Annotated in this window: 52 protein-coding genes, 4 tRNA genes and 6 pseudogenes (1 of these 62 cut by a window edge); 16 read left to right on the forward strand and 46 right to left on the reverse strand. The window is 53.9% G+C overall.

Annotated features, from left to right (window positions below; translation table 11 throughout):
- Nucleotides 1-124: 124 nt before the first annotated feature.
- Complete coding sequence (gene nhaA, locus JFT66_RS24650; RefSeq protein ID WP_198860357.1) at nucleotides 125-1474, reverse strand: Na+/H+ antiporter NhaA; 1350 nt, start codon at nucleotides 1472-1474, stop codon at nucleotides 125-127.
- A 282-nt stretch (nucleotides 1475-1756) separates the two neighbouring features.
- Between nhaA and JFT66_RS24655 the strand changes: the two are divergent.
- The 5 genes and pseudogenes from JFT66_RS24655 (at nucleotide 1757) to JFT66_RS24675 (ending at nucleotide 6389) form a co-directional block, all read left to right on the forward strand.
- Nucleotides 1757-3243, forward strand: a pseudogene (locus JFT66_RS24655) (SulP family inorganic anion transporter).
- 11 nt (nucleotides 3244-3254) lie between these two features.
- A complete protein-coding gene (locus tag JFT66_RS24660; protein ID WP_198860358.1) occupies nucleotides 3255-4106 on the forward strand; it encodes a universal stress protein in 852 nt (283 codons plus the stop codon).
- Between the two features lie 89 nt (nucleotides 4107-4195).
- Nucleotides 4196-4717 carry an NUDIX hydrolase gene (locus tag JFT66_RS24665; protein WP_198860359.1) on the forward strand — a complete coding sequence of 174 codons (522 nt, stop codon included), beginning with the start codon at nucleotides 4196-4198 and terminating at the stop codon, nucleotides 4715-4717.
- Between the two features lie 146 nt (nucleotides 4718-4863).
- Nucleotides 4864-5415 carry a hypothetical protein gene (locus JFT66_RS24670; protein ID WP_057710722.1) on the forward strand — a complete coding sequence of 184 codons (552 nt, stop codon included), beginning with the start codon at nucleotides 4864-4866 and terminating at the stop codon, nucleotides 5413-5415.
- On the forward strand, nucleotides 5412-6389 hold the full coding sequence (locus JFT66_RS24675; protein WP_057710721.1) for a tyrosine-type recombinase/integrase: 978 nt from the start codon (nucleotides 5412-5414) through the stop codon (nucleotides 6387-6389). Before JFT66_RS24670 ends, JFT66_RS24675 begins: the two co-directional genes overlap by 4 nt.
- Here JFT66_RS24675 and JFT66_RS24680 read toward each other — a convergent pair.
- From JFT66_RS24680 to JFT66_RS24730, 12 genes and pseudogenes are all read right to left on the reverse strand, one after another.
- Nucleotides 6386-6547 (reverse strand): hypothetical protein, encoded by a 162-nt coding sequence (locus JFT66_RS24680; RefSeq protein WP_167348427.1) that lies wholly within the window; start codon nucleotides 6545-6547, stop codon nucleotides 6386-6388. The genes JFT66_RS24675 and JFT66_RS24680 overlap by 4 nt on opposite strands.
- A gap of 371 nt (nucleotides 6548-6918) precedes the next feature.
- Nucleotides 6919-7170 (reverse strand): hypothetical protein, encoded by a 252-nt coding sequence (locus JFT66_RS24685; protein ID WP_057710720.1) that lies wholly within the window; start codon nucleotides 7168-7170, stop codon nucleotides 6919-6921.
- A gap of 13 nt (nucleotides 7171-7183) precedes the next feature.
- Nucleotides 7184-7699 (reverse strand): hypothetical protein, encoded by a 516-nt coding sequence (locus JFT66_RS24690; protein WP_057710719.1) that lies wholly within the window; start codon nucleotides 7697-7699, stop codon nucleotides 7184-7186.
- Between the two features lie 58 nt (nucleotides 7700-7757).
- Nucleotides 7758-8285 (reverse strand): hypothetical protein, encoded by a 528-nt coding sequence (locus tag JFT66_RS24695; protein ID WP_057710718.1) that lies wholly within the window; start codon nucleotides 8283-8285, stop codon nucleotides 7758-7760.
- 32 nt (nucleotides 8286-8317) lie between these two features.
- The gene (locus JFT66_RS30065) at nucleotides 8318-8452 is read right to left on the reverse strand and encodes a hypothetical protein (protein WP_269476466.1); all 135 of its coding nucleotides are present in this window, start codon (nucleotides 8450-8452) and stop codon (nucleotides 8318-8320) included.
- A 13-nt stretch (nucleotides 8453-8465) separates the two neighbouring features.
- A complete protein-coding gene (locus JFT66_RS24700) occupies nucleotides 8466-8654 on the reverse strand; it encodes a hypothetical protein (RefSeq protein ID WP_057710717.1) in 189 nt (62 codons plus the stop codon).
- A 114-nt stretch (nucleotides 8655-8768) separates the two neighbouring features.
- On the reverse strand, nucleotides 8769-9182 hold the full coding sequence (locus JFT66_RS24705) for a hypothetical protein (protein ID WP_057710716.1): 414 nt from the start codon (nucleotides 9180-9182) through the stop codon (nucleotides 8769-8771).
- 15 nt (nucleotides 9183-9197) lie between these two features.
- The gene (locus JFT66_RS24710) at nucleotides 9198-9419 is read right to left on the reverse strand and encodes a hypothetical protein (protein ID WP_197882525.1); all 222 of its coding nucleotides are present in this window, start codon (nucleotides 9417-9419) and stop codon (nucleotides 9198-9200) included.
- Nucleotides 9420-9522: 103 nt separating this feature from the next.
- Nucleotides 9523-9870: a type II toxin-antitoxin system ChpB family toxin gene (locus JFT66_RS24715; protein ID WP_057710714.1), complete on the reverse strand. Its 348-nt coding sequence runs from the start codon at nucleotides 9868-9870 to the stop codon at nucleotides 9523-9525.
- On the reverse strand, nucleotides 9867-10121 hold the full coding sequence (locus JFT66_RS24720; RefSeq protein ID WP_057710713.1) for an AbrB/MazE/SpoVT family DNA-binding domain-containing protein: 255 nt from the start codon (nucleotides 10119-10121) through the stop codon (nucleotides 9867-9869). The genes JFT66_RS24715 and JFT66_RS24720 overlap by 4 nt, the downstream gene beginning before the upstream one ends.
- A gap of 363 nt (nucleotides 10122-10484) precedes the next feature.
- Complete coding sequence (locus tag JFT66_RS24725; RefSeq protein WP_057710711.1) at nucleotides 10485-11126, reverse strand: SOS response-associated peptidase; 642 nt, start codon at nucleotides 11124-11126, stop codon at nucleotides 10485-10487.
- A gap of 26 nt (nucleotides 11127-11152) precedes the next feature.
- A pseudogene (locus JFT66_RS24730) lies at nucleotides 11153-12121 on the reverse strand (DUF4113 domain-containing protein); the annotation flags it as partial.
- Nucleotides 12122-12513: 392 nt separating this feature from the next.
- Between JFT66_RS24730 and JFT66_RS24735 the strand changes: the two are divergent.
- Nucleotides 12514-13104: a hypothetical protein gene (locus JFT66_RS24735; protein ID WP_096143128.1), complete on the forward strand. Its 591-nt coding sequence runs from the start codon at nucleotides 12514-12516 to the stop codon at nucleotides 13102-13104.
- 231 nt (nucleotides 13105-13335) lie between these two features.
- Here the strand turns inward: JFT66_RS24735 and JFT66_RS24740 are convergent, their stop codons facing one another.
- A complete protein-coding gene (locus tag JFT66_RS24740; protein ID WP_060765374.1) occupies nucleotides 13336-15267 on the reverse strand; it encodes a UvrD-helicase domain-containing protein in 1932 nt (643 codons plus the stop codon).
- Complete coding sequence (locus tag JFT66_RS24745; RefSeq protein ID WP_198860360.1) at nucleotides 15264-17666, reverse strand: AAA family ATPase; 2403 nt, start codon at nucleotides 17664-17666, stop codon at nucleotides 15264-15266. Before JFT66_RS24745 ends, JFT66_RS24740 begins: the two co-directional genes overlap by 4 nt.
- A gap of 260 nt (nucleotides 17667-17926) precedes the next feature.
- Between JFT66_RS24745 and JFT66_RS24750 the strand changes: the two genes are divergently transcribed.
- The gene (locus JFT66_RS24750) at nucleotides 17927-18235 is read left to right on the forward strand and encodes a hypothetical protein (RefSeq protein ID WP_060765376.1); all 309 of its coding nucleotides are present in this window, start codon (nucleotides 17927-17929) and stop codon (nucleotides 18233-18235) included.
- 503 nt (nucleotides 18236-18738) lie between these two features.
- Here JFT66_RS24750 and JFT66_RS24755 read toward each other — a convergent pair.
- From JFT66_RS24755 to JFT66_RS24795, 9 genes and pseudogenes are all read right to left on the reverse strand, one after another.
- A complete protein-coding gene (locus tag JFT66_RS24755; protein ID WP_198860361.1) occupies nucleotides 18739-20853 on the reverse strand; it encodes a family 16 glycosylhydrolase in 2115 nt (704 codons plus the stop codon).
- A 24-nt stretch (nucleotides 20854-20877) separates the two neighbouring features.
- Nucleotides 20878-21711, reverse strand: coding sequence for a glycosyltransferase family 32 protein (locus tag JFT66_RS24760; protein ID WP_060765378.1), 834 nt, complete (start codon nucleotides 21709-21711; stop codon nucleotides 20878-20880).
- 102 nt (nucleotides 21712-21813) lie between these two features.
- Nucleotides 21814-23373 (reverse strand): carbamoyltransferase C-terminal domain-containing protein, encoded by a 1560-nt coding sequence (locus JFT66_RS24765; RefSeq protein ID WP_198860362.1) that lies wholly within the window; start codon nucleotides 23371-23373, stop codon nucleotides 21814-21816.
- Nucleotides 23374-23633: 260 nt separating this feature from the next.
- Nucleotides 23634-24080, reverse strand: a complete 447-nt coding sequence (locus tag JFT66_RS24770) for a hypothetical protein (RefSeq protein ID WP_060765380.1) — start codon at nucleotides 24078-24080, stop codon at nucleotides 23634-23636.
- Complete coding sequence (locus JFT66_RS29915; protein WP_233097188.1) at nucleotides 24070-26091, reverse strand: hypothetical protein; 2022 nt, start codon at nucleotides 26089-26091, stop codon at nucleotides 24070-24072. The genes JFT66_RS24770 and JFT66_RS29915 overlap by 11 nt, the downstream gene beginning before the upstream one ends.
- Nucleotides 26088-27824 (reverse strand): site-specific integrase, encoded by a 1737-nt coding sequence (locus JFT66_RS24780; RefSeq protein ID WP_198860363.1) that lies wholly within the window; start codon nucleotides 27822-27824, stop codon nucleotides 26088-26090. The genes JFT66_RS29915 and JFT66_RS24780 overlap by 4 nt, the downstream gene beginning before the upstream one ends.
- A complete protein-coding gene (locus JFT66_RS24785) occupies nucleotides 27817-29130 on the reverse strand; it encodes a site-specific integrase (protein ID WP_060766620.1) in 1314 nt (437 codons plus the stop codon). The genes JFT66_RS24780 and JFT66_RS24785 overlap by 8 nt, the downstream gene beginning before the upstream one ends.
- 58 nt (nucleotides 29131-29188) lie before the next feature.
- Nucleotides 29189-29395 (reverse strand): annotated as a pseudogene (locus JFT66_RS24790) (Y-family DNA polymerase); the annotation flags it as partial.
- Between the two features lie 229 nt (nucleotides 29396-29624).
- Nucleotides 29625-29873 carry a DUF1330 domain-containing protein gene (locus JFT66_RS24795; RefSeq protein WP_285682699.1) on the reverse strand — a complete coding sequence of 83 codons (249 nt, stop codon included), beginning with the start codon at nucleotides 29871-29873 and terminating at the stop codon, nucleotides 29625-29627.
- Between JFT66_RS24795 and JFT66_RS30310 the strand changes: the two are divergent.
- Nucleotides 29830-29966: pseudogene (locus JFT66_RS30310) on the forward strand (DNA polymerase V subunit UmuC); the annotation flags it as partial. The gene JFT66_RS24795 and the pseudogene JFT66_RS30310 sit on opposite strands and share 44 nt — an antisense overlap.
- A gap of 282 nt (nucleotides 29967-30248) precedes the next feature.
- On the opposite strand, the gene JFT66_RS24800 reads toward JFT66_RS30310, so the two are convergent.
- The 9 genes from JFT66_RS24800 to JFT66_RS24840 all read right to left on the reverse strand — a co-directional run bounded on the left by JFT66_RS24800 (nucleotide 30249) and on the right by JFT66_RS24840 (nucleotide 39839).
- Nucleotides 30249-31577, reverse strand: coding sequence for an OprD family porin (locus tag JFT66_RS24800; protein WP_198721194.1), 1329 nt, complete (start codon nucleotides 31575-31577; stop codon nucleotides 30249-30251).
- Between the two features lie 68 nt (nucleotides 31578-31645).
- Nucleotides 31646-32602, reverse strand: coding sequence for an electron transfer flavoprotein subunit alpha/FixB family protein (locus JFT66_RS24805; RefSeq protein WP_198721193.1), 957 nt, complete (start codon nucleotides 32600-32602; stop codon nucleotides 31646-31648).
- Nucleotides 32603-33352, reverse strand: coding sequence for an electron transfer flavoprotein subunit beta/FixA family protein (locus JFT66_RS24810; RefSeq protein ID WP_198721192.1), 750 nt, complete (start codon nucleotides 33350-33352; stop codon nucleotides 32603-32605).
- Nucleotides 33353-33482: 130 nt separating this feature from the next.
- Nucleotides 33483-34343, reverse strand: coding sequence for an HpcH/HpaI aldolase/citrate lyase family protein (locus tag JFT66_RS24815; protein WP_198721191.1), 861 nt, complete (start codon nucleotides 34341-34343; stop codon nucleotides 33483-33485).
- The gene (locus tag JFT66_RS24820; protein WP_198721190.1) at nucleotides 34340-34825 is read right to left on the reverse strand and encodes a MaoC family dehydratase; all 486 of its coding nucleotides are present in this window, start codon (nucleotides 34823-34825) and stop codon (nucleotides 34340-34342) included. The genes JFT66_RS24815 and JFT66_RS24820 overlap by 4 nt, the downstream gene beginning before the upstream one ends.
- Before the next feature lie 120 nt (nucleotides 34826-34945).
- Nucleotides 34946-36244, reverse strand: a complete 1299-nt coding sequence (locus JFT66_RS24825; RefSeq protein WP_198721189.1) for a CitMHS family transporter — start codon at nucleotides 36242-36244, stop codon at nucleotides 34946-34948.
- A 106-nt stretch (nucleotides 36245-36350) separates the two neighbouring features.
- Nucleotides 36351-37496, reverse strand: coding sequence for a CaiB/BaiF CoA transferase family protein (locus tag JFT66_RS24830; RefSeq protein WP_198721188.1), 1146 nt, complete (start codon nucleotides 37494-37496; stop codon nucleotides 36351-36353).
- Nucleotides 37497-37556: 60 nt separating this feature from the next.
- Nucleotides 37557-38723 carry an acyl-CoA dehydrogenase family protein gene (locus JFT66_RS24835; protein ID WP_198721187.1) on the reverse strand — a complete coding sequence of 389 codons (1167 nt, stop codon included), beginning with the start codon at nucleotides 38721-38723 and terminating at the stop codon, nucleotides 37557-37559.
- A 372-nt stretch (nucleotides 38724-39095) separates the two neighbouring features.
- Nucleotides 39096-39839 (reverse strand): IclR family transcriptional regulator, encoded by a 744-nt coding sequence (locus JFT66_RS24840; protein WP_198721186.1) that lies wholly within the window; start codon nucleotides 39837-39839, stop codon nucleotides 39096-39098.
- Between the two features lie 175 nt (nucleotides 39840-40014).
- On the opposite strand from JFT66_RS24840, the pseudogene JFT66_RS30315 reads away from it, so the two are divergent.
- Nucleotides 40015-40293, forward strand: a pseudogene (locus JFT66_RS30315) (DUF4113 domain-containing protein); the annotation flags it as partial.
- 9 nt (nucleotides 40294-40302) lie between these two features.
- Here JFT66_RS30315 and JFT66_RS24850 read toward each other — a convergent pair.
- The 6 genes and pseudogenes from JFT66_RS24850 to JFT66_RS24875 form a co-directional block, all read right to left on the reverse strand.
- Nucleotides 40303-40716, reverse strand: coding sequence for a TetR family transcriptional regulator (locus JFT66_RS24850; RefSeq protein ID WP_198721185.1), 414 nt, complete (start codon nucleotides 40714-40716; stop codon nucleotides 40303-40305).
- Nucleotides 40706-42535, reverse strand: coding sequence for a tyrosine-type recombinase/integrase (locus JFT66_RS29925; protein ID WP_233097189.1), 1830 nt, complete (start codon nucleotides 42533-42535; stop codon nucleotides 40706-40708). Before JFT66_RS29925 ends, JFT66_RS24850 begins: the two co-directional genes overlap by 11 nt.
- Before the next feature lie 23 nt (nucleotides 42536-42558).
- On the reverse strand, nucleotides 42559-44169 hold the full coding sequence (locus JFT66_RS24860; RefSeq protein WP_232923562.1) for a hypothetical protein: 1611 nt from the start codon (nucleotides 44167-44169) through the stop codon (nucleotides 42559-42561).
- Nucleotides 44147-45337: a tyrosine-type recombinase/integrase gene (locus JFT66_RS24865; protein WP_198721184.1), complete on the reverse strand. Its 1191-nt coding sequence runs from the start codon at nucleotides 45335-45337 to the stop codon at nucleotides 44147-44149. The genes JFT66_RS24860 and JFT66_RS24865 overlap by 23 nt, the downstream gene beginning before the upstream one ends.
- A gap of 119 nt (nucleotides 45338-45456) precedes the next feature.
- Nucleotides 45457-45594 (reverse strand): annotated as a pseudogene (locus JFT66_RS24870) (Y-family DNA polymerase); the annotation flags it as partial.
- Nucleotides 45584-46012 carry a LexA family protein gene (locus JFT66_RS24875; protein WP_082628815.1) on the reverse strand — a complete coding sequence of 143 codons (429 nt, stop codon included), beginning with the start codon at nucleotides 46010-46012 and terminating at the stop codon, nucleotides 45584-45586. The gene JFT66_RS24875 and the pseudogene JFT66_RS24870, both read right to left, overlap by 11 nt.
- Before the next feature lie 208 nt (nucleotides 46013-46220).
- On the opposite strand from JFT66_RS24875, the gene JFT66_RS24880 reads away from it, so the two are divergent.
- Genes JFT66_RS24880 through JFT66_RS24900 form a run of 5 tightly spaced genes read left to right on the forward strand, consistent with a single transcriptional unit; the run spans nucleotide 46221 to nucleotide 50890 of the window.
- Nucleotides 46221-46649, forward strand: coding sequence for a TIGR03757 family integrating conjugative element protein (locus tag JFT66_RS24880; RefSeq protein WP_082628814.1), 429 nt, complete (start codon nucleotides 46221-46223; stop codon nucleotides 46647-46649).
- Nucleotides 46646-47587, forward strand: coding sequence for a TIGR03756 family integrating conjugative element protein (locus JFT66_RS24885; protein ID WP_057710708.1), 942 nt, complete (start codon nucleotides 46646-46648; stop codon nucleotides 47585-47587). Before JFT66_RS24880 ends, JFT66_RS24885 begins: the two co-directional genes overlap by 4 nt.
- Nucleotides 47584-48969, forward strand: a complete 1386-nt coding sequence (locus tag JFT66_RS24890) for an integrating conjugative element protein (protein WP_371321885.1) — start codon at nucleotides 47584-47586, stop codon at nucleotides 48967-48969. The genes JFT66_RS24885 and JFT66_RS24890 overlap by 4 nt, the downstream gene beginning before the upstream one ends.
- A gap of 8 nt (nucleotides 48970-48977) precedes the next feature.
- The gene (locus JFT66_RS24895) at nucleotides 48978-49358 is read left to right on the forward strand and encodes a hypothetical protein (RefSeq protein WP_057710706.1); all 381 of its coding nucleotides are present in this window, start codon (nucleotides 48978-48980) and stop codon (nucleotides 49356-49358) included.
- The gene (locus JFT66_RS24900; protein WP_162524920.1) at nucleotides 49355-50890 is read left to right on the forward strand and encodes a conjugal transfer protein TraG N-terminal domain-containing protein; all 1536 of its coding nucleotides are present in this window, start codon (nucleotides 49355-49357) and stop codon (nucleotides 50888-50890) included. Before JFT66_RS24895 ends, JFT66_RS24900 begins: the two co-directional genes overlap by 4 nt.
- A gap of 43 nt (nucleotides 50891-50933) precedes the next feature.
- Here JFT66_RS24900 and JFT66_RS24905 read toward each other — a convergent pair whose 3' ends face one another.
- On the reverse strand, nucleotides 50934-51278 hold the full coding sequence (locus tag JFT66_RS24905; RefSeq protein ID WP_057710704.1) for a DUF3742 family protein: 345 nt from the start codon (nucleotides 51276-51278) through the stop codon (nucleotides 50934-50936).
- Between the two features lie 237 nt (nucleotides 51279-51515).
- Entirely contained in the window at nucleotides 51516-52133 is a 618-nt protein-coding gene (locus JFT66_RS24910; RefSeq protein ID WP_169878781.1) for a hypothetical protein, read from the reverse strand.
- Nucleotides 52134-52209: 76 nt separating this feature from the next.
- Between JFT66_RS24910 and mobH the strand changes: the two genes are divergently transcribed.
- Both mobH and JFT66_RS24920 read left to right on the forward strand, forming a co-directional pair.
- Nucleotides 52210-54096 carry a MobH family relaxase gene (mobH, locus tag JFT66_RS24915; protein ID WP_057710703.1) on the forward strand — a complete coding sequence of 629 codons (1887 nt, stop codon included), beginning with the start codon at nucleotides 52210-52212 and terminating at the stop codon, nucleotides 54094-54096.
- Nucleotides 54093-55412, forward strand: a complete 1320-nt coding sequence (locus JFT66_RS24920; RefSeq protein WP_057710702.1) for a tyrosine-type recombinase/integrase — start codon at nucleotides 54093-54095, stop codon at nucleotides 55410-55412. The genes mobH and JFT66_RS24920 overlap by 4 nt, the downstream gene beginning before the upstream one ends.
- Nucleotides 55413-55582: 170 nt before the next feature.
- Here JFT66_RS24920 and JFT66_RS24925 read toward each other — a convergent pair.
- The 5 genes from JFT66_RS24925 to clpB form a co-directional block, all read right to left on the reverse strand.
- A tRNA-Pro gene (locus JFT66_RS24925) sits at nucleotides 55583-55659 on the reverse strand.
- Between the two features lie 188 nt (nucleotides 55660-55847).
- Nucleotides 55848-55923 (reverse strand) — tRNA-Lys (locus JFT66_RS24930).
- 5 nt (nucleotides 55924-55928) lie between these two features.
- A tRNA-Pro gene (locus JFT66_RS24935) sits at nucleotides 55929-56005 on the reverse strand.
- A 9-nt stretch (nucleotides 56006-56014) separates the two neighbouring features.
- Nucleotides 56015-56090, reverse strand: a tRNA-Asn gene (locus JFT66_RS24940).
- Between the two features lie 301 nt (nucleotides 56091-56391).
- Nucleotides 56392-57436: the final stretch of an ATP-dependent chaperone ClpB gene (clpB, locus tag JFT66_RS24945; protein WP_034118041.1), read on the reverse strand. The gene runs 1520 nt beyond the window's last position; 1045 of the gene's 2565 nt are visible here — the last part of the coding sequence; its start codon lies off the right edge, out of view; its stop codon occupies nucleotides 56392-56394.

Here is a 57436-nt window from a genome sequence, read left to right on the forward strand (position 1 = left end):
CTTGCGGGTTTGCTTGCGCTTGCCAGCGTACTCGGCGTCGGCGAAGGTCATCTGCTTCATCGGGAAACTCGGTGGGTGGGGTCGCGGTATTTTGCCAAATCAGAAAGTCTTTTTCAGAGTTTCCCTAACGACTGGCCGGCTTTCTGAAGTTGAAAAAGCCCCACAGCAAACCCACCACTGCAGACGCAGAAGAAGCGCACAGCACGCTCAGCTTCGCTGCTGCCAATAAACGGTCGTCGTCATAGGCAAGGCCCGCGATGAAAATCGACATCGTGAAGCCAATGCCGGCGAGCAGACCTACGAGCATCACTCCGCGCCAAGTCACCTGTTCTGGCAGTTTGCACAGCCCGGTGCGAACTAAGAGGAAGGTAGCGAGCACCACGCCGATGGGTTTACCAAACACCAACGCCGTAACGACGCCATAAACGACCGGAATCACAGCCGCATCGCTGAGCTGAGCGCCATGGAAATTGACCCCAGCGTTCGCCAGTGCGAACAGCGGCATGATCACGAAAGCTACCCACGGATGGAGAGCCTCCTGAACTCGTTGCACAGGGGGCATCACTTCACGCTCGGCGAGCCGAATTTGCTTGAGGGGTGCTGAGACCTTCTTCTCGCCCTGGTCTACCCGGTGCGTGAGATCTCGGAATGCCTGAGACATGATTTCGAGAGGCCGCTCGCGGGACGGTGCAGACCATACTGGGGTTACAAGCCCAAGGATCACACCGGCCAGTGTTGGATGTACACCGAGCTTGAGAAGGCCTCCCCAGACAATCGCGCCCGGCAGCAGGTACAGCCAAGCCGAGCCGATTCCCATCCTCTGCATCACAAAGACAAGCGCGAGACCTGTGCCTGCGATCGCCAGACCCACAAGATGCAGGCTCGCGGTGTAAAACAGCGCGATGATAAGGATTGCAGCGATGTCGTCGATGATCGCCAGGGCTAGCAGGAAAACTCGCAAGTTGGCTGGGATGGATTTGCCCAGCAGAGCCAGAACTCCCACCGCGAACGCGATATCGGTTGCGGTCGGGACTGCCCAACCGTGGGCAGACGCCGTACCCATGTTGTAAGCAAGGTAGATTCCGGCAGGAACCAGCACTCCACCCAGCGCCGCGCCTAACGGGAGCGTTGCCAGCTTTGCGTTGGACAAAGCGCCGTCTTGTATCTCTTGGCGAATTTCCATTCCAACCACGAGAAAGAAGATGGTCATCAAGCCGTCATTGACCAAGAAGTGCAGCGACTGGCCCACGCTGAAAGATCCGACGGTGATGGCAACTGGAGTGTGCCAAAAGGCTTCGTACGAAACGCTGGGCGAGCTGTTGGCCCAGAACAGTGCAGCGATAGCGGCTATTACAAGAACGACGCCACTGAGGGCTTCGATATGACTGAAGCGCTCGACCGCAGCCAGTGCTCGGCTGGTGAGTATCTGCGGTCGAGGGATGACAGTTGATGCGGGCGTGTTTGGTGCAGGCACGAGTATTCCTCACCGGCGGCCCGACCGGTATTGGAATTTAACCTGCGGATCAGCACATTGCCTTACGCACCCAGGGGGGATTGTACGCATGGACTTGTGACTCTCGCAAAGCTTCGAGGATTCTTGGATATAAGCGAGACGGTTGGGGGAACAGATCTATCCCGGAAACGACAGAACGTCGCATTCGGGAAGCCTCCCAGGTATTAAGCACGGATGCCTTTTTGCATCGACCTGCCCGCCTTCCCTTTGGCGTGCGCGATGCTTTGCCCTGGATAATTTTCTATGCTGCAAAAACTAAGACAAACGTGGCTTTCCAACATCCGTGGAGATGTGCTCGCGGGTATCGTCGTCGCCCTGGCGCTGATCCCTGAAGCCATCGCCTTTTCATCATCGCCGGCGTTGATCCCAAGGTCGGTCTCTACGCATCCTTTTGCATATGTGCGGTTATCGCCTTCGTCGGCGGTCGTCCTGGGATGATCTCGGCAGCCACCGGCGCTATGGCACTGCTCATGGTTACGCTGGTGAAAGATCATGGACTTCAATACCTGCTCGCAGCGACGTTGCTGTGCGGGGTGCTTCAGATCCTTGCCGGCTACCTCAAGCTGGGCTCACTCATGCGCTTTGTTTCGCGCTCAGTTGTGACCGGTTTCGTGAACGCGCTGGCAATCCTGATCTTCATGGCGCAGCTGCCTGAGCTCACCAACGTCACCTGGCACGTCTACGCCATGACTGCAGCTGGCCTTGGGATCATCTACCTGTTCCCGTATGTACCGAAGATTGGCAAGCTGCTTCCCTCCCCCCTTGTGTGCATTCTTGCCCTGACCGTCGTCGCCATTTATCTGGGACTGGACATCCGCACTGTGGGTGACATGGGGCAGCTACCTGACACTCTGCCCATCTTCCTATGGCCTGAAGTACCGTTGAATTTTGAAACCCTGCGCATCATCTTCCCGTACTCCGCCGCGCTGGCCGTTGTGGGTCTGCTCGAATCCATGATGACGGCCACCATCGTCGATGACCTGACCGATACCACCAGCAACAAGAACCGCGAGTGCAAAGGTCAGGGAATCGCGAACATCGCGGCTGGCTTGCTGGGTGGCATGGCAGGCTGCGCCATGATTGGCCAGTCCATCATCAACGTGAAGTCCGGTGGCCGTACCCGACTTTCAACATTGTGCGCCGGTATATTCCTGCTGCTGATGGTGGTGTTCCTCGGCGAATGGCTCTCCAAAATCCCCATGGCGGCATTGGTAGCAGTCATGATCATGGTGTCCATTGGCACCTTCAGCTGGGACTCACTGCGCAATCTCAAAGAGCATCCTCTGTCGACCAACCTCGTCATGATCGCCACCGTCGTGGTCGTTGTGGCCACGCACAATTTGGCTTACGGCGTGCTGGTAGGTGTGCTGCTGGCCTCACTGTTCTTCGCAAACAAGGTCGGCCACTACCTCGACATTAAAAGCAGCCTGAAAGAGGCGGAGCTGCACCGAACCTACCGAGTCGTAGGCCAAGTGTTCTTCAGTTCTGCTGACAAATTCACGGGCGTGTTTGACTTCAAGGAAGCGCTCAAGAAAGTCACGATCGATCTGACTCAAGCCCACTTCTGGGACATCACCGCAGTCGCTGCGCTGGACAAGGTCGTGATCAAGTTCCGCCGTGCAGGCGCTGACGTTGAAGTCTTAGGCCTCAACGAGGCCAGTGCGACCATCGTTGACCGCTTCGGGGTGCATGACAAACCCGGTGCCATCGACAAGCTCATGAGACACTAAGGAGATTGACAATGACCCACGTAATGGCCTGCATTGATAACTCACCCTCGACACTAACCGTTTGTGACTACGCAGCATGGGCGTCGCTGCGACTGAGCGCTCCACTGACCCTGCTCCACGTGCTGGACGAAGATAGATATCCTGTTTCTGCTGATCTGAGCGGCAACATAGGTCTCGGTAGCAGAGAACATTTGTTGAAAGACCTGGCTGCACTGGATGCTCAGCGCGCAAAGCTAGCTCTTGAGCATGGGCATCACATGCTTGAAACCGCTCGCGACCGCTCGGTCCTTTCGGGTGCCACGTTGCCTGACCTGAAACAGCGTCATGATGATCTTGTCGATACTTTGACTGATCTCAACGACGACATCCGCTTGTTAGTCATCAGAAGGGCCGGTGAGAGAAGCGAGCGGGATCCGCATGCGATCGGGAGTCGGGTTGAGTCGGTTATTCGCGCCTTCCACCAGCCAATCCTGATCGCGAACAGCAGCTTCAAGAAACCAGAAAAGGTCATGCTCGCATTCGACGGGAGTGCCACGTCGCAGAACACAATCGAGGCCCTCGCCTCAAGCCCGATCTGTAAGAGCCTGGCGCTGCATATCGTTATGGTCGGCAAGGAGTCGGCAGATAATCAAACCAGCCTGGCTATGGCGCGCAGTACACTCGCCGCGTCTGGATTGCAGGTCAATGCCGAGCTGATTGAAGGGGATGTCGAGACCGTTCTGCAGGCGTATCAAGTCGAGCAGGGCATCGATCTTCTTGTGATGGGCGCGTATGGGCACTCACGCATCAGGAGCCTTCTGGTAGGCAGCACCACCACGACGATATTGCGGACAACTTCACTTCCGGTGCTACTGCTTCGCTAAGCAACTGTCGTTGGCCATCGCTTCCATTATTGAGGCTTGCGATGGCCAGGTCAGGCAATGATTAACTGATCCACCTGTAGCGAGACCACATGCAACTCATCACTGAAATTGTTCACCCACAGCTCGCATCCACCCAGGGTCGAGTATTTCGTCGTCACGCTGCTCGCGGCATCGTTTTGCGCGGTGAGCAGATCCTGTTGCTTTTTACCGAACGCTACAACGACTTCAGTTTCCCCGGGGGCGGCCTTGACGGTGACGAGGACATCGTCGCGGGGCTGAAGCGTGAGCTAGAGGAAGAAACGGGCGCTTGTGAAATACAGGTGCTACAGCACTACGGCTACATTGAGGAGTACAGGCCTCACCTGAAGCCCGGCTATGACCTGATGCACATGACCTCGCACTTTTATCTGTGCGAGATAGGTCCTTACCAGGAGCAGGTGAGAATGGAGAGCCACGAAATTGCTAATGGTATGCGGCCTGTCTGGATCAATCTGGCCGACGCTATCAGCCACAACGAAGCCGTCATGCAACGACAGGAATCTTCAATGGGCCAGTCTATTCAGCGCGAGACCTTCATGCTTAGGAAAATAGCCTCGAAAATGCCGCAGTGAGCCTGGGTTTGTACACCGTAGGAGGTCAGGGACCGCGACCCGCTCGGCACCTCTGACGCCGGCGATTTCCACGACGCATCAAGCATCGATCGCTGCTTACTAATGCAAGAAATACGTTATCACGACTTTTTAACAGGGGTGGCCGTATGTCGATTTTTGAGCCGGTGCACGCCTTTTTCCGTAGACGCGCAGTAAAAACCCTGAATGAAGCGGCAGCATGCGTGTACCTGGTGAACCGCCGGCAAGAATCCCCCCGGGGCAACTTCGTGTTTCCCGGTACCGACTACCTGGACGATATCGAGGTCGGTGGCCATCGCGTTGGCCACGTCGATTACGGCATCAATCCGCTGGGCGATCGGCTGTACATCAACATGCTTGAAATTGAGCCGGCGCAGCAGGGGCAGGGCATGGGTATGGCCGTGTTGTGGCTCCTGTGGCGCACGCACCAGGTGCCGATTGTGCCGCTGTACCAGTACACCTCATCCGACGGGTTCTGGGACCGGGCCCGCCGGCGATTTGCTGCGGCCGGCGCCGTGATCGAGGACGAGCTGCGCGGCATCCAGGCGATGGAGCTGGAACAAGCGCGCTGGCAGCACCTGGTGCCCGAGGCCGAAGACAAACGTCTGATCCGTGAATACTGGGAGTGGGTCGCCGCTGAACACGCGGCTGGTCGACCTGCAGGGCCGGGCATTCCATGACCGACCTCACTCCCCCCCAGTCCACGGCCGTGCTGTTGCCGATCGGTGAACGTCGGCTGAGCGCCGTGGAATTCCAGCAGCTGGCCGGTGTGCCGGCAGCGGTGGAATGGTTCGCCAATATCGACAACCCGCGCACCCGCCGCGCCTATCAAAATGACCTGGAAGACTTCTGCGGCTTTGTCGGGCTCACCGGTGCCGAGGAATTCCGCGCGGTCACCCGCGCGCACGTGCTGGCCTGGCGCGCCCAGTTGGAAACCCGGGGCCTGGCCGGGGCCACTATCCGGCGCAAACTGGCCGCGCTGGCCAGCCTGTTCGATCACCTCCTGGAGAACAATGCAGTCGCCGGCGGCAACCCCGTGCACGGCGTGAAACGGCCACGGATTGAAACCAACGAAGGCAAGACGCCTGCACTCGGGGATGACCAGGCTAAATTGCTATTGTCCGCGCCGGATGGCTGGACGCTCAAGGGCATGCGTGACCGCGCTATTTTGGCCGTGCTGCTGTACCACGGCCTACGCCGCGAGGAAGCGGCTAAGCTGATGACCGGCGACCTGCAGGACCGTCGCGGTATCAAGCACCTGCAGGTAAGAGGGAAAGGCGGTAAGACTCGCTATTTACCATTGCACCCGGTCGCGGCCGAGCGCATTCATGCGTATCTGGAACGGGACATCACCCGCGAACCGGGCAATGGCCCCCTGTTTCGCTCGATCCGCGGTCGCACCACCGGTACCGGGATCTGCGCCGATGGCATCTATAAGGTGGTTGCGCAGTGGGCAAAGGCTGCAGGCATCCAAGTCGACGGGCTGGGTGTGCATGGTCTGCGTGCCACGGCCGCAACCAATGCACTGGAGCATGACGCCGATATCGCCAAGGTCCAGGTGTGGCTGGGGCACGCCAATATCAGCACCACCCGCTTGTATGACCGACGTGGTCAGCGGCCGGAGGATTCACCGACGTACAAAGTGAAGTACTAAAGCTTAGGCTCTGGCTTTTGCTGCACAGCCAGGAACGTCGCGTGCATCAACTGAGTGACTTGCAGCTGCAGATCCTCACAGGCTTCGAAGAAGGCCAAGGGCGCATCATCGGTACCATCCTCCAGCACGTTGGCCATGTCCTGGATGAGGTCACCCATCACCTGCAGCTGCTGTTTGAGGGGTGTTGAGCATGTGCTTATCTCCGCTAATGTTGGTTACGTCGACGCTCGTGCAGTACTTAGCCCATGGCGACTTGAAAGACCCACAAAGCACCGCTCAACAGGAGTAGTCCTATACATAGCGGAATCACTCCATTCTCAAGAAGCCCATTCATATATAGTTCTCCTACTGGTTGTGATATTCCATGGTGAGATGTTCCTACCTATTCCAGCGCGCTACAACCGGCACGGTCGATCAGTTCATCTAGAATGGCCTGCAACGCAGCTATATGCACTCTTCCAGTGCTTCTGAGAAAGCGTGCGGCCAGATTGTTGTCAGCTTGCGAATCATTGAGCTTGCTTAAGCTTTCCTAGTGCGCGTCAGGGTCAACCGCTATCCACGCTTTCGCACCGTTGTAGTCGTCGCCGCCTTCGGCCTTGAAGACCAAGCCGGTCATGTCTACAGCGTATGAACCTGGGCGTTCGCTTGCCGGATCACGCAGTTCGTTTTTCCAGCCGTAGACCTCACCTTCCCAAACCAGCACAACACCATCAGGGTGCTCTTTGTTGCCTGCTCGCCACTTGGTGGCAGTTGCGCGTAGCGCCTCGATCAGCTGCGTCATGGGGGATTTTTTCTTAGGCCCGAGTAAGTAGAAAACTGCCGTGGGGCGGCAGCGGATTCTGGTCTGGATCAGAACTAAACTCTCCTTCCCACTCCATACAAATTTTGTGAATGAAAAGAAGCAAATCAATCGTAATGCCACTGCTCAACACAATGTTGAAGGTCTCCCTGGTCTGCTCTGAACCTGCAATCACTCCATTCGGACCGAGACCCACCAGGTTCTCCGTAACGGCTGTAACCTCAGTCTTTTTCACAACAAGGTGCTTGGAAGCATTGGCTATGTCTGCGCACTCGCCAAACAAACCGCTCGCTTTTGCGCGCCAAGATTCGAAAAAGACGTGGTCTCCCGTTATCCCCTTTGATTTCAGTAACCAATCTCGAAGTGACGAGTTAGTCACACAAAAATTGAAGAGGTGGTCACCCATGGACTGCAAATCTGGCGCGTTCCACACCCGTCCAGCTTCGCGAAACAGCTTAAGCGCGATATCGCGTGGTGTTTTGAAAACAGGTATTTGCGTTTTCACTTTCATCAAGTCATTTCCTATTCATTTCGACTTGCAGGTGGGCGCTCTATTTAGAGATCGCTCTTCACAACTCATTTCCTTCTAAAACTCGCACTGGTTTCCCAACCTCGCGCCCAATCGCAGCTAGGTGTCCCTTTTGACGGTCAACAATATGAAGCTCTACTATCCGGATCAACTTACGAAGTTCATACAGGCGATCAAAAGGAAAAGAAATTTTGTATTGCAGGTGAAGCATAAGCTCTCCTGGCGCGTCCTCCTCATGAACTGTCACCGATTCAAACTCGTTTTCGTCATTGTGCGCTACGTAGGTGTGGCGCAAATCCATAATTTTTTTGTGTTGTTCCAGGTACGCTGGCTCCGATTTAAAAATTGAGGACGCTTCGAGCTTGCTTCGCCCCTTCCCTACCTCCACAAAGCATTTCGCATACGAATTGAGTGCACTTTTGAAGTATCCCAAGAAGTCTAGGATCGCGATGTATGAATTCCAGAGATGAGGGTGACCAAGCTCTTCTGCTTTGCTTATGTAGTAGCTGGCTTCGTGAATCTGACGCATCAAATGAATTTGCCGATTGTAGTTGCTCAGCGCACTCATAGAGACTTTTCCTCGAACTATTCACCTTAAGGCTAGAGTGCCTGGTGCTTGACTGCGGGCTGAGCAGCTTTCAATTTTTCGATGCCACTGAACATGCCTGAGATCATCCAAGTTATCAGTACCGCAAAAATGAGGACTAGCAATGCTCCTTTGAATTGAATAGTCATTTGATGTTCCTACCTATTCCAGCGCGCTACGGCCGGTTCGATAGGCAAACTCGTTACGGACGGCCTGCAACGCGGCCACATGTTTTTCCAGTGCCTCCAGGGAAGCGTGCGGCGAGCTTGTTGCCAGCTTGCGAATCAGCGAGCTTGCTTTAGCTGAACTGTCCAATGCCCGCTGCAGCAGGTCATCGATTTCGCGATTCATAAGCTTTTCCTTCAATCGGGCAGGTAATGCCTACTTCATGGACGGCTACGGGCCCAAAGCCCGGCGCTGAAGTCCTCACTGGTCATCTAGTCTGCTCTTCGCACGGGCGCCTATTTATTCGTAAGCGCCTTTCCCGATTTGGTTCTTTAGCCAAAATAGACGCTTGATTTGTGGATGCTTCACTTCGAAGTCTGTCAGGTTTTGGTCGACTGCTTTTTTTGCCTCTAGCGCTTCCATATGGGGGCGCATATGTTCAGTTGCAGCAGCTTCACCGTATTTCTTAACGCGCGCGTCCCAGCCTATGCCGGGCTCCACCGTCGCGCCTGCGGCCATAAGGGCCTCATAACCAGCATAGCTTGCTTTGCGTAGCGCTTCATACTCAGAATACAGCACTTTTCGTTCTTCTTTCGAATACAGTTCATCGAGAAGACCTATTAGTGCCATTACTGACAAAGGAGCCTTGACCGAGTCAATGGCCTTTAGCAGTTCTGTGTGGCGACGTTCTTCGGGGGTCGTTTTATCGTACATATCGGAGCCCATCCTTTAATAGTTACCCGGCTTTCGCCAGATGATGCAATCTGCGGACTTCTGAAAGGTGACAGAAGGATTGGCCTGCTCTTGCTGGCATCGAACATCACGCTCCGCAAGTTGTTGAGCCTCGTCACGCTGGACGATATAAACAATGACCGCGAGCGCGATTACAGCAGTAGTTACGAACAAAGGTTTCGCATTATTTGGCATGTACTTCATTGCAGCGCTGGACATATCGTCGTCCTTAATTGATATGAAAGCCGAGGTGCATCCTGGCCTTGCGGCGTGCCGGCCAACCCGGCATACCTTTACTGAGTGTACTGCGGGATTTTTTTAGTTATTCAAAGAGCGCCTGGACGCGGGCCAGCACATCGTCAATCACCACCTCTGAAGCCGACTCAATGCGCTTGGCTCCACGGGCCTCAAGATCAACAGTGCGGATCTGGTTACACAGAACAACCCCCTGCGTTTCGCTGCCTGACCCGCTCAACGGCACCGCGAAACCGGCGTACCGGGCAAAATCGCCGCCCTGCGTGATCGGCGCAATGACCGCGAGGCCAGATGCGTTATAAACCGCAGGTGTGAGGATCAGCGCCGGACGAAAATCACCCTGCTGCTCGCGGCCAGCGGTTGGATTCAGGTTCAGGCGCACAATATCCGCCCGGTTGAATTTGGCCCGCTTCAAGCTTCACGCCCTACTGGCTGCATGGCGTTCCACTCGGCCAGTTCTGCGGGCTCCGGCGCATTCAAATCACACTTGGCCATCAGATCGGTTAGTCGATAATGCAGCTTGGCTTTAGCAGGCTTGAGCGTCATTACGTCTTCCGATGCATCAAGCATCAGCACGTCGCCGTTGGCCAGACTCATTTGCTTAAGTACCGCTGCTGGCAGGCGAATCGCTGCACTATTTCCCCACAGCTGAATTTTTACTTCCATAAATCACCTCATGATGTAGAAACATTGTATATACATCGCATAGGAAACACCAGAGCTTTGTCTATACATTGTATCTACATTTCCAGCTTCTAAGCTCTTCGTATAGCGGCTTGTTTGGCCGTCAAATAGGATTGAGCGGTCGGCTACTCTTGGTGATATTTGGACGACTGATCAAGCTGGCTCGATTCCTTATTGCGAGGTTTCGTTTCGGGCTCTGGCTCTGCTGGGTATGCTTTCACAGAATAGGGGGTCAATTGCAGGTGCAGCTCAAACCGCTCCTGTATCTGTTTTAGCATTTCGTCTCGGGTCATACAGTCACTCTCGCTTTCACCTGGCGGATTATGCATCTTCTGCAGCGCCATATCACATCGCTACGACCATGCGATCAGCCGGATACTGACGCATGAACTCCATACTATCGCTAGTCGAGGCTTTCAACCAATCGCCATAAAGTCCCTTGGGAAGGATAACCACCATGCGCTTTTCATCTTCGGGTTTATGGTAGTTGCGCATGAAAGGATGGTCATCGGCATTGATCGTGAGCATCGTAAAACTGTGCAGGATCCTGTCGGTACCAGGTTCGTGCCACTCCTCCCACAGGCCGGCGATTCCCATCAACTCTCCATCTGACCTAACTATACGCGTGGGTATGGATTTTCCCGTTCGCCAGTCAGGCTCATAAATGGCTGCTGCTGGAATAATGCAGTGGCGGGCCTGACGCCAAGCGGTGCGAAAAGACGGCTTCGCACTCGCGGTCTCTGATCGGCAATTGTAGGTTTTCCGTGCAATTTTGGTGTCTTTGCTCCATGAAGGGACCAGGCCGAACGAACCAGCTAGTACTTCATTCGGCGCCGGCGACTCTGCCTCGAGGTCGACGTGTTCCGCGCTACGGATGAAGGGCCCAATGTAACCTGGCCACAGATTCAGCTTACCCTGTTCATAAGGTTCAACGCCGAAGGTGTCTGCTACCCGCTGCGGCGCCGGTGCTTCGTAATGACTGCACATTTTGAAACTCCCTCAATCCTGACGCCTCAATTGGCATTTACCGTCCAGAGCTGATCAAGCCTGGTGGTGTAGTTCGGGCTCATCAACTCACGACGCATTGCCCAGGCCGGTGCAGCAGGCACCGCTGCAGCGCGTAGCGTTCCACGGCCCCATCGGCTGTTGATTTCATCGAGTACGCTCATCACCTTGTCCGCTGCAGCTGGTTGCGTGTGCGCGAACAGGTCGTCAGTGAATTCACCTGGTTGGCGAAGATCCATCAACAAAATCTCAGCCTTGCTGTATCGGAACCCTGGGCGGAACAGGCGTTCCACCGCCTGTGTTGCCGCCTTAGTGATTAAACGCACGTCATTGGTGGGATAGGGAAGCTCCACCAATACACCGTTAGCGTAACGAGCCTCTTCGGGGTTAAACATGCCGGTGCGAATGCTGACGCGGATCTTTTTGCACAGTGAATGCTGGGCTCTAAGTTTTTCCGAAGCCCGTTGCGCATAGGTAGCAACCGCTTCCTTGATTGGCTCAATTGTTTCCAGCCGTATGCCAAACATTCTGCTGCAGCAGATCTCCTGCTTTGCCGGTGCAGCTTCTTCCAGGGCTAAGCACGAGGTGCCAGCGAGTTCGCGCACGGTTTTTTCTAGAACGACGCTGAATTTGCGCCCGAGCAGGACCGGGTCGGCCTTAGCCAGGTCCATTGCAGAGTGGATGCCCAAGGCATGCATGTGCGCCGTCATGCGGCGGCCAATACCCCATACTTCCTCCACTGCGGTGTTACGCAGAGCCCAATCGCGTTTGAAGGGATCGCACAGATCCACCACGCCACCAGTTTGCGCCTGCAGGCGTTTGGCCGTGTGGTTGGCGAGTTTTGCCAGGGTTTTCGTGTGGGCAATGCCCACGCCAACTGGAATACCCGTGTACTTCAGGACCTTGGCTCGTATTTGCCGCCCAAAAGTTGTGAGGTTGCCGGGCATGCCGGTCAGGTCACAAAAAATCTCGTCGATGTAAAGGAAAGATTGTGAACTATGGACATAGCCACAGAGCAGTCATGGTCTGCTGTTGACTCTGATCTCTGATGTCCATACTTCACCTCCATTTTCCCGCGAAAAATCTAGGGGGTGCCCATACGTCATTGCATTGTCCAACCCTCTATTAGCTGCATCGCGTTTGACCTTTTTTCAGCTGACGTCCCTAAGCACTTGCGCATATGCGTAATCGCATGGACTTGACCGGTTGCTTGCATTTACTTGACCAGCACACTGGTTAGCCTTGACCGGCAGAAATCGGCCATGGCAGCCCCACAAATGTATTGTCAACAGCCTTGCAGAAGCGCGAAGGAGCCCCCATTTATCGTGCGAGCCATTCCAGGCCGGTCAGGTTTATACATAAGGACATCATGGATCACTTTTCCCCGAAGACTGTAGACCCAACAATAGCGCTGGAATGTGTGTTTCGCTGCGTACTGGAACACATCTATGGAACCGGCTGGGGTGGGGCCTGCCATTCAAGCTCCGCGATGCTAAGCATCCTGCTCAAAGAGCATGGGATTGATTCGGAAATCATGATTGGTGAAGTCTTCTGTGATGGCTACCGGTTTGATCATTCCTGGGTAGTGGTCCAGGGGCAAATTTTCGATGCAGCTGTTGCGCTTCCTCAGGCTGGGGGAATTAAGCTTGGTGGCCCAGTCTTCGCTGGCTTCGACATCGAGACCCATGAGCCTACCAGGCTGCAATATGGCATAGGGTTACCGGGTGGATTGGGGCCAGTGGAGGAGCTAATTGCCTCTCAGACCATCGGCGAATACTTCGCCTATTCAGACGAAGTGGCTCGGGATGATGCTGATTTCAATGATCAACCTGTGCCGCCAGCGCTATGGAATCGTGTTGCGGTGGTCGGACTAGCATGCGGCGTTTTAAAGTCAGCAGCAGAGCTTTTAGAAACTCATTCACACATTGAGCGCACTGTCGTTTCGCTCCAGTTGCTTTGATCCTAGAAAATGGAGTGTAGGGTTATTTTTCCTAGCCTTAATGTCTGCTCCAAACCGATTGCTGTAATCCGTGACGGGCAGCTTTGGGTCGTTTTCTGACTCTCACGACGGGCAGAAAACGGCCAATTGCTGTCGATCACACCCGCAGAGTTACCACACGGCAGCTACCACTTGCCACGGCGGGAGCCTACCGCTCGGCTCTTGCTTCAAGTAGGTCAGGCAATCATTTGTCTATGGCCATCCAGCTAGAACTTCCTGTGTAAAGACTGCGCTTCGCGGCAAGATCCCGCTCGCCACGACATTTTCCAAGGTGGTCGTCGGATCGGCGACAAAGAACGTTAGTACCAGCCCCCGCTGGGCGCGAGTGCAGCAGACGTAAAGCAGTCGCAGCGTTCGGCTCCAAGTGTTTTCATCACCGCCTAGTGCTCGTGCACGATCTGCAGCACGGGCCTCAGCGCTCGCGAAGACACGTTCGTAGTTGTACGTTCGGTAGTCGCTTTCTTCCTCGTCCATCACCACCATGACGCGTTCGAACTGCGCTCCCTTCACACCGTGCTGTGTAGCATAGGGAGACCCTTCTGAGACATAGCGCTCATAGGGCCAAAGCTCTTGTGCAGAGCACTTGAAGAACTTGGCCATTGCCGCATCTGAGGATAGTCCTTCGGCCGGAACTGCATCAGCAGCCTCGGGCTCCTGGGCAGCGTCTGCAACATCCCTGACAAATCCGAGAACACGCGCATAGCGATCGTCGAACTCGAAAAGACCCGTGTCACAGAGATGGAGTGCTATGTCACCAATGGTGGTCCCTGCCTCGTCCAGCATGGCGACAAGTCTAGACATAGCAGCGTGCAGCTCTCGCAATACAGCCGCGGCACGTCGGCCGGTAAGAGCCCCTGGCGCCAGGCGCGGGCTGAACTTCCGGAGCAGGTTCATTGCCGCGAACTCGTTGCCGGCCTTCACGGCGGCAACGATCGGTAGCGCAAAACTTAGGAACGGTCGAACGGGCCAGCCGGTGCCATCCTGCATCCCCTGCTTCATGCCCTCCGATGTCTTATCGTTCAGCGCCGAGTAGATGCCACCGAAGCCGAGCCGGTTTGCGGCCATGCGGTGCACGATGACAAGAATCTTGAGCGCGATGTCTGGGGTCGTCCAACCCTCGTCGTTGTTCGTCGCCGCACTCCACGCCCGGACTCTCGCCAGGGCCTCAATTCGGTTCAGCGTGTTCGGCAGGATGAACATCCGGGCCGAGCCCTCCACCGGCTTGAGTTCTCCATCAACCCTTTCGTGCAGCCCGCGGACTTGCTCCATGCCGTCGCCCTGCGCACGCACGGCGTTGGCAACGTCAAGGATCTGCTTGGCACAGCGAAAATTCTCTGGTTTCGTGATGGCCCGCCAATGGTCCTCAAGCGGGATGTCCCCCGCCCCTCTCATGAAAATCGCCTGCATCGGGTCGCCAAAAAAACCGAGACAGAACTTGCGCCGCATCTGGGCTTCCACTTCCTTGAAGGACTTCACTACGCTCAGGAACGTGTCCTGACTCTCGTCAATGAACACAAACGGGAAGTTCAGCGCTACGACCCGTCGGAACAGCGGGCGATTTTGCAGCAGGAAATCGGCGAGCTGAAGGATGTCCTCGTGGCCGAGGACGCCCTTCGCGTAGTCACTGCCCACGCCGTAGTTGAAAGTCTTGACGCCAGCAATAGCCTCCAGGCTTCGGGCATAACGCTCTTGGTCAGCCTTGTTCCTGTCGCGTGTAGTCTGCCGGACACGCGAGCTGTAGTTCTTGAATTCTTCTTCCAGTTCGGTGATCCGCCTGCGGATGTCGTTCTGTAGCCAAACCTTAATGTCCGCCTGAAACGTCTTGGTAATAGACCAGTAGAAGCTGTGGATGGTCGAGACATGAACCAGCGGGTCGTCGTTGACATCCGCCAAGATTTCTTTGGCGGCGAGGTCCGTATATGTGATGCAGGCGACCTTCTGCTTCTTCGCCCGCATGCTGGCGCCGTGCTCTGAGATCACCCAGTCCAGCGCCTTGATAAGGGAGGTGGTCTTGCCGGAACCTGCGCCGGCGCGGACCACGAACGGCTGCGGGGGGGTCTCGGTAATACACGCGTGGATCTCGCGGTCGGCGCCGGTGTCTGGGCTATCAATTCGTCTGCTCATGTCGTCTGCCCCGCGCCTGCAATAACGGCGACAACACCGGCTGCAGTCGGCTCAATTGTCGCGACCTCGTTGGCAATAGCCGCGTCCGCCTCAATCTCGTGGGCCACTTTGGTTTCGAGCCAGGCTAAGCCCTCGGCGATGTACGTGGGGACTTTCCAGCAGTTGAGCGGCCCGCTTGCGAGGACCTCCAGCGCAAAGCGAGTCTTGTCGAAGTTCTTGCCGATCACCCTTTCGTGCAACTTCTCAGCCAGTTCTTCAGGGCTGTTTGGTGCGCGCTTCAGCTTGAGTCCGACCGCCCGGTTAGCCTCAGCCTGACACCAGTCGGAGTTCTCAAGACCGAAGGCCTCCTCAAGCGTGCGGCCGCAGAGCTGCGAGGTCGTGGCGCCCACCGTCACCAAAACCTTGGTTTGATAGGCCACCCGAACCTCAGCGCTGGTCCCCTCGGCAAGCGACAGCGTTTTTTGCTCCGCCGTGACTTCCCAGAGTTCGGCAACCAACCGCTTCTTAGGGATCCAACTGATAAGGGTTTGGTTGGACGTGAACGCACCCTCCACGTGAGCATGGCAGGTGCTGCCACGCTTCTTGGACTTCTTCTTTCCGCCCGGTGCTGCTTCGTCGTCGTCTTCGAGCTCGAAGGGCTTCAGGTCGTCTTCCTCGTTATCTCCGTCGACGGCACCGGCTCCTGTGTCTTGCTCGGCGGCATTCTCGGCATCCGTCTTGACCGCTACGCTGTCCAGATCCGTGATGACCAGCGTAGTAAGTCCAACGAAGGCAATCAATTCCTGGAACCGATGCGCGAACGCGCCACCGACTTCAAGGATGGTTAGGGCGGAGGAACGCAGGCGCTTGGCCGCCGTCTCGATCATGGCTGGCAAGAGCAGGCGCTCGACATTGCCCTCCACCAGGATGACAGCATCGGAAAAGAAGAGATCGCAGTGTGTCAGTTTCAGATACCGCTGCAAGAATTCGCGCGCTGGAGCGTCGGCCGCGCCCGTCTTGAAGAGCGAAAGATTCCTTACCTCGGTGTTATGGTCCAACTGGTCGCTAACACGGCGAAAGTACCTGATGGGAGAGAACCCGCGCTCATAGAGAATGTGCGGGGAGTGCGTGGTGACAACGAGCTGCGTGTGGAAAAACGTTGCGTGATCGTTGGCATCCTCAAGGAGGCGCAAAACATTCCTGATGAAGACCTGCTGGATCTGAGCGTGCAGATGCGCCTCAGGCTCCTCGATGAAGACCAGATGCAGTGGCGCCCGCTTGTCTTCCTCGACTTTCCACTGCTCGTGCAGGTCGAGGAGTTCAACCACCATATAGACTAGGTTCTTGAACCCCAGGCCATTGTAGCTGTCGGGCAGTTGCGCGGTGATCGCACCAGGAACCACGTAGTGAACCTTGGAATCCTGCCCCAGGACGGTGGTCGGATCCAAGGCCGCCCGAATCACGATCTCGGGGTTGTTGACGCCTGGATAGCCGAGTTTGGCGAGGCGCTTGAGAGTGTCGCTGAAGACTTCCTTCAGGTGGAAGTTCAGTTCTTTCTCCGAGGTATCGAGCGCTTTGAGCGCTGCATGGTCGTCGCCACGTTTCTCCAGATTGCGGTGATAGAAACGGCTCAGACGTCGCGACAAGCTCTCGGCGCGGTCGGAGCTGCCAGCATCCGGGTCATCGAGGTGCCGCTGCGCGCGCAGGAAGTCCACCCTCACCAGAGACTTGAGAATCGCCGCGCCACCCGGTTCCTTGCCTAGGGGCAGCGGCGCATAATCAACTTCCTTTGGCTGATAGCCGACAAATGCGCGCTCATCGAGCACGTAGTAGCGGAACGTATATTCTTTGCTCAGTTCCTTGGTGAGGTACTTCGTCAGACTTTCCGGCCAGGGCTTGTACTCGCCGGGAACCGCTACCACCGCCGCCGCATTTTCCGCACCTGCCTCCGCGCCTACACTGCGTCTGGCCACCAGTGCGTTCGCAGCGTTGTTGGCCTTTTCATGCAGTTCGTGGAACTTCCGGACGAGTGCATGGGCGTCCTGAGGCTCGAACGCCACCCGGATCCCGACGCACTTACCGTCCCACTCCGTGCTCGGAAGAAGCGACATTGCAGTGGCGAGGTCGTCTTCACCGACCCGGAACCAGAGATCCAAAAGAATGGACGGCAACTGCTTGGGCGCGTCCTCATCGCCTGGAGGCGTCCTGCCGATGGCGTCGATCTCGGCCCACAACGCCGCGCTGAAGTCGAAGAGTTCGAACTTCTTCGCTTCGCCACGGAGCATCGAGTACAGGCCTTGTACGGCAGACGTCTTGCCGCTGTTGTTGGCGCCAACGAAGATGGAAATCTCATCGTCAAGCTCAATGACGACGTCGCGCAGTCGGCGATAGTTCTGCAGCCGATATGCCTGTAGCTTCATGATCACCTCTTCCTAAGTGTGGCCGGGACAACTTGGTGCTGAGCACACAGGCCGGCTGCTTTCCTTTGAGCGTTCGTGAATCTAACACCATCTATGTTCGGATGCCGAGAGGAAACTTATATAGCGCACGCCATGCTAAACCTCCAGTCAGCACATCAACGTCGAAATAACGACGACCTTACCCATACATACATCACTTCACGTATCGTAGCAGCGGCGATTTTGAGGCCATGCCAATCAAGAAGAAGTAGGAGACAATGATGAAAAGCAACGAGTTACCAACAGAAATATCTTGCGAGGTCGACCTTACGCTGACCTATGGTATTGCCCCTGGTCTCGGCCGTCAGGCGAAGTACTCGGCCCAGCCGATTTTGATCTGTCGAGAACTAGCCAAAAAAACGAGCGTCCAGGTGGCTAACTTAGGTGTGGATTTGCTGAAATCGCCTGCTATCAGTCATGCGCAAATTATTCTACCAGACGGAACATTGCTGTCTGGAGCTGTAACCAAAATCAGCCCCTGCGGCACCTACTTTGAGATGATTGAGGATAAGGGTGTGAATCGCCCCTAGTTTCGTAGACGCCATCACGCTTCAAGGAAGGGTTGCTAACTTTGCGTAACTGTCCGCTTTTGGCCGATTGTGTTGAAAAAGTCGGTTTGTCCAAAGCGCTCGGATACAGATAGGTAAAACACCTGTTTTGCGTGCTGCTACGTGAAATCCGAGTCGTGAACCTTCTGCCAAAAACACAGATTTCAATCTCGGGTGCGAACTTTTCTACAGTGGAAACCGAAGCCGACTTTTTCAACACAATCGGCCAACTTCTGCCGGTGAAAGACTCCTAGCGTGCTGGTCAAGACCAACGCATACGCCTGGTCAGGTCGAATGCAATTGACTGGTCAGTGGCATTGCAAACGGGTGGTCAAGTGGAATGCAATTACGCACGCATACACAGCAACTCCTAGGTCAGAATCCATCCTTGGGTATGGGGGGCTTAGGTGGACCTGGTGCGACTAATTCCGGCTAGAGGGTTTTAACCTCACTTTGCACACGCCACCGTGTAACTACGATTTGAGTCACGCCCACACCGAGACATTTTTGAAACGCGCTATCGCTGGCAAGAGATGGGGATCGAGTCGTCCTGCGAGCTCTTCGGACCGAGGAGCCCAGAGGTTTGCGTGGAGTCGCATTGGAAGATGTGGAATTGGAGTGGGGTCCCAGCCTACACGCTCATGCACGACATGGCCGTCCACTGACCATGTGATACGGTCCGGTCGCCAGTCAACCGTGTAGACATGGAAGTCCGAAGTAGCATCGAAGCCGAGGTCGATACGGCAAGGCGAACCCCTATAGCCGAAGTTCATTGCTGCGTCATCGTCACCTGGGTTGAAGTAGACGTTTACCAGCATGCTTCGAGGATCATCTCCTGCCAGTTCTACATCAATCTCTTGCCTCGGTGCATCTCGGTGAAGGAAAAAACCAGTGATGAGGCCAGATCCGCTGGCGGCTTTTATCTCAGCCTCAAAGCGACCGTATCCGAACAGTCGTTTTGACGCGAAGGCTCCCGAACGGTACTGCCTGGTTCCATTGGCAACCTTGCTGACGATGAGATGGGCACCGTCCTTATCATGAACGAGAGCATCCTGCGAAAACGAGACCAAATTCCCCGGAAAAGTCTCGATGAGCGCGGAAAAAGACGAGGTCGCTGTAGTCATTTCGGAGAAAACGAGCAGCTCCCCTACAGGTGTTATGGGGCGATTCGAGGGTACTTTCGGCTGCCACCCATATTTTGCCGAGAGGACCCAAGGTGACTCATCTAGCAAAGAAATCTGCTGGGGATGCGACGGGGCAATCCGGTGCGCGCCGTCCTCTCTACCGACTCGAAACATCCTCAGGCTCCGTGGTGTTCCAACCGGGAAAGACTGCACGGGCTCGGTGAGTCTGAGAAGACTGCAGATCGGTTCCCACAATCCACTCTCTGACTCGTCATACGACAGAATCGCGGTGCGCGAAGGCGGTAGAGCCCCCTGCCGTGTCTCGCACCGAAACACTGCCTTCGCTTCCATAAGAAATCTTACGTCAGTCCTTGCGGTCATGGCTTCCATGGCCTCCGGCGTTAGTGGAGCGTCAACGAGAGCGTCGAACATCTCGAAAAGCTCCAACAAGTCTTGCGGTCGAATTGCGTCTTCATCACCATCGAACACCCGCACTCGCAACCCCAACATCGACAAAGCCATTGCGAGCGGTTCATGCTCACCGCGGGTGGTCCAGGCCAACACCGACAACGCCCCCGCCCGTTCGGGTGCCATAGGGCCCGAGCCTGCATCAACAATCCCCGCTCGCGCTAGGTAAGGAAGCACGGAATAGGAATTGTCCGAGCCGCTGTCCTGTCGCTGTAATATCACAGGCGAGGAGAGGGCGAGTGCACCGAGCTCACCAAAGCGATAGTTTAACCACATGTCCACAGGGCCAATAACGGGCATTGCCCGTAGCAGCGCTGCCGCACCCTCACGCGACAAGATGTAGCCGGAGAGAAACCAAAGTCCCCGCACCGGTCGGAAAAGAGCATCGCAGAGGTCAACACGTTCTGCTGTTCCCCCGGCATCTTCATAGGACAGATACAACAAACGCGGACCTCCTTCTGCCCAACAGTGTTGAATGGCGGCACGCCAGCCACAGGAGATTGCTGCCGCTGCACCTGTTGTGAACCAAACGTCGTCCTCGAGCACCAGCACATAATTGTCTGCCCCGCATGCGATGGTCTTCCAAACCTCCACGTGCGACCTCGCTACAGCAATTTCCTGCCGCGTCATTTTTATCGGCTCGTTGATGGGAAAGCACTCCTCAAGCCTTGCATCCGGCTGGACGTATAGTTGGTCACCAATGCGGTATGTCGAGTCGACATCGGCAGTTGCGGCGACGGCGCGGCCGTCGCGAGCATCCACTGCCGCGAATCGTCGAGCTATAGAGGCAAGGGAAACATCGTCGGCCGTGCGGAACCGCCTGAGTTCTCGGACTACACGCCGCCATCTCCGCGGTTGCCGGTCAAGGTTGATGATTAAAATCGAGTTGATCAGTCCTTCGCCCGTACCAAAAGCCGAGATTTTCCCACCCGGAAAAATGCTAGCAATGGCACGTAGCAACCGAAATGCTATCCCACGCAATATGCCCGAGGCGTCCCTAAGATTCATCGAAACTTCCTACTCCAGATAGCCTCAATGGGAGTCCATGTTGCGCCAGTTGCGGGCGTCGTTACGGTAGGAAAGGTCCCAACGTGTTTGCGCAATTGACTCCCAGTCATTTAACAATTCGAAGTCGAGAGGTGCCCCCCTAATAATCAGATCACGTGCGTGCGCGGCTAAAGAAGCGGTGATATTTCCGGGACCAGTCGTCTCTTGGATCTCTGGGAAACGAGCTTTGCCTAAAAGCTTCTCGGTCGAGCGAGACAGCGCTCGCTTCAGTACGGGGTGATGGGCTGGCGCAGCTATTGGATCGTTGTTGACATAAAAGATGCGTTCGTCTGTCGGCAGATCACTTCGCCAGATCTCTGACGCTGGCACCATGCTGCTAGATGGGATGTCGTAGCAAAGCGGCTGGACCTTAAGCGCGCTGTCATGGAAAAGGTCTCTCCAGTTGTCTCCAAGCAGTACGTCATCTGCATCGACATAAAGTCCACCTTCTGCAACCAAGACGCACATCCGCAAATAGTCGCAGCGCATTGCCGGATGGCGACATCGGGCGAATGCCTCTTGCTCCGACTTTCCATACCACTCAGTAATGTACTCGGCAGCGGATACGTCGTTAAACATCCGGAATGCAAAACCCTCCGCGCTTAGCCTCTTCCAACTGTTAATACAGGCTTGAACGTCTTCCGGCACATCATGCGGATCGTGCCAGTACTGTACGAGTGTCTTCGGAATACTCGAAGCCAGGTTCGATCCGGTAACATTCGAAGTTGCCGAGCGGTTCAGCTGATGCAGCGTGAGGTTTCGGATAAAGGCGGATCGCAGACGATCGTCCTCCTCGAATCCCAGTGGGTATGAATCCATAATGTTCGCTTACTCAGTAAGGGGCATACATCGGATTGGGGCGTCCGACTGATGCCCCTTCCGGCGTGACGCGTGGCGCAACTACCGCTAGTCTTCGCCCAGTTAGCGGGTCGTCAAAACTGAAGAGTCCGCGACCGCCTTGTATGCTTGATATCGCTGGGAAACCTTTAGCAGATATGCCCGCCCTTCAACCACGAACCCGTCCAATCCGTGCTCAACGCAGTAGGCATCGAGATCAGCAATGTTGTTGATGAAGCCTTTCCCGTTGAAATTTAGGGACGTGTTACACAACACTCCGTACCCAGTGCGATTTTTAAACGCAACAAGCAAGTCATAAAGTCTTTTGTTGGTTTTAGAGGTGACGGTCTGGATACGGGCCGTCCCGTTCACATGCGTGACGGCTGCTAGAGCTTTCGTCGTTGCACGATGAGTGAAAAGCATGTGCGGACTTTCGTGTGTGCATCCGAACCATCTCTCAGCATCATCCTGGAGGCATACAGGTGCAATCGGACGGAACTGTTCGCGCTGCTTGATCTCGTTCAGTCGGATTCGAGTGCTATCTCGGAACGGGGTAGCCAAGATGGACCTGTTGCCAAGTGCGCGTGGGCCGATCTCGTATCGGCCGCTTACCCATCCGAGGATGAGGTCGCTCGCCAGCATATCGGCGATTGCAGCGGAATCGACATTTCGGATGTCATATCTATCAGCATTGAATGCGCCGAGCGTACCAAACGCCAACCCAGCATAGACATCCCATTCGATCTTAGGATTACCAGTAAAGCGGAACTGCGCATCGACGGCCGTGCCTATGGCGGAGCCAGAATCGTTGGCGACCGGAGGCACGAATATCTCCGAAAAAAGACCAGTCTCCTTCCATTTCGTGTTCCAGTCGCAATTCAACCCGCATCCACCGGAAATAACTAGTGGAAGCTTCTTTTTCAAATGTTTTTTCGCGAACCGATAGAAGATATCGAATATCGCATCGCTATAAATTCCTGCAAAGTTTCTAAACTCATGGTCTTCCAGGCCGACATTGAAGTGAGGCGCGCTTTCAATGCCCTCGTAAGAGTCGAGTGCTTGGTACGGGCCACTTAATAGAAAATTAAGCAACTTCTTCTCTTCAACGGAAGGCGTGCTCCGATTCGAATATGATGCCAGCGCCATGAGTTTCCCCGCATCTGAGTTCCGGGGATACGCTCCATTTTTTGGAAAGGTCGGATCGGCTAGGCCATAGAGCAGACCGTATCGATTACCCGGCTGACCTAGAACGTCGGCAACCAGTGTGATGTTCAGTTCTGAATCAATCTCGTAAAAAGCACCGATGCCGCCCTCCCACACTAAGGCATAGCAAGGAGTTCCTTTTGGGAAAGCAGACATGCCAAAGGCGCAAAGTAAGTGTGCGCGTTCGTGTGAGGATGAAAAGTACTTCACATCTCGTTTTAGGAAACGTCTTTGGCTTACGATGACATCGTTATCGGATACACCACGATATCCGACATTCGTTTTGGAGCCATATAGATACTCATTATGATCACGAGGCCACCACCCCCCGGCACAAATGACATCAGGGATGTCTTCTAGCTCACCGATCGCATCCAAAACATCCGGAATAGCAAGTGATGAATACCGATAGTTCGAATTTTTTTCCGCTTCGATAGACATTATCAAATGTCCATCTTGAAGCAGTACAATGGCGCCATCATGGCCCGGGTTATACGAGAGAATTTTCACGCGGTGGCAATCCCGTCATCCATAAACACCTACTTGCATGATGGCGCTCCCTCTCTGTTGAGGTGAGCGCTCCATGCACCCTTTATGCAGCAGCGTAGGACCGTACCACAATTTTAGTTATGCCAACTCTCCTAACATCGCGATGTGGTCACTAGTCAAGCTTGAGGTACACCCCCCTAAGCGCTGTTATCTCAAAGCTTTCTCGACCCGCGCGGATCCAACGAAATTATATTTGACGCAGGCAACTGCCGCTCAAGCTCAGCGATACGGTCATACAGCTCAACGATTTTTGCATCTGCTTCGCTCAATAAGCTTGCGAGTTGATCGCGCTGCCGGACAACTTGCTCAATCCGATCACGCAGGGCGCGGCTTTTCTGCCGAGCGAGAAGATTTACCTTGTTCAACGAAGGAGGTCGCTCCTCCGCATGTTGTTCCACGTAGGTCTTTATCTCTGCGATGAGACTCGGGAAACGTGATTTCTTAAGCGCCGACGGGTCGCTCCCGGCCTCTTTGGCCACGTTGTTCTGAGTGACCGGTGTCCCCTTAGGTAGAAGCTGTGGCCTATTGAGTTTCAGGCGCTCAAAAGCATCACGATATTGATCCGCCGCGCTGCGGCGAGCAGGGAGTTTAACGTCCATCTGCGCTCCTTACGACACGACGGAAGCTTTCTACGCTTCGCTGTTGAGCCATTAACGATTCCATTAGCGGACTCCCATCCTGAGCAGTAGCAAGCCGTTCTTTGAGTACATGTTCAAGATCATCCAACGTACCCAATCTTTTTGAGTCATACAGCACATCAGGGCAAGGTTTTGCATCCACTGAATCACCGCCGCCGCAATGGGCAATGTTGTCAATTCCGCCGTACGGACAAGGCTCTCGACTCGCACAAACGCCAAGAATGATCGGGCGACAGGCGACTGCGCCTTTCTTTGCCAAACCAATCATCTTCTTCGCATCCTCTGGCGAAATCAGCCGAACAATCTCAGCCTTTCGTTTGTCTCCATGGGGACTGATAAAACGCTCACTCGTAAGCTGCTGTAACTCTCTCCCAAGCGTCTCGTACATTGTGCGAACGTACAGAGTGTGAGCCTTTTCCTCTAGACGCATCCGCGAGTGATTTTGTCCGTAGTAAAGGCTCATCGCTCGTGTGACGTGCTTGAGCTGGTACTGAAGCGAAGCATCACTTACGAGCCCGGAAGCTTGCATGTTCACTGCCCCAGTTCTACGCAGCTGATGCCAAGCCAACGGCCATACAGCGCCCGCTTGATACTCCTCCGGCAATGAAGGGGTAGCTAGCCGGGCTAATTTCAAATCCTCAGTAGTGATACGCAAACGTTCTAAGTCGAAGAGCTTCCCGTACCGCCCCAAAAAGTCGGAATATGACTGGATGCTCGGCCTCAGTGAGTGATTACCTTTATTGCGCAACGAACTCCAGGGCTCGTAAGAAAAATCGTTCAAGTAACGCTCGGCGAGAACTCTCTCGGCTTCGTGAGGTGCGTGTAGTGAGCGAAACAGAGAAATAACCTCCATCGCCTTCACGGCGACCGCCACAGATGGGGATGTGACCCAAATGGCGTCCCTATCAGAGAGCGTTTTTGTCGTCTGCCCACGTAACAAAAAAATGTCACCGAAGCTCTTGTCGTGCTCGATGTCAAGGCACCCGGCTCGAAGATTCCATGCTTCCTCGACCCGCATGAGACTGAAGTTAAGGATGTAAGCCAAACCCACGCCGTTGACCAGTTTCAGATAGCTAGTCAGCGCTCTTACTTGCAAGTCACCACTGCGCCCTACCCAACGTTCAAGTAGCTCAAAGATGCCGAAGCGTTTCGCGGTATCCGCAAACGCGCCGAGAAAACGAAGCCCCGTTTTAGTGCCTGACAACTGCATGTTATAGCCGCAAAAAGGCGGGGCATTTACGCACGCCGTTCTCTCCGAAACCCTCTGGTTATGTTCGTAAGCCGCGAAGCAGAACCGGTAACAAGCTTCAACCTGTTCTCGATGGGATAGGAAGTTATCAAGGCACTCTCGCAGCCTAGTCACTTGATAGCGCCAAATGCGTGGAGGAATGTAAGGTGTTTGAGCTGTATGGTGAGTTGGAAAAAGCGCAGCCAGGCGGGTTAGAGAGCCTGGATCCAGCAGCGTAAACCCTACGGAATCTCTGGACGCGTAAAGCTCATGCATTAACGAAAGAAACTCGGTTTTTCTTGAGCTAGAAAGAAAGGCAGGTATCCGTTGGCATACGCTTGGAAAATGGCTTAGTTCGCTGGCAAGGATTCCTGCCTCTTCGCAAAGAACAAACAGCCGTCGCATCTGATCGAAACGCGTTTTAAGAGATCTGTAGCCACGAGCGCCGTACGGCCCGTATAGCCACCAGCCTGTGATGACTCGAAGCAAATTTGCGTTCGTTGAGCTGATTGGCGCCGCTGATTTTTTAGCTGGTCCATCACCAAAATTCAGGGTCACTGCCTTCTTGGCCCATGGATCAAGCCTCCAAATTGGATCGCCCCAGCGGCTTACGACGTTACCCAGCGCATCAATTACGACTGGCCAATCAGGCGGCGGAGGCCAGCTCTCTGGACGGTAATTCGATGCCTCAGGAACGGCGAGAGGCGACTCGATAGAAAGCCCTAATGTCGAGAGCATATTCATAGGGAAAGCCCCGCTGTAACTTCCGCAAGTCGAATAAATCCGTCCCAAGCTGGGTGATAGTCCTCCTCAGCTATGCGAGCCAGTGCCTCTTCAACCCATAGCCGACGCACCTCGCTACTTTCATGAAAGAACCGTAGCTTCGCACTCAGACGCTCGACCGCAAGCATCGCTGGATGATCAGCCTCTTCAGATCTGTCCGTGCACGCCGGACGATACCTAACTAGCTCCAAGCTCTTGAGCATTCGCAAACTACTCAGAGACCAGACGTGATCCTCGCTTTCAATATCCCGATGATTGACGCAGAAAAGGCAACCCGCTGCATTAATACAATCGGGATCAGGAGCATTAGTTGGAGCATCCACGACCGATTCTGGAACCGGCGCCACACAAGTACCTGGAGCAGGCGAGCAAACGACGGGATCTGTTTGCCGGTGAAATCGACTGATTTCAATCATAGCAATTTGCGGATTGGGCTCGGCGTAAACACGAATCAAAGTTTCAGCGGTGTGCTGTGCGATTTCTGCCACAAGTTCGGGGCGTTGCGACTCACGTAACAGCCAGTTGATACGCGCACCCCGGAGCTTACGAGGCCGAACGAATTGAATACCGGAATATGTGCAGAGGCGCGTGATAGCTGTGAACTGGGGAGCTTCTAGAACGAGACGTCCCCCAAGACGGACGAGAGGGAAAAGAAGTCCCTCTAGATCGTCTGGAAACCACGTGTTTCGCCACTCGATGTAGCGTTCGAACCACTGCTTGTAGCTTGAGAACACTTCAAACAGCACTTCACCCTGGCGGCGCTTTTTGTAAGACCTGACTTGGTAACCGTCAAGATGACTCGTGTAATGGTATTGGTCGATTCGAAGCTGATGCGCCTGTGACAAATTCATGCCAGTTTGTGCTATGAACATAAGCAGTTCGGCTTCAATTCGTAGGTTCACTGCCGGGTATCGAGTCTCGATTGAAACGTCAGAGTTCCGAAGTTCGCGGTTTCGTAGGATATCCGCAATCTGGAATTTGGTTCGAGGTCGAATCCCTCGTGACGCATCCTTCTCTGTATCGCGCAGGCGGCACCAGATAGGTAGCGTGGAACCCGACCGCAATTCCACTTGAATGGGAAGTGGCCCCGTCACGACTTCATAGGTAAGGGCCATACAGAGGTCGGCAATGAATTGACCGAATAAAAAGCTATCTTCTAAGCTTTGCTTACCAGTACTCCCATTACCTGCCCTTCCGTTGCCTCTTGGTTTGCGAATTCGGGTGCTGTAGAGAAGCGTCGAGCTTCGACCCAGAACTCGGTCGAGCATTGTCGCGGTTAAACTTGCCGTGTCGTATAACGATCCGGCGGTTAGATATTCTTCCACGCGGTGACGCTGTAGAAGATGCTCAGCCCACCCCAGGTATGCTTCCGCGACCGAATCGACACTCAACGGACGCCCGCGTTGATCCACCCACTGAAAAAACTTCCTCAACGCACCGATCTTGTTATTCGCCGAAAAGCGGCTTCCTCCGCCGACAAGATCATCGGTCAAACAATAATGGAGCCCTTTCACAAGTTCTACCCGCTCCAGCAAGGGATCACCCAAAGCACCTGATGTGATTTCACTGCGTACAGTCTTCACTTTTGCCTTAGCACCACCGTTGTATAAAAGTGGTGCCATATCCCAGGGCGTCTGATTTGTCGCGTACTCAAGCATTGGAAACGTCAGGTCTGAAAACGTCAGATTATTCATCGCTTGCTCCCTGCATTGAAGAAATCCCTGTAAACGCAGTCATGAAGCTGTTCGCAATGGCCTGCTTAGCAGGTGCGGCTTGCACAAATTTGATGTATTTGAAGGTGGTAGCCTCCGAATTTCGACCGTGAAGCAATGCATTGCTGACAGTAGCAATCACTATCGCCACATCAGTGCAATTTGCTAAAGCGAGCCTAGCTAACTCAGTTCCAAAGGTGCATCGGGATTGGTGGAAGCGAAACTTCCTGAGCGTTTTGATGCCCGACGCGATGCCTAATTTTCTAAGCGATGACATCTCAACGTTTATGGCCGAAGATTGATCACTGTTGCGACGTCCAAAAGGGTTTCCGAAACGTGTCAAGAACACCAAGTCTTGATGCTCGCCAGCAGCAAGTGCCTCGCGAGTCAACCTGCGAAGACCCTTGGCGTACTCCAAGACTTCTGAACACAAAGCTTCGGGAATCCATACCTGGCCAGTTACTCCAAATTTGGTATGCACGGGCGGGGACGCACCTGGCCCTACGGATAGCAGAAGCAGACCTTTAGCAGACGGATCATGTAGGGCACGCTCCAGCGTATCGATACGAAGGTCACAGATCGTTCCCAGTCGCATACCCGTGAAGAAACCTAAAGCCAACATCAGGTAAAGCTCGGGTGAGGCGCTCTGTTTTGCGAAATCAAGAATGGTGTCTCGATCAACCGCAGAGACTGGAAATAGCCCACCTTCCAAAGTGACCCCAATGCGTTTTCGGTTTGGAATACCAAGATCGGTGGTGGTGCCAGCTAGCGTCCGCTCGAAGCCGACCTGGTCAAAGTATTTGATGAAATAGCGCTTGTCTTTCCACAGCGGCAATAACGGGCTTAGAAGGCCACGCCTCCTAACCCACCTGTAGAAACTGATGCAATTACGCATGTATTCGGAGGCCGTAGCGGGACTGATATGACCAGCATCGCGAGCCTTGATAAGCGCCCCACGGTACTGAACAAGACATCGATCAGCCTTTCGAGACGGAAACTCAAACCACTGAAGCCCGCGACTCTCCAAAAACTTCGCGTAGTTCAACAGCCCATTCAGGTTGCTAGAAACGGTCTTAAGGAGTGCCTCACCATTGGTGACTCTCTCCATAGCCCAGAGATTGGCTTCTCTCCAAGGCAAGCCGTCTTCCCAGAATATTTGTGGTAGACCTTCGATCACTACACGGGAGCTATTCAGCGAGTAGGTAATCAGGCGGTCTTTGACAGAAAGGTCATGCGGACTGAAGTGAATGTGTTCGACGGTAGGCAAGTGGAATCTCTGTAAGAGCAAGCGTCAATGTCCATGGGGACAAGATCTACGTTTGGGCGTCCACAGTATGCAACTTATTCTTATCAATGCTGTAGATCTCGACGGCGGGCACCAGGCTCTCGATCACCGTCATGACTCGCTCACTCATATCCCCATACAGGGCGTAATTTGAGGAAAACGGGACTATGCCATGCTGCTTCAGCTTGTGTTTGATTTGGAAATACGGCTCGCCCATCTTGATAAATGGCTTGGCGTCGTAACTGCGAGCGATGACGCAACCGTCGTTGTATCTGAATGACCCTAACAGTTAGAAGAACATAAACCATTGATTTAAATAGAATCTTTCCTGCTAACATTTTTCCGATTTTTGCCATCGAAGATGGGGATGATGTTGGGCGTTTTGCCGTGTTGAAATCACTCGGGCGACTCTATTTAGGGAGTCCTTCTACGATAAAGACGCGATACTCAGCCCCCTTCAATCGATGCTTTAGGGCTTCTTGATATAGGGGGCTGTCTTACGCCGCTCTGGCGTCGGCAAGCGTTGGAAACTCAAGAATAACGGCGCCATCCACAGGTGCGCCTTCAAGTGTTTCCACCGCGCCATAAAACGCCAGCGGCGTGACCGGATGGCCTACCGATGCGGCTGGCGCGCTTTCCTCGTACTTCCTGAATTCTTCAAGGTCGGTAATCCGATCTCGAACGTAAACAACGTAAGCGGTCAGCTGTGAAAGAGTCTTCCGGCCTGACTTAGCCCATACGCCTATCGTCGTGACGGAACTGTGATTGCCCGCAGTGCGGAAGCCAAGCCCCACGTGAAAATGGGAGAGCCGTACTTCCGATGCAGCAGAGGTCATGGGCGATTCCCCAGAACGTCGACAGAATCAGACTAGCTCAAAAGTATTCCACCTAACTTACATGCGAAGGCCGATCTAAAGGCGTTCTATCAGAAGCTTGATCTATGCAATGCCTTCAACCCAGAAGTGGGAAAGACACTCAACGTGGGCATTGGCAGGCAAAAGCCTGAAACGGCCCAGCAAAGAAGCTGCGGTGCCGTTATCGAGAGCTCGCCGCCGCGGATGGTTCAACTTCAATTGATCCACATAAAGCAAGGGCTCCCCACAACGGAGCCCCCTCGGTGATCAGAACAACGCCAGCGTGTAGCTGATAGCTACGCGGTTCTGATCCTGGGCGTATTCGCTTGGCAAGCCGCTACGCAACGTACCGTTACGCCAACTGAATCCTACGCCCTTGAAGGTGCCACTCTGCACCACATAGGCCAGCGCGATGTCGCGTTCCCATTCCTTCTCATCGCTATCGGTGGCCATGCGAATGTTGGTGCCTTTGAGGTATGCGACAGATGCAATTAGCCCAGGAACACCCATTGCGGCGAAGTCGTAGGTGTATTGCCCGAATGCTGTGCGTTCGCCGGCCCGAGTAAAGCTGGTGATCAGTCGGTCGGTGAACAGGTAAATACTGCTGCCCCCCGCACCTTCGTTCGTGTTGGCTTGGTTGAGCTGCACGAAGTTGCCGCTGTCGGAAACGCTCTGGTATCCGAGGAGGAAGGAGTTGCCTCCCAGGGCATAGGTAAACATCGCGCTCCAGGTGTCGTTGTCGATTTTGCCAACGGTATCACCTAGGCCACCCACGCGATATCCGGCAGCGCGGCCTGAGGCGGAGTTGTTGCGGCCATCGGCGTCGGTCTTGAAGTAACGCAGGTCGGTGGTCAGTGACTGGCCCTCGCTCAAGGGCAGCACATGCACCAAGCCGCCGAAATGCTGCACGTAATAGTCTTCCAGCTGGGCCGCGTAATACTGCAGCGTGAGCTGTTTGGTCAGTTTGTAGTCGGCACCGGCAAAAAGGAATTCATTGCTTTGCTGAGAGCCGCCGGCGACCGCGAGCCCGGAGCGGTTGGTCGAGCCACGACCGGTGGTGTGTTCCAGGCGACCGCCGACCAGGGTCAGGTTCTCCACTTCCTTGGAGGTGATCATGCCGCCTTCGAAGGTTTGCGGCAAGACGCGACCATCGTTGGCCACCAGAATCGGCAACTTGGGCTGGAGGGTCCCGTAGCGCGCCTCGGTCTGGGAAAAACGCATTTTTCCGGTCAGCCCCAGCCGGCTCCATTCGTCCACGGCGCTGCCATCGCGGTCATCAGGAACCATCGAGCTGCCGCGGTGGTTGCCTTTGCCGCCGTCCAGTCGCACCCCCAGCAAACCGAGCGCATCGACACCAAAGCCGACGGTGCCATCGGTAAAGCCGGATTTGTAATCGAGGAAGAATCCCTGCGCCCATTCTGCTGTCCTGCTTTGCCCGGCGGGACCGGCGCGATCACGGTAGTCGTTGTTAAAGTAGTAGTTGCGAAAACCCAGGTTGGCCTTGCTGTCCTTGACGAAGTCCGCATGCGCCAGGGGTGCCAGGGCGACACCTGTGGTGGCGAGCAAAGACAGTCGAACGAAAGGAATTTTTTTCATTGTTGTTTTCCTGATGGACGTGGCAATAAGGCACAAGCCCCCTAATTACGGACACTTAATAGATTTCTTCATAACTGTTGCTCAAACTCTGGAATGATTTCGAACAGATCTCCTACCAGCCCATAATCAGCTACCTGGAAGATCGGCGCGTCTTCATCCTTGTTGATCGCCACAATCACTTTGGAGTCTTTCATACCGGCCAGATGCTGGATCGCACCGGAAATACCGACGGCGATGTACAGCTGTGGCGCAACGATTTTTCCGGTCTGACCGACCTGCATGTCGTTAGGGACGAAACCGGCGTCGACCGCGGCGCGAGAAGCCCCGACGGCGGCGCCCAGCTTGTCAGCCAGAGCGTACAGGTGTTTGAAGTTGTCGCCGTTTTGCATGCCGCGACCGCCGGAAACGACGATCTTGGCAGCGGTCAGTTCCGGACGATCGGACTTGGCCAGCGCTTCACCGATGAAGCGCGAGGTGCCGGCATCGTGAGCCGCTGCAACCGCTTCAATAACCGCCGAACCACCAACAGCTGCCGCCGGGTCAAAACCGGTGGCACGCACGGTGATGACCTTGACAGCAGCGTTCGATTGAACGGTAGCGATGGCGTTACCGGCGTAGATCGGGCGCTTAAAGGTGTCAGCGCTTTCGACCGAAATGATCTCGGAGATCTGGTCAACGTCCAGTTGAGCGGCCACGCGCGGCAGGATGTTTTTGCCGTTGGACGTGGCCGAGGCCAGGACATGGCTATAAATCGTGTGTTGTTCGAGCACCAGACTGGCTACCAGCGGCGAAACGTTTTCCGGCAGTTGGTGAGCGTAGGCGGCGTTATCGGCCACCAGCACTTTAGCCACACCAGCGATTTTCGCCGCAGCTTCAGCCACGGCGCCAACGCACAGACCGGCCACCAGCACGTGGATCTCACCACAGATTTTGACGCCAGCCGCCACAGTGTTCAGCGTGGCCGGGGCCAGTACTTTGTTGCCCTGCGGGTCGGTTGAATAGTCAGCAATCACCAAGATAGTCATTCAAATCACCTTCGCTTCGTTCTTGAGTTTTTCCAACAATTCAGCCACCGACTTGACCTTGATACCCGCGCTGCGTGCAGCCGGCGCTTCGACTTTCACGGTCTTGTTGGTGGTGGCGGTGGAAACACCCAAAGCGTCCGGAGTCAGCACTTCGAGAGGCTTCTTCTTGGCTTTCATGATGTTTGGCAGGGACGCGTAGCGCGGCTCGTTCAAACGCAGGTCGGTGGTGACAATGGCCGGCAGTTTCAGGGAAACCGTCTGCGCGCCGCCGTCGATTTCGCGAGTCACCGCAACGGTGTCGCCGCTGATTTCAACTTTCGAAGCGAACGTGCCCTGACCGTAGCCGCTCAATGCAGCGAGCATCTGGCCAGTCTGGTTGTTGTCGCTGTCGATGGCTTGTTTGCCGAGGATCACCAGCTGAGGCTGTTCCTTGTCGACCACCACTTTCAACAGTTTGGCCACGGCCAGTGACGTCAGATCTTCTGCGGATTCGACGAGGATTGCACGATCGGCACCCAGCGCCAGGGCGGTACGCAGCTGCTCTTGAGCAGTGGTCGGACCGATGGAGACGACGACGATTTCAGTCGCAACACCTTGCTCTTTCAGGCGTACGGCTTCTTCCACGGCGATTTCGCAGAAAGGGTTCATCGACATCTTGACGTTAGCGAGGTCGACGCCGGAGTTGTCCGCTTTGACGCGAATCTTGACGTTATAGTCGACCACTCGTTTGATGGGCACCAAAATTTTCATGGCTTACCTTTTATTGTTTGTGAAGATGCCACCGCTGCTGGCGGGATTGCGTCGAAATTTCTGTGTGCGAGCTCTATTAACTTATTCGTTACAACAGCCTCCATAATCAGGCTTAGTCGTGGCGTCTAAGTCAGGGCGCGCCGGCTAACTGTCGTTGAGAGTTACAGGGAGGCACTTCGAGTACTCGAAGTGCTTGTCTAAGGAGAGGCTCATCGATCATGCGTCCATTTAGGCTTACTACGCCGCCTGCAGCAGATTGCATCGCCGCAACCACTTCTTCAGCCCAAAGGCGTTGCTCTTTGCTGGGGCTGAAGGCGCTACGAATAACGTTTACATGGGAAGGGTGGATGCACGCCTTGGCTGTAAAGCCCACGTCAACCGCTTGCTTCAATTCGCGGGCCAACCCGTCCACATCTGCTATATCAATATGCACGGCATCAATGGCTGGCTTACCGCACTGGCCAGCAGCGAGGAGTATCGTGGTTCGCGCGTGCTCGACCACAGGGTAGTAGTTTCCGAAGGAGTCCCGGCTACTGCGCCCTCCCAGGTCGGCGATTAGATCTTCGCCTCCCCAGAACAGCGCAATACAGTTCTGAGCCATCGCTAACTGATAAGCGTTGATCACTCCTTTCGCGGTTTCACAGAGCGCGATGACGTGGAAGTCATCCAAAGCCGCCAGTTGCTGTGTTTCCTCTGCCTTCGGAAGAAGGATCAGCGGAGAAAAACCGCTCCGTTCACGCAGGTCCCGCAAGGCTTGCACATCCTCTTTGTACCAAGGGGATGTAGATGCGTTGATACGGACAATTATGTCCTTACCTGATTCCGGCACGGCATTAATTACGCAGCGACGGGCCGCCTCCTTGCGTTGTGGAGCGACGCTGTCTTCCAAGTCAAAAATAACGCGGTCGGCACGATGCAATGCTTTTTCAAAGCGGTCAGGACGATCGCCAGGGCAAAATAAGATGGCCTCTCCGAGGCGGATTTCTTTCATACAACCTCCGGCTTGCGCAACATGAGCGCGTGACGCCGGGCGACGGCCACTAAAACACCTTTCTGGTTATACCCACGATGCTCCAGCAGAACTATTCCGGCGTCCGGGCGGGACTTTGATAGACGCTTCTCCATGACTTCTGTCTTCGCATAGAGGGTATCGCCAGAAAACACCGGTGCAGGAAAACTTATGTCAGTAAAACCTAGGTTTGCTACAAGCGTTTTTTGTGTCAAATGACCTACGCTCAATCCAACCAGAGTTGAAACTGTCAACATGCTATTAACTAAGCGCGTCCCGAACTCGTTGCTAGCACTGTCATGTGCATCGAAATGAATGCTCGCTGGGTTCATGGTCAGCGAAGAAAATAACGTACTGTCTCCGTCATCCAGCGTTCTCCCGGGCGCGTGACTGTAAAGCACCCCTATTTCGAGTTCCTCGTAATACAAGCCTCGTTGTTGGACAACCGAAGTAATTGCATTCATTTACAGACTCCCGCTCTTCTAATTATTAATGAGTTCGCAACGGCTAAGAAGCAATTCCGCGTCAACAGCCGGCCGCGATACCAACTCCATTCGAACTTGCCTATCTGCGTTATATTTCAATCAAAATGGGAACACCCCAAACGCTGCCGCTGCGATGGTCATAATCACGCTTGCCGCAAACAGAAACGGAATGGTGAATTTCTGATGATCGGCCAGATCTATTTTGGTCAGGCCCACAATCAAGAAGGTTGCTGGAGTCAGAGGACTGACCGGAAACCCTGTTGTCATTTGCCCGAGGAGCGCTGCCTGGCCCATCTGAATTGGCGGTACTCCGAGCATCTCTGCACTGTGGGCCAACACAGGCAATACACCGAAGTAGAAGGAGTCCGGATCAAACAAAAGGCTCAATGGCATGGAAAGCAGGCCAAGTACAAATGGCATATGCTCAGCGTGTTCACGGGGCACATGTTGTACCAACATTTCGGCCATGGCCCTGAGCATGCCTGATTCGCCCATAATTCCGGTAAATACACCGGCAGCCAGCAATACACTCGCCATCATAAGCGCAGCTTTGGCGTGAGCGTCTACTCGGGCGCGTTGCTCGTGCACATTGGGATAATTGACCAATAATGCGGCGACAGTGCCGAGCATAAACATCAGCACCGGTGGAACCCACCCAGCCACGAGAATGGTCAAAACCGTCAATGTGATCACACAATTGACGCCGAAACGCTTGGGACGACGTATTTCTTGTTCTGCAAGAGATACTTCAGGCACGTGTGCCGAAACGTCGACACCCATAGCCGTGATACCCAGACGCCGCTCCTCCCGAAGCCCGAGCCAATAGCACACAGCAAAAACGAATATCAGACCAATTAATTGCACTGGGATGAGCGGATAAAACATTTCCGTTGTCGGTATTCCCAGTGCCGCCGAGGCACGCAGCATCGGTCCGACCCAAGGCAGAAAATTCACCCCTGCGGCCAGCGATACCGCACAGGCTAGAACTCTCTTATCCATTCCTAAGCGTTCATAAAGCGGAAGCATTGCTGGAATAGTCACCAGGAAAGTTACCGCTCCTGATCCGTCCAGGTGAATGAGCAGCGCTAACATGGCGGTGCCCATAACGATATAGCGTGGTCGTCCACCGACAATCTTCAATACGCGCTTGATGATCGGATCGAGCAACCCTGCATCGGTCATCACGCCGAAAAAGATAATGGCGAAAATAAACATTCCAGCCACAGGAGCAATATTTTTTATACCAGTGAGAACAAAGCCTGAAGTCTGCAAGCCGAAGCCAGCTAATAGCGATGCAACCACTGGCACTAAAATCAATGCCACTAGCGGCGAAAGGCGCTTCGTCAGGATAAGCAAGAACAAGCTGACAATGGCCAGCAAACCAATACTCGCAAGCATTTTTCTTTCCTCACCGAACGACCCAAGATGCTGCCCGTGTATCTAAAGACAGTCCCCGACTAGCCGGCTTATGTAAGAGAGGCCCATAACTTTGGGCCTGGCCTAGTCAGTCCGCGGTCGTGCCGAAAATTTCTGCGGCATGTTCATTCAGCAATGGGGGACGGAGCCGATAGCTGGCCGGTGTACGACTCAGGCGAATCGGAGAGGCTATGCCGCTGTAGTCCTCTCCGATCTTCACCAGCATGTTGCGAGCAGCGACTTGAGGTAGGGCAAGCGCCTGCGGAATATCAAGTACCGCCCCGCAGGGTACGCCTTGGTGGATCAGTTGCTCGCACAGCGCCTCGCCGGAAAGCTTCAGCAGTTTTGTAGCCAATGCTTGCCGCAGTGCTTCGCGGTGCTCATTACGCAATTGGTTGCTGGAGAAACGTGAATCATCGATCAACTCGGGCAAAGCGAGGTGACGGCACAGAGCGGAAAATTGTGCATCGTTGCCAACGGCGAGGAATATGTCGCCGGTGGCGGTGGTGAATTTGTCGTAAGGCGTAATGTTGGGATGGGCATTGCCGCTGCGCTGGGGTGTTTGCCCTGCGTAGAGATAGTTCGCCGAATGCGGATGCAGGATGGACAGCGCACAATCGAACAATGCGGCTTCGACAAATTGCCCCTCACCACTGCGCTCGCGCTCGAAAAGCGCCATGAGGATACCGAGAGTGGCATTCATACCCGTGACCATGTCGACTATAGGCACACCAACCCTGAGCGAATCACCGTCTTGCTCACCATTCACGCTCATGAGCCCGCTCATGGCTTGGATAGCAGCATCGTAGCCAGGCATGCCAGCGTAAGGGCCTTGATCGCCGTAGCCAGAAATGCGGCAATGAATCAGCCTGGGGAAGCGTGATTTCAACGCTTCATAGTTCAAGTCCCAGCGCTCCAAGGTACCTGGTTTGTAGTTTTCCACTAACACATCGGCCCCTTCGAGTAGGTCGAATAAACGCTGGCGGTCGACGGCATCGCTGAGGTTTAAACTTACTCCACGTTTGTTCCTATTGACTCCCATAAAGTACGCGGAGGTACGTTCGCGGACAGGCGCACCCCAGCCACGAGTTTCGTCGCCTGAAGGAGGCTCGATCTTGATCACTTGCGCACCGTGATCAGCGAGGATCTGGGTGCAATAGGGGCCACCCAGGACTTTCGATAGGTCTACTATTTTGAGCCCCGACAGCGCGCTCAAGTTTGCTTGTACGTTCATCGGCGTTACCTTTTTATTGTTCTTGTAGAATCCGCCTCGGCGTCTACGCCGGAGACTTGTTTAGTAGGACTTGGGAAGGCCCAAAACCTTTTCGGCGATATGGCACATGATTAGTTGCGGGCTCACCGGTGCCAGGCGCGGAATCCAGCTCTCACGCAGATAACGCTCGACGTGATACTCCTTCGCAAAGCCCATACCGCCAAGCGTCGCCACTGCGGTTTGACACGCCTGACTACAAGCTTCAGCCGCCAGATATTTCGCGGTGTTTGCTTCGGCGCCACAGGGTTGTCCGGCGTCATAAAGGCTGGCGGCTTTGTAAACCATTAACTGCGCGGCCTCCAAGGCCATCCAGGCTTGAGCTAAAGGATGCTGTATGCCCTGGTTTTGCCCAATCGGTCGGCCAAATACCACTCGATCCCGCGCATACTCAACCGCGCGCCACAGCGCCGCTTGACCTAGCCCCACGGCTTCTGCCGCAATAAGGATACGTTCGGGATTGAGGCCGTGCAGCAGGTACTCGAAACCCTTTCCTTCCTCGCCGATAAGATCTTCTTCGGGCACTTCAAGGCCATCGATGAAGAGCATGTTGGAATCCACCGACTTGCGGCCCATTTTTTCTATCTCGCGAACTTCGACTTTTTCGCGGTCCAGGCGGGTGTAGAACAGGGAAAGACCATGAGTCGACTTGCTGACCTGATCGCGAGGTGTGGTCCTGGCAATGATCAGCATTCGGTCGGCTACTTGCGCGGTGGAAATCCAGATTTTTCGGCCATCAATCACATACCCACCGGGGACCTTGCGTGCAAAAGTCTTAAGGTTTGTTGTGTCCAGACCTGTGTTGGGTTCTGTAACTGCGAAGCAAGCCTTCTCCTTGCCTTGAATCAACGAGGGTAAAAAGCGCTGCTTTTGCTCTTCGCTGCCGAATACCTGCACCGGGTTCAACCCGAAAATGTTCATGTGTACGGCTGATGCACCGGAAAGACCTGCTCCCGAGCCGCTGATGGTTTGCATCATCACCGCTGCTTCGAAAATGCCAAGACCGGCACCGCCATATTTCGCGTCCATGGCTATACCCAACCATCCCTGATCCGCTAAAGCGCGGTACAGCTCGTGGGGAAACCGGCCGTCGGAGTCGCGCTCAAGCCAGTAATCATCACCAAATTCCTTGCAAATTCGTTGAATGGAATCGCGGATGGCCAGTTGGTCTTCATTGAGCTGAAAATTCATCGCTTTCTCCGTTGTTTTTATTTGAGGGCCGCGGGGTACGCGCGCTTAATTCACCCTGGGAAAATTTAATTTACGCTTGTGAATTAAATCGCGCAATCATTTTCGTGATCGCGCTTTGTTCGAGGATTCAAGGACCACGGAGCAGTGGAATGCCGAGAACTGAGCAGCGTGCGAGCTCAGTGGGCTATTTCGGTGGGAGTGACGTCAAACCCGATGGACATCGGAAAAAGGAAGGCAATTAGAGGCCGCTAAGCGGTATGCGCTTTTCATGGCCCCTAAGGTGAGCGCCATACGCTGACCGCGGGTTTGATTACGTGGCCGGATGCAGAGTCCTGCATCCCGGCGATTGAGTCTGATCGAGAAAGCGTCGATTCAACCAAGATCTATGTCGGCAGCGATTGACGCGATGCACGCCACAAGCGGTGCTGAAAGGGTTTGCCAATGTTGACGCATGCGTGGCAGCGGACCTGCGATTGAGACCGCATACCATTCCCCGGCGAAATTGAAGGCACACGAGAGCGCCGCCAGATCATTGGAGCTTTCACCAATATTCTCACTCCAGCCACGCTCGCGAACTTCTGACAGTGCGGCCAGATAATCGTCTTCGGAGGTGAGAGTGTGATCAGTGAAGCGCGGCATTTCTAAACCTTCCAGTCGCTTCCGTACCTCCGCCTCGGGTAATTGCGCCAATATCGCCTTACCGATGGAGTTGGCATGTAAAGGCCGAAGCTCGCCAGCGTGAGGGGAGTAGCGGATTGGCTGGGATGAATCGAGCACGTGCAGATAGAGCACCTGAGAACCTTCCAATTTGCCCAATACTACAGTTTCATCGACCTCGTGCTGAAGAGCCTGCAAATGCTCATCTATGATATTAACCAGTGAGTCACCGCTATCGATCTGCATTGCTATGGACAGTAAGCGCTTTGTCGGGTAGTAGCCCCCCCGCTTGCGGACTTCATAAAGATACCCACGTGTCGACAACGTACGAATTAGCCCAAGGCAACTAGACATTGGGACATCCAGCAGCCGGGCTAACTCGGTCAGCGACATCGCGCGACGCTCGCGGGCAAAGACCTCTAAAAGGTCAAGTGTGCGGGCAACCAGTTTTACTTCCATAAGTTACTACCAACCTAGAACCAAAGGCAGAGGGTAGCTTCAAGGCCGTACACCTCACAAGTCTATGCTTGATTCAACGGTGGGCCGGGCTACTTCTCAACCTACCTCCTTTACGGAAAACACAACTAGGTGCTGGTGCAGTTTGACGTAGGCATAACCAAGGCTGCGATCCAAACTGGAATTGATTTACTCACCTGGATTTGCCTTCAGCAAAGCGGAAATTCTGCTGTTGGAGATTTGCCATCCAAGCGAGTACACACCTGACCTGTTCGCCAATGAGCAGCCCGCCGCGTCCCAGAAAGTCATGCAAGTGATGGATCAAATCAATGCGAAATGGGGTCGGGGCACGATGCGACCCGGACGTGTCCCTGTGAGCCCAGACTGGGGAATGAAGCGCGAGATGCTTAGTCCCAGCTACGTCCCCCGGCTTGATCAGCTTTGGACGGTCAAATGCCAACAGGGGCTATTTGCCGGGTTTCGGAGTCATAGCGACAACTTTTCCGCTGGAGACTGCTTTCAACTCAGCCATTTCGAACAGCAGGCGCTGGTTTACAGAAGCAATCCGGGCCACCTCCTCTAAAAGTCGGTCGTTTTCCGCACGGAGCAATTTGTTTTTCTCCTTCTCACTCATTAGCGCCTGGTGCTTCGAATCTCGCTGGGCGCGTACCGACTTGCCCATGAGGTTGCGAATTTTCTCAGCCACCGCTGGGTAGGTATTGTGGATGAGACCGGGCGTAACACCTGCTGCTCGGGCAACTGACGCGATGGAGAGCTTCTCATTGCCTGCGACGAGACTATCAATCACCTTATCCAGCGCGTCGAGGGTCTTAAATCTTGAACGACCTGGGGTGTGATCCTGGGTGGACTTATTCGCCATTTGCAGCCTCGTCCGCATCATCATTTATGGGAGAGAGACCCAAGCTCGTGATGACGGCGAGCGCGACTTGCAAGTCGCGCTCTGCTCGCTGCCTCACGGCAGGTCCAGCGTCTTCGATTTTGATAAGCTCTTTCTGCTGGATGTAAATGTCCTGCCAGGTGCCGGCGAATAATTCATCGATCACCGAATTTTTGCACCCTGGGCACCGTGTGGCCTCGTATAGGCCTGCGCCTCCGCAGCCCCGCTCCGTTGCAATGCACCAGCCGTGTCCAGTCGCACGGATGTTGGCATGTGGGGCCGTCTGGGCAAGTAGAGCGGCCCTATCCTTGATTGGAATTGCCCGCAATTCCACAATCTTTTCGCCAGCTCCACCTGCCAATGGCTGGTCATCAAGCCATGATTCGATCAGGTCGATTTTAAACTCTGTCATCTGCTGCAAGATCTCATCAAAAAGGGTCAGGTCTTGCAACGGATTGGACGCATAGAGTTGGGTCATGCTCATGCTGCTGTGTTTGAACTGCCATTTGAGATAGATTAGCGAAGTACGCCCCATACGGGATTCCACAAAGCATCTTGCATATGTTCGTCTGCATTGATGCGTCCTCAATGGCCAATCGCTTCCAGCGGCTTTAGCTATACGGTCAAACGCAGCATTGGATGCTTGCCCGCTAAGCGCCTCAACATGTTTATCCTGAAGTTTACCGCCCTGAGCGTGCCGCCCCAAAAATAGTTTCTTAGAGTCCTTGCGAGCCTTTTCCAGCCTCAGAAGGTGTTCGGCGGGATTAATGGGATCGATAGTTCTTGCAAGATTTCTAATCTCTAGTTCCAGTTCCTTTCTAATAGTGACTGAATATTTGGCCAAAAGATCCAGCGCATCCAGAGTCAACTCAGGGACAAGATATTCTACGCGACCCTTACCCGTCTTATGCTCTATTGTGGGTACCCAGCAAAATTTTACTCCATTTTTTACTCCATTTTTTACCTCTTTGCGCCAAGCGCCAACCTCAATCCCAATGGCCTCGTCATTGCGCATACCGCTAGTGATTGAAACTATATAAAGCACAGCATCTCTGCATCGAATTGACATTCGTTCATCACTAGGATGATATCCTATACCACTGACCGCTAACTCAGCTTTCATCTCCCGAACGATACTTTCGCAATAATTGAAAATTTTTGATTGTTCATTAGGAGGAATAATATCCGTCCGCCCGACGTTTTTATTGGCGGCATCCAACCCTTTTACTTTGCCAATTCCGCAAATCCGCCACAATTTCGAGTCACCCCAAGGATAACTCTGAAAGGGAAAAATCGCATCAGCAGCAAACACCCAAAGAAAATCAATAACCCGCAACCGTCCATAGAGAGGAACAGGCTTTAGCTTCAACTCATCCTTGCAATGATAAACATAATTACTGATATGGATCGGACGGACATCCGCAAACCTTGAAACTCCCAGATTGTTCAACCAACGGATAAACGGCATCACGCTTGCAACAGCGAAAGTAGTGATACCCCGTGCGATAGGAGGCTTAGATCTAGGTAGACCTCGCTTAAACCATGCATAAGCAACCGCTTTGCAGTCATCAATGAGCGCCCGAGGCATGCTCATATCCCAATTGATAAATTTATAAGAAGGGGCAACGTTGGCCTGATCAAAAAACGGACGAAGATCCCACTGCGCATCGCCAAACCTACTGAGAACCAGTGTCTCGCCACGTTCATTAACGATGGCACTGATCACAATAGCATTTCGTTGTGCGGGACTCAGACCGTTGGCTGTTACCGGTTGTGCAATGAGGACATCATATGCTTTCAATACCGCGTTCGTGCTTCGTATGTTCAACTACCGCCTCCCATTTTTTTCTTCATGAACTCGATTTTTTTAGCCCAGAACAAGTGCGGAGTTGATTCAGCCTTGGACTTTGCTCGCTCAACTAAAGCGGCATCAAATTTTCGTGAAGTGAACTCATTGATAAGGTTAATATAGTCAAGCTGACGCTTACGCCATGCCTCCCACTCATCAGTGAGAAAATATTCGACTTCGGCATGAAGGAACTGCTGGTAACTGAACAGCCGGTATAAGTCCTCCAATGTGCCTACAATCGCATAGCTAGGGCAACCGAGGCAGTGAATAAACTCAGAACAGTGATTTACGCCGTCCTTAGGCGCCCAACCACCGTAAAGGCTATCTTTGCAGCCGCCTGGCGGGGTAGGTGTGACGTGGATGCCCCGTAGCTTGTCTGGAAAAGCCTCCCCAACAAAAGTTGCCCCTTCGGTCTTAATCTCATCATTGATTTTTAAGTAGTGATTATCCGCAACGCCCGGCGTATGGCCCATAACGGAGGACACTTCTAGAATGTCTCCACCGCTCAGCTTCCACAAACGGCTTTCCATAGTCTTCCGCAGTCGACTAAGCGTGACATGTAGTCGATCACCTAGATCGTCCTGGAGTGCGTGACGCTCACAAATACTTTTGATAGACACGTATAAAGCGCCGGCCGTCAGGGTAACAATGTTGTTCGCGCCACCCCGTTGCCCTGAACGATACAACCATACATATGAATAAATCTCCTCGGATGCTAGTGCTACAAGCGGCTTGCTGATTTCAAGGGCCTTATTCAAGACTGCAACTCCATCGAGCGGAATAGCGCTGTACTTATCTAGCAGATTAGTTTGACGTATTGTTTTACTTTGCGCACCTTTACCCCGACGCTTGTTAGTAGTTATCAATCTGAGATTTGGCACAAACGGGTGAGGCTTTAGGGCGTCTCTCGTCATTTCTAAAAGTGGCGTGGTATTAATACCTGACCTCGCCGCCGTGATTAGTAGCATCACTGCCATTGCCTCTGCTCCATTGCCAAGGAACGTGCCCTTATGGATAGCAACAAGGTCGGACTTTAATGCCCCGAGTAGCCTTTGCATTTCCCCCATGGTAAGCGGATCTGCGTCTTTCGTACTCTGCGCATTGTTGGGGAATGGATTGGGCGGAAAGAGATCGTCAGTATCGATTTCTACAAATCCATAATCAGCCAGAACAAAGACCAATGACTTAAAGCTGGTGTAATAGTTCTTGGCTGTCGAGCCGTTGGGGTACTTTAGCTTTAGCCAAGAGACATAACGTTCCAAATGGCGTTTGGTCAGGCCGTTCGGCGTAGCGGGCGGCGACTCGACCGAACTTCCACCTACGAAACGCAGAAAGAACCTCAACCCGTTCACAGAGTAACCAATCAAAGTGGCTACAGAGAAGTTCCCTCCTTGCAGCAACGCTTTGATAACGTAAATGCTTTGAATTGCCCAAGCGTCGAAGCCCAAACCTATGTATTGAGAATGGTCGAGCTGCCTATGATTTCTCGGGTTTCTAGGTAAATCAATTTTGATGCTGTCTTCGACAGCCTCGAATCCTTTCGTGACGGACTGCAGGACCGCCTTATAGTTCTTTTGCCGGGCCAACGTAACTACCCCAGGTGCGTTTAGTGGATTCAGCCATGAACATCATGTCAATTTCGTCCTCATGCGCAAGAACGGATTGAGCCTCCAGCTGGTTGATGAGATGCAAGTAAATCATCGTTGTTTGAACATCGGAATGCCCCAGCCTGTCTCTGACATACAATAGCGGCTCACCTTCAAATTCTTTGCTTTTTCGAAGAGCAAGCAAGGTATACGTCCCATAAGTGTGGCGTAGCATATGAGCCCGAACATAGAAGCCGCACTTTCGCTCATAGGACTTCATAACGTCCACTACGGAATCCTTTGAGTAATGCCTGCCTTCATTAGTGAGCAGCAGTGCAGTAACACTCTCATCACCATTGGACTTACGGACCTCTCGCTGGTGAAGGGAATAAGACCACATGCTCTCCATCAGCGACCATGGCACATCGATAGTCCTGGGTCTGTCGTACTTGATATGCATGTCTGAAGGATCAAGGGCAACGCTGATCATTTGACCTGGGCGCAGTCCACTCTTCAACCTAGGGTTGAACACATACTTGAGAGGAAAAGACCTAGCCTCACAGGAGCGGAGGCCTGTACGTACCATGAGGTGAAACAATATCTGGTGGCTTGGATCAGCATCTAGCGCAAGGCATACCTTGACTTGATCTTTGGTCAAGAATTTGGTCAGGCGCTTGCGGTCACGCACCATCACCGAAGCCTTCGTGCTCTCGGCTCCGGGTTTAGCGACATGACTGAGAAGACCGGAATGTGGAGCCACCCTGACCCTTTTCTCACCGAAGGGCAGCACGGTTATCAGGTTGCGCTGCTTGGCCCATCGGTAGAACCTCACGATCAGGGCCAGTCGGCTGTTTACCGTTTTGGGATCAAGTGCTAATTCTCCGCTAGACCAATCCCTGTACCTCGACAGAATGCTCAGACCATGGGCCGGGCTTTCTTCATCCCACGCTAAACCATTGGCTTCCAGAAAGGCGAAGTAATCGTACAGACGCCGCCCATAGGCTTCCCAGGTCAAATCGCTTAGGGCCTCACCTAATTCGATCAGCGTGTGCCAAAGGAAGGATTGTGCCGGCTCGACTGGCCATCCCTCTGACCCAATCAGCAAAGGAAAGCCTTCAAAGGATCGACCTACCAATGTTAGGTCTTTTGTTGCGAATACCAGCCTCATGCCGCTGCCCTAAACCATCACCTATGGGTTGCCTTATGAAGCCTAGAAGCGGCTGTTCCAGATGGGTTCAGAAGGTGGCGCGGACTCTACAGGAGTTACTAACGATATCCACCCCTCAGATCGTTGTTACTCAATACCACGATGGGCGTGCTGGCCAGGTCCGGTCGGAAGACACGCTCGCAACTGGCGTAGAAGCTGTTGCAATCCGCGAGCGCGAAAATTGGCAAGGCAGGGTTGAGGTCGACCTTAACGCTCATGGTCGCGCACGCTGTAGTTGACCACACCCCAAATCACAAGCTCGTCGCCTTCCATTACGTACCTGGGGGGATATTTAGGATTTTCAGCCATCAAAATCACTTGGCCATCTCGACAGTGCAGACGCTTGCACACGCACTCGGCATTGAGCGCCGCAATAACGATATCTCCATGACGGGCTGTTTTGCTTCGGTCAACGATCACCAGGTCACCGCTGAAAATACCGATACCTTGCATACTGTCGCCCTGGATCTTAGCCAGGTAAACGTGTGGTGCACGGATTTCAAAAAGCTCATCCAGCGAAATCAACTTTTCCAGATGATCAGCCGCCGGCGAGGGAAATCCAGCCGAGACAGGATTGGAGTACATCGGCAGGGAATGGCCACCGCCGGCGATGGGACCAAGAAGGGTCGCGCTCATAAACTTGGCCTGAATAGTTACTGTATGGATAGACAGTTAACTGCGTACTCACTGCGTCGTCAATTTGAGCCGACCAAGTGCCATCTCTAATCCAACCCACACGAATTTTTCGCTCTCAAATACCCAAAGCTTCCAAATTCCTATTTCTTACTGCGCTCAAGACAGCCATCCGGTCTTCTGTACCTGAATCCATATCAGGTACGGTGCCATGCTCCAGATCCTTACCCACCTTAGCGAAACGCGGCGCTGGCTGTTTTCACTGCTACTGTTCTTGTCCACTGCGTCCCACGCGGAGACGTGGGTTATTACAAACCGAGCACATCCAGTATCCGCACCTTCTGGCGCTCGCGTCATCTTCCTGGATGATCAGCAGCGCCTTGAAGAACAACTTTCCAACCAACTACCCGCCGATCCACGCCAGGCAGAAGCGGCCATTCAACGCTACCTGGTCAGCCCTGCAGGGAAGCATCTGCAAAACGAGCTGGCCCAAGCCCAGCAGGGCGTCACAGACGCCTGGAGCCTGCGAGTCGAAAAACTCCCAGCCGTGGTCGTAGATCGGAGCTACGTCGTGTACGGCGAGCCTGACGTAGCTAAAGCCGTCGCGTTGATTGAACGAGCACGGAGCCTGTCACGATGAGACGCTCACGTTTTGCGATCCGGCCTTTGTCGCTGGCTATCACTTTCAGCCTGTCATTCAGTGCATCGGCTGCGATCAACTCGGCAGCGATTGTTGCCTCGACCCTGTCACCAACCTGCCTGGAATACAAAGTGGTCGGCATCTGCTATTGGCTGCTCTGCACGCCATTCGGATGCAAAGTCAAAACCTCGACCAAGGTTCGTCACTACGTACCGGACGCTGTGGTGTCTGCATATGCAAATACCGGGATGAACCCTTGGATAGAGATGTCACCTCTTGGCACCCCGAATCCGATGGCCCAAGCGGGTAACGACGGCACTACCAATCACGTTGCCGAGAACAACATCATCAAATTCAAGGAAGCCGATGTCATCGGCCATCCAGGTGGTGCGGCGTTGAGTCAGTTTGCCAGCGCCTCGGGCTATGTATGCAAAGGCGCAACCTTACCGCTTGTGCCTTATTTTCTGAGCACCCTTGACCCCATTGCTTGGCGATACGGCGTCCCGGAATCCGTATACCCCGAAGCACTCATTCCGGGCATGCGTGAAGTCGGTAGCCTGCTCTCAGCAAGCAGCTGGGGGAACGTCTACCCGCGTAGCGGCTTCCTTAACCAGACTGACGACTACAAAACGGGCGCAGTTATTGCGCAGCGTGCCGGCGACGTGGTTACCCGCCCAGGCCAGGTCCATGTCTACTTGCCGATGCTCGCCCTTCCCTACCCCGGCTACTGGCCTGCAGGGCCGCTACGCGAAGGTGACGCCTCCACTGGTAAGTGGCAAGAGCTCACCCCAGTCCTCAACCCGACTTGCGCAACCTTTCCCACCATCGGTCCGAACATCGATGCGCAGGATGGCGGCTACGCCTGGGCACTCTGGCGCCCGTATTCGTGTTGCCAGCGTCGTGGCCAGACTTTCCTCGGCAGTACGGACTTCCAATGAAACAGCGATCGGAGCAAAGCATGAAACTCACTACCTTGGCGATAGGGCTCGCCTGCAGCCTCAGCAGTGCAATAGCGCTCTCTGCTGATCCAATCAACGTCTCATCCTCCGGAAGCGTCATTGGGGACAACGTGCTGTATAGCATTGGCGGCGGCAACGCAGTCACCATGGGGAGCGCAGGCAACATGGATAGTATTTCTGTGGGAGGCGGTTGGAATACCAATCTAATCTGCGGGAACATGAGCCTGAGCACAACCCTTGAAAACCAATTGAATGGTGCAACTTCCGGCTTCAAAAACATCATGAGCTCGGTGGTACAGAGCGCCACCAGCGCCGTGGCTTCGCTGCCGGCACTGATTCTTCAACGTGCGAACCCGGCGCTATACAACCTCATCACCAACGGCATTTTGCAGGCCCGCCTGGACTTCGACCGCTCCAAAGGCACCTGCCGCGCCATTGGCGAAAAGATGGCGGATATCGCCGGCAACCAAATGGGCTGGGGCAAGCTTGCTGAAGGTCAGGCTATGAGTCAGGCGCTAACATCCAACACGGACGCAGTATCGGCGGTGGAACAAGTCGAAAAGAAAGGTGGTAACGATGGCGTCACTTGGGTTGGTGGTGATAGAGCAGGTGGTTCCGGTCAGAAGCCAATTCGTATCGTAGGCGACGTCACCAAGGCGGGCTACAACCTCCTGAACAAGCGCGCGGCCGGCGACACCGCATCCATCAGCAAAGCGAACTGCAACAACGGCATGGTATGCAATGTCTGGTCATCGCCCCAGGAAGCCACCACCTTTGCCAATCGTGTCCTAGGGGAACAACAACAGCAGACCTGTGACAGTTGCCCTAAAACGGTGACAGCCGCAGGCGTCGGCCTCACGCCGCTGATCCAGGAAACGTACGACACCAAGCTGAAGGCCCTGCAGGAACTACTGAGCGGAAGCAAAACGCTGTCGCTAGAAAACCTTGAAGCAGCGAGCAGCAACTCGTTACCCATCACCCGAGGCGTTGTAGCAGCACTCAAGGATGAGCGCGACCAGGACGTACTCGCTCGCCGGCTTGCCTCCGAAGTCGCGTTGTCCGATGTGTTGGAGAAAGCTCTGACCCTGCAGCGCACCTTGATGGCAGGCAGTCGGGAACCGAACGTCGCGGCTAATGACCTCGCCGTCCAGGCAGTCGGCCAGCAGAGCTCCTCGCTGCAACAGGAGATCGGCAACCTCAAAATGGAACTGGACATGCGTCAGCAGCTCGCGAAGAACTCGCCTCTGACCATCATTGAACGCAGCAAAGCACGGGCAGAAGACTCTCGTGGTGTGTCCTCGGGAGCACCAGAAACGGATCGATTAGACCAGTTGCAGTCACCCGCCCAGAACAAACAGTGAGAAAGGCCATGACCGATATGCCGGAGCCTGTCACCGCCCCCAACCGCTCGCTGGTTAGACGAACCGGGAGGAGCATTCTGCTTGTTCTGGGTGTTTTGCTCGCGACTACCGCTCTCGTAGTACTACTCAGCGCTGCCTTGATGAACATGTTCGACAGCGCCGAGCAATGGCAAGCCTGGCGCACCGACCACTATTGGCCGCTCTTTACCTGGCGCCTAATGCTTTATATCGCACTGACCGTTGCCTGGTTCAAATTCAAGGCACGGTTATCGAACTCAGAACGCTCGAAACGGCGCAAAGGACTGTTAAAGATCGAGATAATGGTGATCTTATTATTTCTGATGGTTGAACTGAGCAAGGTGTTGTATCAGGCAGGGGGTGTTCTGTGACGCTCTACACCAATGACTATTTAGAGTACTACCTGACGTTGGTCGGCTGGATCATCAACAATGGTATCTGGGCGATGATTTCAGATACCGGTCTATTCGCCCTCCCCTTCTGCATCATCGTTATTCGAGAGTGGCTGAAAGTCCGTGGTGAGGGAGCCGATGAGGGCAACAAAGGCGTTCTCTCACTGGCACGTATCGAGACCAATATCTACGTTGGCTACATCGTGGTCGCATTCTTCGCTGTACCAGCCGTCAATGTGAGTTTTGATACCTTGGCATTTGACCAGAGTAGAGCTCAGCAATGTCAATACAACTTACCTAAACCCACAGACACAGGCTGGAACACTACATTCAGCTCACTGGCAGGAAAGAGTGCCCAGATGCCCATGTGGTGGGCATTAATGCACGCTTTATCAAAGGGATTAACCAGTGGCGCTGTAGCAGCAATTCCCTGCGGAACTGATCTACGGCAAGTACGCATGGAAGTTAGCAACACCAAGATCAACAACCCGCTATTGGCTCAGGAAATTGGCGACTTCACGCATGATTGCTACGGTCCCTCCCGTGCCAGATTATTCATGCGCCAACCCGAATTGGGAGCGCAAGGGAATGACCCTCGTTTTGCAAAAGAACTCAGCTGGATTGGTTCGCACTATTTATTGAACACCTCGGGGTATTACGACACGGACTACTCCAAAACTCCAAGGGCCTCATGGCCCTATAGCGCATCTCGCGATGTGGGTTTACCACAAGTGAGTGGAGGTGGAGGCTATCCAACTTGCAAACAATGGTGGTCGGATAGCGGAGTGGGACTGCGGGATCGTATCAAGGCTCAAGTGTCGCCGGACCTCATGACCAAAATGCTCGGCTGGGCAAAGTGGCTATCCCCGGAAGATGTGACTGATTCGCTTGTTCGGCAACTGGTCTCGCCGTCGAACCAGGTGAAAGGGGATGTTTATACGGATTACGGGGGGCAAATCAACGGAACCGTGTGGAATGGAGCAGCCCGGGCAGCGGGGACTCTTGGAGTTGCATTAGGATCTATGGCCTATTTCCCAGCGATGGACATGGTTCGTCAAGCGCTACCGATGGTCATGGCTTTTTTGAAAATGGCGATGGTGATCTGCATTCCGTTGGTATTAATCGTCGGAGCTTACCAACTTCAAGTTGCTATGACCTTGACCGTGACGTTTTTTGCCCTGATCTTCGTAGACTTCTGGTTTCAACTAGCAAGATGGGTAGACAGCACAATACTCGATGCATTGTATGGAGCAGGATCACCATATCTTTCATTTGATCCTGTAATGGGATTGAACACTGCCACTCAGGATGCAATTTTAAACTTCGTGATGGGAGCAATGTTCATTATTCTGCCAGTGTTTTGGATGGGCGCCCTAGGTTGGGCGGGAGTTAAGGCAGGCTCAGTACTGGGCGGGCTACAAACAGGTACAGATGGGGTTCAAAAAGCTGGCTCCCAAGGGGGTGGACTAGCGAAACAGGCCCTGGGTGACATTTCAAGCAAAAAAACTTAGAAGATTGGTCAAGTTAGTGAGGATGTGTTAGCGGCATCCTCAACTATTCATCATCAGAGTCAATCCGTGCACCGTTCGAATATTGACCATAACCAGATAGGCCGTATCGAAAGCCATCTTCCGACTCAACGGCCCCAGGCTGACCTTCTAGGACAGAAAAATCCCCTTTCACGATTGCTAGAAATATCAGTACTGTGGCCAGGACACCCATGAATACACTGGCAATCCAATGAAACATCCCCGCTGAAAAATACAACAGCACCAACGCCACCGCCAAACGCTTGACCCAACGCAACGTGCGGCTCTGACTGCACCAAACGAGGCGCGCAGCCTGACCCAGGCCATAGCCTAAGCGACTTGCTACTCCCTGAGAGGTCTGCGTGGTCATGGTGCGTCTCCTTCTAACCCCATCTAGGGGCGATATGACATTACTTATAATACCGTTTTTTCTCTGCCGCAAGATCATGAGACAAACGGCCGTTACCCTTGGCACCTAGCGCCGTCCCATTTTCGCTGCAGAAATGGCCCAAAAGGTAAAGGGTTCTGTAGAAGCGAATGGAATGGTTCACAAGGGTAAAAGCCTTACCCGAAAGGGCCGCTTTCAGCGGGAAAAGGTCCCATCAAATCAACGCATCTCCTGCGTCGAATACATTTCAACTAACTCGTCTTCTGTAAAATTACTAAGCAAAGAAAAGTATTCAGCTCTGGACTCAACCGTCAACGGTTGGATAGAACCTAAATTAATAAGAGTTGAAACTGCCTGGTCAGGAGTCATTTCGCTAGTGAGTGGAGCTCTCTGCCCAGAGTAATAAATCTTGTCTGACGCAATAGCTACGTCCAGCAAGTTTCGTACTTCACCATAACGAGGGGGACGCGCAGCGGTTAAAAAAACCCCATCAAAAACGACCAAGACGCTGTCAACGTGAGGAATAATATATTTAGCTAAGGCGACAACCAAAGGAAGGTTGTTGTCCCACCTTGCTTCTTCATCGTCAAGATCATTCCCTACGCTAGCAAAAAGAATGATCTCGTCACACTTATTGTCACGTATCAAATCACAAAGTGCCCAAACATTATCAGAGGTTGATTTCGTAGCGTAGCGAAGTGAAACCATCAATTTTTTCCTCACATGGTCGATCTGCGGCACCGCGCCCTTAGACCGAAACGACGATAATTCTGCATTCCTTTCTCCGTCACCACCATAGAAAGATGGCTCTTCGCCAAAAGAAATACCCGAGACCACCAGTGATCTTTTCCCCTTGCTCGCCCCCCTTTGATAGGAGAAAAGCCTGCCCCATGAATCTTTTACGGAGCAGGCGATGTTCTCTATTTTCCGCCGCAAAAAAGCGCTACCCGCCCAAAGCCCCTCCCCTAACGGCTTTATACAACCGGTCTCTAGCCAAGCACTGCTGGCATCGCCACGCCGTCAAAAACTACTGGAGAACATTTGGCAGCGCGCATCGTTATCTCGCTCACAGTTTGTCGAGCTGTATCGGCGTCCACTTGAGCGCTACGCGGAGTTGGTCCAGCAGCTCCCTGCTTCGCAAAACCACCATCATGCACACCGTGGAGGCATGCTGGATCACGGGCTTGAAATCGTCGCCTATGCCTTGAAAATTCGACAGAGCTATCTGCTACCTATAGGCGCACCGCCGGAGTCTCAATCAGCACAGGCTGAGGCCTGGACTGCCGCCGCGGCTTATGGCGCTCTGATACACGACCTGGGCAAGATCGCCGTCGACGTGCACGTCGAGCTGGTAGGAGGTAAAACCTGGCACCCCTGGCACGGTCCAATCGATCGTCCCTATCGATTCCGCTACGTGAAAGGACGCAACTACCAACTTCACGGAGCCGCTGCCGCACTGATCTACGCGCAGATCCTCTCCTCAGAAATCTTAGATTGGCTCAGTAATTTCCCTGAAGTGTGGTCGCAGTTAATCTTCATTTTGGCTGGTCAGTACGAAAATGCCGGCATTTTGGGCGAGATCGTGGTCAAGGCCGATCAGGCGTCCGTCGCACAGGAACTCGGTGGAAATCCAGCCCGCGCGCTATCCGCGCCCAAACAGTCTTTGCAGCGTCAATTGGCAGATGGGTTGCGTCACCTGGTCCGAGATACATTCAAACTGAATCAACCCGATGGACCGTCAGATGGTTGGCTGACACAGGATGCTCTTTGGCTGGTTAGCAAGCCTATTGCTGATCAATTGCGAGCCTATTTGCTGACCCAAGGCGTTGAAGGCGTACCCAGTTCGAATGCGCCTTTCTTCAACATGCTGCAAGATCAGGGGGTAATCCAAACCAATGCCCAAGACAAGGCAATCTGGAAAGCTACGATAGACAATGGTTGTGGCTGGCGAAACACCTTCACCCTGCTGAAGCTCTCACCGGCACTGATCTGGAATGATCCAAATGATCGGCCCACAGCTTACGCTGGGACCCTTGAGGTGGAAGCTGGCAACCCGGCAGAAGACTCTCCAGCTGAAAATAACGTCGCCACACCGGCAAAAAAGTTGCCTACGGACATTCAATCCAGCCCTGTGCCGGCGCCTTTAGCACCGGCACAGCCATCACCGTTCGAACTCCCGCAGCATTCCTCGAGCAGTAGCGAGGAATTTGACGAGCTACTGGCGCTCCTTGGTAACATCAATGAGCCATCAGAAGACACCAAAAACAAAGAGGTCTCAGCAGCACATACCGCGCCTCCGAAACTGGATGACATCCAGCCTTCCCAAACCTCCAATCAAGGAGGTGCGCCTCTAGCAATAATCGAAGAAGTCACCCCGATGCCTAGCAATAACACCGAGATCGGTCAGGGATTTGTTGAATGGCTTAAGAAAGGCATCGCATCCCGGACCATTATTATCAACGATACCAAAGCGCTGGTTCACACCGTAGCAGGGACCGCTATGCTGGTAACGCCTGGAATATTCAAGCGCTACGTCCTTGAGTTCCCCCACATCGAACAGCAGGCCAAAGTACAGCAAGTCAGCGCCTGGCAGCTGGTTCAACGCAGTTTCGAGAAACAAAAACTTCATCGAAAAACGCATAAGAGTCTGAATATTTGGACCTGCGACGTTGTTGGACCTCGAAAATCCAAGCAGCTCAAGGGGTACCTACTTCTAGACCCGCGAACAATCTTCTCTGAGGTCCCCTTCGACAATATCAGCCTGTCCTTGAAGTCAGAAGCAACGGAGCCGCCACAATGACGACGCCCTCGAATCTGACGGAGGAATACATCTTTGCCCATGATCTACGACCTGCCAGTGCAAAGATCTATCGTGCCTCGACCAAAGCACTACTTAAGCATTTCCGAACGGCCTCAGTTGAGGAGATAGATCATCGTGCGGTTCTGGCATGGCGAAAAAAAGTCCTTGAGAATGGATTATCCAAACGCAGCTGGAACACCTATTCAAATCACCTTCGAACTGTTTGGGGTTACGCCATAGAACACGGCCTGATGACCCATACCTCGATCAACCCATTCAAGAAAACCAGCGTTATCCCACCGAAGCGAGCCAGCAAGACAATCAATGGAGACGCTATCCAACGAGCACGCAACTGGCTCACATCCCTTGTAGGCCAAGAACGTTGTACGCATGAACGTAGCCAGATCACACCTGCCTGGTTCTGGCTCAGCGTCTTCGAGATGTTTTATTACACAGGCATACGTCTGAATGCCCTGCTGTGCCTGCGCTACAAAGATATCGACTGGGACAGCCAGATGATCTTGGTCCGCGGTGAAACAGAGAAGACCCATCGGGAGTTTTTCCTCCCCATTATGGAAGGACTCGCTCCACACTTATCCAGGATCCTGGGGGAGGCCGAGAAAATCGGTTTTTCACCAGACGATCAGCTGTTCAACGTCAACAGATTCTCTCGTCACTTCCATGGCAAGGAAATGAACATCGACCAGGTGGAGTCAATGTACGGCAAGCTCACCGATAAGATTGGCGTGCGCATGACCCCTCACCGCTTCAGGCACACATTAGCAACAGACTTGATGAAGCAGCCTGAGCGAAACATTCATCTCACGAAAAGCCTGCTGAATCACTCGAATCTAGCGACAACGATGAATTACATAGAGGCGGACTACGACCATATGCGCGCTGTTCTGCATGAGCGAAGCCTGGCTCAGGGCGCTCTAAGCCGAGTGAGACGGGTTGATCCAAGTGGCACACCCTCTACTCCCTTACCCGCCAAGATAGGTGTGCATTCACAGGAAACCGCTCAACCAAAGCCCAAGAAGTTGCCAGCTCCACAACAACCTACCAGCACAGAGGTCAGTATTGATCGGCCGACCAAGTCGACTGGCCGAGGCGCGTTACAGAGGGCTCTCGAGCTCGCATCTGCGCAACTGCATCGCGAGTCAATGACATGCTCTATGGACCCACCAGTAGATCAAGTAGAGCAGAGTCTACTATTGACGCTAATGGCGAGCGGGCTTGGTGTCGGCACATTCAGGAAACGCACCTCAACTGAGCATTCAATGCGAAGCTCATCGTTTTCTCGAGCATCGCCCTAGTACGCTCATAAGCAAAGCGCACTGCATGTAGGGAATTCTGGTTGGCCAGAGGCTTTCGCTTGCCCGGAGTAAAGCGCCATGTCGAAATCCGGCTTTTTTCAGACGAACGGTACGACTTTGCTCAAGGACACAAAAAAAGGCGCCATAAAGGCGCCTTTTTTCATTGAATATGGTCGGGGTAGGGGGATTCGAACTCCCGACATCCTGCTCCCAAAGCAGGCGCGCTACCGGACTGCGCTATACCCCGGAATGCACATCGCAAAACCGATGCACATTGACATCATGACGAACCGAAACTACTGTTCGCCTCAGACGGCTGCATGTCTACGGCGATATCTAAGTGCTGTAACACTTTCCAAAACCGTAAAACCGCCTCTATCAGAGCTAGAACCTCTGATTCTAAGATTTGATTCCAGCGCTAACTGGTCTCAAAAATGGTGGGTCGTGTGGGATTCGAACCTACGACCAATTGGTTAAAAGCCAACTGCTCTACCAACTGAGCTAACGACCCAAAAATGGTCGGGGTAAGGGGATTCGAACTCCTGACATCCTGCTCCCAAAGCAGGCGCGCTACCGGACTGCGCTATACCCCGGTTTGAAATTGGCTCCGTGACCAGGACTCGAACCTGGGACCCAATGATTAACAGTCATTTGCTCTACCGACTGAGCTATCACGGAACTACATATTTCAAAGTACAACTTCTACTGCGTATTACCTTCTCTTCGACTTGCCCGTATCGCTACGTTCATGTGTCTGAGGCGCGCTATTCTACAATCTTAAAAACCCCTGTCAACCCTTTAAATTGCTTTTAAGACAATGATTTGCGCTTGTTTCTGATTTCTTCTTGGGGAGAAGAAACCCGTGGGCTGACGTTGCTGCGGGGCGCACTTTACAAGCCTTTGCCTTACAGTTCAACGCCCTAGCGAAAAAAAAGGCCCCGCAACGCGGGGCCTCTTCTTTTTACGCCGGATGCTGGACTTAATGGAAGACGATTTCGTCGTCTTTCACTGTTGCCGTGACGCGGGTGCCCGGTATGAAGCTGCCCGACAGGATCAATTGCGCCAACGGGTTTTCGATCCAGCGCTGGATCGCACGCTTGAGTGGTCGTGCGCCATACACCGGGTCGTAACCGACCGCGATCAGCTTGTCCAACGCCTCGCTGCTCAGCTCCAGGTCCAGCTCGCGTTCAGCCAGGCGGCTACGCAGGCGACCCAGTTGGATCTCAGTGATACCTGCGATCTGATCCCGTGCCAGAGGCTCGAAGATCACCACCTCATCGACCCGGTTGATAAATTCCGGGCGAAAGTGCGTAGTCAACGCATCCATCACCGCTGCGCGCTGGCCTTCACGATCACCCACCAGTTCTTGGATCTGCGCCGAGCCCAGGTTGGAAGTCATCACGATCACCGTATTGCGGAAGTCCACAGTACGCCCGTGACTGTCGGTCAGGCGACCATCCTCCAGCACCTGCAGCAAGATGTTGAAGACATCCGGGTGGGCCTTCTCGACCTCATCCAGCAGGATTACCGAGTAAGGCTTACGCCGCACGGCTTCGGTCAGGTAACCGCCCTCTTCGTAGCCCACATAGCCTGGTGGTGCACCAATCAGGCGAGCCACCGAGTGTTTCTCCATGAATTCGGACATATCGATCCGCACCATGGCCTCTTCGGTATCAAAGAGGAACTCGGCCAGGGCCTTGCACAGCTCAGTCTTACCCACACCGGTCGGGCCGAGGAACATGAACGAGCCGCTCGGGCGGTTCGGGTCGGACAAACCGGCCCGGGAACGCCGTACCGCGTTGGACACCGCGACAACTGCCTCTTCCTGACCGATGACGCGCTGGTGCAACAGGCTTTCCATTTTCAGCAGCTTGTCGCGCTCGCCCTCAAGCATTTTCGACACGGGAATGCCGGTCCACTTCGAGACAACTTCGGCAATTTCTTCCTCAGTCACCTTGCTACGCAGCAACTGGTTTTCAGGCTTGCCATGCTGGTCGACCATCTGCAGGCTACGCTCCAGGTCC

The organism is Pseudomonas sp. MF6755 (genome assembly GCF_016405635.1).
Classification (GTDB): domain Bacteria; phylum Pseudomonadota; class Gammaproteobacteria; order Pseudomonadales; family Pseudomonadaceae; genus Aquipseudomonas; species Aquipseudomonas haemolytica.

Bases quoted from the DNA above. Each gene is read 5' to 3' on its own strand.
- JFT66_RS24660 (WP_198860358.1), top strand. From the start codon at position 3,255: ATGACCCACGTAATGGCCTGCATTGATAACTCACCCTCGACACTAACC.
- JFT66_RS24665 (WP_198860359.1), top strand. From the start codon at position 4,196: ATGCAACTCATCACTGAAATTGTTCACCCACAGCTCGCATCCACCCAG.
- JFT66_RS24670 (WP_057710722.1), top strand. From the start codon at position 4,864: ATGTCGATTTTTGAGCCGGTGCACGCCTTTTTCCGTAGACGCGCAGTA.
- JFT66_RS24675 (WP_057710721.1), top strand. From the start codon at position 5,412: ATGACCGACCTCACTCCCCCCCAGTCCACGGCCGTGCTGTTGCCGATC.
- JFT66_RS24680 (WP_167348427.1), bottom strand. From the start codon at position 6,547: ATGGGTGACCTCATCCAGGACATGGCCAACGTGCTGGAGGATGGTACC.
- JFT66_RS24685 (WP_057710720.1), bottom strand. From the start codon at position 7,170: ATGACGCAGCTGATCGAGGCGCTACGCGCAACTGCCACCAAGTGGCGA.
- JFT66_RS24690 (WP_057710719.1), bottom strand. From the start codon at position 7,699: ATGAAAGTGAAAACGCAAATACCTGTTTTCAAAACACCACGCGATATC.
- JFT66_RS24695 (WP_057710718.1), bottom strand. From the start codon at position 8,285: ATGAGTGCGCTGAGCAACTACAATCGGCAAATTCATTTGATGCGTCAG.
- JFT66_RS30065 (WP_269476466.1), bottom strand. From the start codon at position 8,452: ATGACTATTCAATTCAAAGGAGCATTGCTAGTCCTCATTTTTGCGGTA.
- JFT66_RS24700 (WP_057710717.1), bottom strand. From the start codon at position 8,654: ATGAATCGCGAAATCGATGACCTGCTGCAGCGGGCATTGGACAGTTCA.
- JFT66_RS24705 (WP_057710716.1), bottom strand. From the start codon at position 9,182: ATGTACGATAAAACGACCCCCGAAGAACGTCGCCACACAGAACTGCTA.
- JFT66_RS24710 (WP_197882525.1), bottom strand. From the start codon at position 9,419: ATGTCCAGCGCTGCAATGAAGTACATGCCAAATAATGCGAAACCTTTG.
- JFT66_RS24720 (WP_057710713.1), bottom strand. From the start codon at position 10,121: ATGGAAGTAAAAATTCAGCTGTGGGGAAATAGTGCAGCGATTCGCCTG.
- JFT66_RS24725 (WP_057710711.1), bottom strand. From the start codon at position 11,126: ATGTGCAGTCATTACGAAGCACCGGCGCCGCAGCGGGTAGCAGACACC.
- JFT66_RS24735 (WP_096143128.1), top strand. From the start codon at position 12,514: ATGGATCACTTTTCCCCGAAGACTGTAGACCCAACAATAGCGCTGGAA.
- JFT66_RS24740 (WP_060765374.1), bottom strand. From the start codon at position 15,267: ATGAGCAGACGAATTGATAGCCCAGACACCGGCGCCGACCGCGAGATC.
- JFT66_RS24745 (WP_198860360.1), bottom strand. From the start codon at position 17,666: ATGAAGCTACAGGCATATCGGCTGCAGAACTATCGCCGACTGCGCGAC.
- JFT66_RS24750 (WP_060765376.1), top strand. From the start codon at position 17,927: ATGAAAAGCAACGAGTTACCAACAGAAATATCTTGCGAGGTCGACCTT.
- JFT66_RS24755 (WP_198860361.1), bottom strand. From the start codon at position 20,853: ATGAATCTTAGGGACGCCTCGGGCATATTGCGTGGGATAGCATTTCGG.
- JFT66_RS24760 (WP_060765378.1), bottom strand. From the start codon at position 21,711: ATGGATTCATACCCACTGGGATTCGAGGAGGACGATCGTCTGCGATCC.
- JFT66_RS24765 (WP_198860362.1), bottom strand. From the start codon at position 23,373: ATGTCTATCGAAGCGGAAAAAAATTCGAACTATCGGTATTCATCACTT.
- JFT66_RS24770 (WP_060765380.1), bottom strand. From the start codon at position 24,080: ATGGACGTTAAACTCCCTGCTCGCCGCAGCGCGGCGGATCAATATCGT.
- JFT66_RS29915 (WP_233097188.1), bottom strand. From the start codon at position 26,091: ATGAATATGCTCTCGACATTAGGGCTTTCTATCGAGTCGCCTCTCGCC.
- JFT66_RS24780 (WP_198860363.1), bottom strand. From the start codon at position 27,824: ATGAATAATCTGACGTTTTCAGACCTGACGTTTCCAATGCTTGAGTAC.
- JFT66_RS24800 (WP_198721194.1), bottom strand. From the start codon at position 31,577: ATGAAAAAAATTCCTTTCGTTCGACTGTCTTTGCTCGCCACCACAGGT.
- JFT66_RS24805 (WP_198721193.1), bottom strand. From the start codon at position 32,602: ATGACTATCTTGGTGATTGCTGACTATTCAACCGACCCGCAGGGCAAC.
- JFT66_RS24810 (WP_198721192.1), bottom strand. From the start codon at position 33,352: ATGAAAATTTTGGTGCCCATCAAACGAGTGGTCGACTATAACGTCAAG.
- JFT66_RS24815 (WP_198721191.1), bottom strand. From the start codon at position 34,343: ATGAAAGAAATCCGCCTCGGAGAGGCCATCTTATTTTGCCCTGGCGAT.
- JFT66_RS24820 (WP_198721190.1), bottom strand. From the start codon at position 34,825: ATGAATGCAATTACTTCGGTTGTCCAACAACGAGGCTTGTATTACGAG.
- JFT66_RS24825 (WP_198721189.1), bottom strand. From the start codon at position 36,244: ATGCTTGCGAGTATTGGTTTGCTGGCCATTGTCAGCTTGTTCTTGCTT.
- JFT66_RS24830 (WP_198721188.1), bottom strand. From the start codon at position 37,496: ATGAACGTACAAGCAAACTTGAGCGCGCTGTCGGGGCTCAAAATAGTA.
- JFT66_RS24835 (WP_198721187.1), bottom strand. From the start codon at position 38,723: ATGAATTTTCAGCTCAATGAAGACCAACTGGCCATCCGCGATTCCATT.
- JFT66_RS24840 (WP_198721186.1), bottom strand. From the start codon at position 39,839: ATGGAAGTAAAACTGGTTGCCCGCACACTTGACCTTTTAGAGGTCTTT.
- JFT66_RS24850 (WP_198721185.1), bottom strand. From the start codon at position 40,716: ATGGCGAATAAGTCCACCCAGGATCACACCCCAGGTCGTTCAAGATTT.
- JFT66_RS24865 (WP_198721184.1), bottom strand. From the start codon at position 45,337: ATGAGGCTGGTATTCGCAACAAAAGACCTAACATTGGTAGGTCGATCC.
- JFT66_RS24875 (WP_082628815.1), bottom strand. From the start codon at position 46,012: ATGAGCGCGACCCTTCTTGGTCCCATCGCCGGCGGTGGCCATTCCCTG.
- JFT66_RS24880 (WP_082628814.1), top strand. From the start codon at position 46,221: ATGCTCCAGATCCTTACCCACCTTAGCGAAACGCGGCGCTGGCTGTTT.
- JFT66_RS24885 (WP_057710708.1), top strand. From the start codon at position 46,646: ATGAGACGCTCACGTTTTGCGATCCGGCCTTTGTCGCTGGCTATCACT.
- JFT66_RS24890 (WP_371321885.1), top strand. From the start codon at position 47,584: ATGAAACAGCGATCGGAGCAAAGCATGAAACTCACTACCTTGGCGATA.
- JFT66_RS24895 (WP_057710706.1), top strand. From the start codon at position 48,978: ATGACCGATATGCCGGAGCCTGTCACCGCCCCCAACCGCTCGCTGGTT.
- JFT66_RS24905 (WP_057710704.1), bottom strand. From the start codon at position 51,278: ATGACCACGCAGACCTCTCAGGGAGTAGCAAGTCGCTTAGGCTATGGC.
- mobH (WP_057710703.1), top strand. From the start codon at position 52,210: ATGTTCTCTATTTTCCGCCGCAAAAAAGCGCTACCCGCCCAAAGCCCC.
- JFT66_RS24920 (WP_057710702.1), top strand. From the start codon at position 54,093: ATGACGACGCCCTCGAATCTGACGGAGGAATACATCTTTGCCCATGAT.